General features: G+C 73.7%; 28 protein-coding genes (2 of these 28 cut by a window edge). 19 read left to right on the plus strand and 9 right to left on the minus strand.

Annotated elements, in window-relative coordinates:
• The 4 genes from EWH70_RS12395 to EWH70_RS12410 all read right to left on the minus strand — a co-directional run.
• A protein-coding gene (locus EWH70_RS12395) for a TOMM precursor leader peptide-binding protein (RefSeq protein WP_130475463.1) crosses the window boundary here: on the minus strand, positions 1–524 show its 5' end (the start). 1459 nt of this gene lie to the left of the window's left edge; only the first 524 of its 1983 coding nucleotides appear in the window; the start codon lies at positions 522–524; its stop codon lies beyond the left edge, outside the window.
• A 914-nt stretch (positions 525–1438) separates the two neighbouring features.
• On the minus strand, positions 1439–2779 hold the full coding sequence (locus EWH70_RS12400) for a glycosyltransferase (RefSeq protein WP_130475464.1): 1341 nt from the start codon (positions 2777–2779) through the stop codon (positions 1439–1441).
• 55 nt (positions 2780–2834) lie between these two features.
• Positions 2835–3737 (minus strand): acyl-CoA thioester hydrolase/BAAT C-terminal domain-containing protein, encoded by a 903-nt coding sequence (locus EWH70_RS12405; protein WP_130475465.1) that lies wholly within the window; start codon positions 3735–3737, stop codon positions 2835–2837.
• A 2-nt stretch (positions 3738–3739) separates the two neighbouring features.
• Positions 3740–4819, minus strand: a complete 1080-nt coding sequence (locus EWH70_RS12410; protein ID WP_130475466.1) for a thiopeptide maturation pyridine synthase — start codon at positions 4817–4819, stop codon at positions 3740–3742.
• Positions 4820–4916: 97 nt separating this feature from the next.
• Between EWH70_RS12410 and EWH70_RS12415 the strand changes: the two genes are divergently transcribed.
• A complete protein-coding gene (locus tag EWH70_RS12415; RefSeq protein ID WP_130475467.1) occupies positions 4917–6113 on the plus strand; it encodes a macrolide family glycosyltransferase in 1197 nt (398 codons plus the stop codon).
• Positions 6113–6892, plus strand: coding sequence for an FkbM family methyltransferase (locus tag EWH70_RS12420; RefSeq protein ID WP_165436250.1), 780 nt, complete (start codon positions 6113–6115; stop codon positions 6890–6892). The genes EWH70_RS12415 and EWH70_RS12420 overlap by 1 nt, the downstream gene beginning before the upstream one ends.
• Here the strand turns inward: EWH70_RS12420 and EWH70_RS12425 are convergent.
• A complete protein-coding gene (locus EWH70_RS12425; RefSeq protein WP_130475469.1) occupies positions 6880–7641 on the minus strand; it encodes an isocitrate lyase/PEP mutase family protein in 762 nt (253 codons plus the stop codon). The two genes, EWH70_RS12420 and EWH70_RS12425, sit on opposite strands and share 13 nt — an antisense overlap.
• Positions 7638–8003: a DUF5997 family protein gene (locus EWH70_RS12430; RefSeq protein ID WP_130475470.1), complete on the minus strand. Its 366-nt coding sequence runs from the start codon at positions 8001–8003 to the stop codon at positions 7638–7640. Before EWH70_RS12430 ends, EWH70_RS12425 begins: the two co-directional genes overlap by 4 nt.
• On the opposite strand from EWH70_RS12430, the gene EWH70_RS12435 reads away from it, so the two are divergent.
• On the plus strand, positions 8002–8754 hold the full coding sequence (locus tag EWH70_RS12435; protein WP_130475471.1) for a LysR family transcriptional regulator substrate-binding protein: 753 nt from the start codon (positions 8002–8004) through the stop codon (positions 8752–8754). The genes EWH70_RS12430 and EWH70_RS12435 overlap by 2 nt on opposite strands.
• Positions 8755–8781: 27 nt before the next feature.
• On the opposite strand, the gene EWH70_RS36475 is transcribed toward EWH70_RS12435, so the two are convergent.
• Positions 8782–10293: a PucR family transcriptional regulator gene (locus EWH70_RS36475; RefSeq protein WP_130475472.1), complete on the minus strand. Its 1512-nt coding sequence runs from the start codon at positions 10291–10293 to the stop codon at positions 8782–8784.
• 130 nt (positions 10294–10423) lie between these two features.
• Here EWH70_RS36475 and uraD point away from each other — a divergent pair, with 130 nt between their 5' ends.
• The 16 genes from uraD (at position 10424) to alc (ending at position 26124) form a co-directional block, all read left to right on the plus strand.
• The gene (uraD, locus tag EWH70_RS12445; protein ID WP_130475473.1) at positions 10424–10903 is read left to right on the plus strand and encodes a 2-oxo-4-hydroxy-4-carboxy-5-ureidoimidazoline decarboxylase; all 480 of its coding nucleotides are present in this window, start codon (positions 10424–10426) and stop codon (positions 10901–10903) included.
• Positions 10900–11205, plus strand: coding sequence for a hydroxyisourate hydrolase (gene uraH, locus EWH70_RS12450; RefSeq protein ID WP_130475474.1), 306 nt, complete (start codon positions 10900–10902; stop codon positions 11203–11205). The genes uraD and uraH overlap by 4 nt, the downstream gene beginning before the upstream one ends.
• 4 nt (positions 11206–11209) lie before the next feature.
• Positions 11210–12043 (plus strand): factor-independent urate hydroxylase, encoded by an 834-nt coding sequence (gene pucL / locus EWH70_RS12455; protein ID WP_130475475.1) that lies wholly within the window; start codon positions 11210–11212, stop codon positions 12041–12043.
• Positions 12044–12053: 10 nt separating this feature from the next.
• Entirely contained in the window at positions 12054–12938 is an 885-nt protein-coding gene (locus EWH70_RS12460; protein WP_130475476.1) for an FAD binding domain-containing protein, read from the plus strand.
• Positions 12929–13399: a (2Fe-2S)-binding protein gene (locus EWH70_RS12465; RefSeq protein WP_130475477.1), complete on the plus strand. Its 471-nt coding sequence runs from the start codon at positions 12929–12931 to the stop codon at positions 13397–13399. Before EWH70_RS12460 ends, EWH70_RS12465 begins: the two co-directional genes overlap by 10 nt.
• The gene (gene pucD, locus EWH70_RS12470) at positions 13396–15702 is read left to right on the plus strand and encodes a xanthine dehydrogenase subunit D (protein WP_130475478.1); all 2307 of its coding nucleotides are present in this window, start codon (positions 13396–13398) and stop codon (positions 15700–15702) included. Before EWH70_RS12465 ends, pucD begins: the two co-directional genes overlap by 4 nt.
• A 10-nt stretch (positions 15703–15712) precedes the next feature.
• The gene (locus tag EWH70_RS12475; RefSeq protein WP_130475479.1) at positions 15713–16201 is read left to right on the plus strand and encodes a nucleoside deaminase; all 489 of its coding nucleotides are present in this window, start codon (positions 15713–15715) and stop codon (positions 16199–16201) included.
• A gap of 118 nt (positions 16202–16319) precedes the next feature.
• Entirely contained in the window at positions 16320–17753 is a 1434-nt protein-coding gene (locus EWH70_RS12480) for an NCS2 family permease (protein WP_130475480.1), read from the plus strand.
• Positions 17754–17763: 10 nt separating this feature from the next.
• The gene (locus EWH70_RS12485; protein ID WP_130475481.1) at positions 17764–18852 is read left to right on the plus strand and encodes an XdhC family protein; all 1089 of its coding nucleotides are present in this window, start codon (positions 17764–17766) and stop codon (positions 18850–18852) included.
• 10 nt (positions 18853–18862) lie between these two features.
• Positions 18863–19246, plus strand: coding sequence for an allophanate hydrolase-related protein (locus EWH70_RS12490; protein WP_130475482.1), 384 nt, complete (start codon positions 18863–18865; stop codon positions 19244–19246).
• Positions 19243–20040: a hydroxypyruvate isomerase family protein gene (locus tag EWH70_RS12495; protein WP_130475483.1), complete on the plus strand. Its 798-nt coding sequence runs from the start codon at positions 19243–19245 to the stop codon at positions 20038–20040. Before EWH70_RS12490 ends, EWH70_RS12495 begins: the two co-directional genes overlap by 4 nt.
• Positions 20040–20924 carry a 2-hydroxy-3-oxopropionate reductase gene (locus EWH70_RS12500; RefSeq protein WP_130475484.1) on the plus strand — a complete coding sequence of 295 codons (885 nt, stop codon included), beginning with the start codon at positions 20040–20042 and terminating at the stop codon, positions 20922–20924. The genes EWH70_RS12495 and EWH70_RS12500 overlap by 1 nt, the downstream gene beginning before the upstream one ends.
• Before the next feature lies 1 nt (position 20925).
• Entirely contained in the window at positions 20926–22635 is a 1710-nt protein-coding gene (gene gcl / locus EWH70_RS12505) for a glyoxylate carboligase (protein ID WP_130475485.1), read from the plus strand.
• Positions 22632–23750: a glycerate kinase gene (locus EWH70_RS12510; protein ID WP_130475486.1), complete on the plus strand. Its 1119-nt coding sequence runs from the start codon at positions 22632–22634 to the stop codon at positions 23748–23750. The genes gcl and EWH70_RS12510 overlap by 4 nt, the downstream gene beginning before the upstream one ends.
• The gene (gene allB, locus EWH70_RS12515; RefSeq protein WP_130475487.1) at positions 23747–25069 is read left to right on the plus strand and encodes an allantoinase AllB; all 1323 of its coding nucleotides are present in this window, start codon (positions 23747–23749) and stop codon (positions 25067–25069) included. The genes EWH70_RS12510 and allB overlap by 4 nt, the downstream gene beginning before the upstream one ends.
• The gene (gene alc / locus EWH70_RS12520) at positions 25066–26124 is read left to right on the plus strand and encodes an allantoicase (RefSeq protein ID WP_130475488.1); all 1059 of its coding nucleotides are present in this window, start codon (positions 25066–25068) and stop codon (positions 26122–26124) included. The genes allB and alc overlap by 4 nt, the downstream gene beginning before the upstream one ends.
• A 288-nt stretch (positions 26125–26412) precedes the next feature.
• On the opposite strand, the gene EWH70_RS12525 is transcribed toward alc, so the two are convergent.
• Positions 26413–41727 carry a type I polyketide synthase gene (locus EWH70_RS12525; RefSeq protein ID WP_130475489.1) on the minus strand — a complete coding sequence of 5105 codons (15315 nt, stop codon included), beginning with the start codon at positions 41725–41727 and terminating at the stop codon, positions 26413–26415.
• A gap of 46 nt (positions 41728–41773) precedes the next feature.
• Positions 41774–57671 carry the 3' portion of a type I polyketide synthase gene (locus EWH70_RS12530; protein ID WP_130475490.1) on the minus strand. The gene runs 3731 nt beyond the window's last position, so 15898 of the gene's 19629 nt are visible here — the last part of the coding sequence; its start codon lies off the right edge, out of view; it ends in the stop codon at positions 41774–41776.

The following is a 57671-nucleotide window of genomic DNA, read 5'->3' on the forward strand; positions in this document are numbered from 1 at the left end:
GCGGCAGCGAGCCCGCCGTCGGACCACTCCGGCACCGGGACGTCGGTGACGGTCTGCCTGCCGTCGCGTTCGCGCGCGTGGGCGACGTACTCGTCGATCCGGGACCGGTCGGTGGCCGTCTCGCCGGTCAGCAGCAGGCCGATCTCCCGGCTTCCCGTGTGCAGGCAGGCCTGGACCAGGGCGGCTACGGTACGGCCCGAACCCGCGAGCAGCACCTTGGCGGCACGAAAGGTCTCGAAGCGATGTGCGGCCGAGTCGCGGTAGTAGTCGATGAACGCGATCTCGGACTCGTAGGCGGCCAGCTCGGCCGCGTCCAGCCCATGTGGACGGTCGTCGCCGACGTCCTTGACGAAGCCCTGTCGCACCAGCCCGGTGATCAGGCCGGTGACCATCCGCTTGCGGTCCTCGGACAGGCTCGCGGTGATCTCGTCCAGGGTGTGCTCACCGGTGAGGAACGGAGCCAGCTTGTCGACCCACTGGTAGATGTGCTTGCCGTCCAGCGTCAGCGTTCCGTGATTGCTCACGAAGTAGATTCCTTCGGCCGAAGGAAGGTACAGCGTGTCGTTCTTGAGCTTCGGCTTCACTTGGTCCGTCCAGGCTTCACAGGTTCCGACTTCGAATGACGCACGGCAGGCACGGGACCCGGGCCCGGGTCCCGTGCCGCCTCCGCGGCCGGCGAGCGGTGCTCACCCAGCCGGAGGAATTCCCCCAGCTACCGCAGGTGGATCACGTCAGCCACACGGGCAGCAGCAGCAGCTGCAGGTGCAGCAGCAGCAGCCGGCGGAGGCGCCGACCTCGGTCATGCCGTGGCCCATGCCAAGCGACTGCAGGTCGCGCTCCGCGTCACCCCCGAAGGAGAGGCTCTCCACCTCGAGGCTCTCGAGTTCGAGCTTCAGACCCTCCATGCTCATACCCCACTTTCTCATTGAATGGAATATACGGAACGTCGACGTTGTCGTACCTAGGATCGCGACATCGACGTCGTCGTTTCTAGCACGGCGGATGTTGGGCTGTCACGAGATCGCCCATGAATGCCCGCGCCGATTCCAGCCAATCGCCATTAGGCCGAAAAGAGTACTGGCAGAACCGACTCACGAGTAGCTCACCACCATTTCACGCGCATTACTGAGAGCATCCTGAGAATTCTCAGGATGCACATATGTGAACGCACGCCGCGGATAATCGCGACAAAACAACGCCGCTCGCGAAAACAACGGAACGCGCGCACGCTTCAGCGACCGATCACCCGCCCGTCAAAACGGCGGACGCCGACCACGAAATGAAGAAAAACTACGCTTCGCGCATCACGAGAGACGCCGCGTGCACGTCACCGAAAAGCCCCCAGATCCAATCATGAACTCCCCACAAGTTCGCCCAGTTCCGACCATTGTTGCCGCATGGCCACCGCGACGTCAATCAACCCGGCGCAGTCGGCCGACTACGATCCGGTTCGCGCCTGGTCGAGGACGACGCTCGCGGCGGCCGCGGCACCCCCCGCGGCACGCAGCCGCGACGCCCAGTGCCGGGCTCGATGGCCGTAGGCCGGGTCCGACAGCAGCCGCGTCAGCCCGCTGACCAGCTCGTCGGCGGTCACCGCCGACGCCCGGCCGGTGATCAGGGCGGCGCCGCTGTGCACGTAGCGCATTCCCTGGTCCCGTGTGTCCCAGGAGTGCGGCATGACCAGCAGCGGCTTGCCGAACACCAGGCCGTGGTGCGAGCCGTTGCTGCCGTGGGTGAGAAACACCCGGACGGCTGAATGTGCCAGTACCTCGACCTGGGGAACCCACTCCTCCACCCGGAGGTTCTCCGGCAGCTCGGCGGGCAGCGCGTCCCGGTGCCGGGGCAGGCTCCACAGCAGCCGGTGCCGGGGAGCGAGCCTGCGGGCGGTCTCGACAAGCGCCCGCACCTGTCCCCCGGTCGGCCGCATCATCGTGCCCAGCGCGACGTAGACCACCGACTCGCTGCCGTCGAGCCAGTCGAACAACTCGCCGTAGCGGTCGTCGGCCCGCCCCCGCGGAGGCAGCATCGGCCCCACCATCCGCACGGTGCGCGGCGGGCGGCGGAAGCCGTACTCGATGCCGAACACGGAGTTGCCGAGGACCGCCCGCGCACCGGCGGCGTAGTGCGCCGGCCCGGTGTTCGGCGGCAGGCCGAGCCGCCGTCGCCGGGCGACGTTCTCCGCGAACGCCCGCCGGATCGGGCCGCTGGCGAAGGCCGTCACCCGCAGCAGTTTGAACAGCTGGTTCGCCAGTTGCCGCCCCGGGCCCATGCCGAACGGCAGCCCGGACATCGGGGCCGGGTGGTTCCACCCCATCGCCCGCGGGAACAGGTAGCTCACCGGCAGAGCCGAGTTGACGACGTACGGAACACCGGCGCTGATCGCCGCGTCGGCTCCCCACCCCGCCTGCGAATCGAGTACCACGACATCGGGCCGGTACCGTTCCGCCAGGCCCAGCAGGACCTCGTAGCGGTCCAGCCAGGTGGGCAACAGGGCGGCGTGCAGGTGTTCGATGGTCGCCCGGTAGGCGGCCACCCGGGAAGGCGAGTCGAGCCGCGCGTAGGTCCGCGCGCTCCAGGAACCCGGCGTCTCGCCCCGCGCGGCGGGCCCCAGGCTTTCGAACCGCACCCCGGGGGCGTTCTCGAGATCGGCCTTCCGGTCGTCGGTGCAGGCGAAGACCACGTCGACGTCCGGCGTCGCGGCCAGTTCCACCGCGAGCGGGAGGAAGGGATGGAAGAGACCGGGATGCGACCCGCTGACGCACAGAACCGAGATACCCACAATGGCCCCCATAGCCGACAAAACGGACGTATCGGCCAAGGGTAGCGGGGCAGGTTCAGACCGCGGTGAGGAAGTCGACGACGGCGGGCCAGCAGGCGCTGCTCGCCTTCTCGTCGGTCTCCGGATCACCGCCCATCATGATCCGGTCGAATCCGGGGCGCCGCGGCCGCAGCGCCGTACCGGGGACACCGAGCAGATGCCCGGCCTCGGGAAAGCTGAGGTGCCGGCAGGCGTACCGGTGACCGTGCCGGGTCAGCCGGGACACGATGCGCTCGCCGAAGTCCACCGACGGCCACAGCCTGTCCTCCCCGCCGCTGAGCACCAGGACCGGGCCGTTGATCCGCTCGACCGGGATCGACGCGGCGGCGACCTCGGCCTCCTGGCTCAGCGCCCGTTCGAACGACGAGCGGAACGACACCGGCTGTCCCCGCAGGAAACCCATGAACTCGGCGGCGTCGGCCGGGGTCGGGGGCAGCATCGGCACGAACGGAACGGGCTCGCCGCCGTGCCGCCACGACGACCGCGCCGGTCCCATCATCGCGCGTGGATCCGACGGCACCGCCTGCCAGACCACGCTGCTCGGGACGTAGGCCACCACCGCCCTGACCAGCTCCGGGTACGACGCGGCGAGCAGCAACGCGAGTTCACCGCCGCGCGACCGGCCGAGCACCGCCAGCCTGTCCACGTCGGCCTCCGGCCTGCCGGCCAGCCAGTCCACCGCGGCGGTGAAGTACTCGACCGGGATCTCCACCAGGTCCGGTGGCAGCGGCCCGGTTCCGAAGTACGCCACGGCGAGCGCGGCGAATCCCTCCCCGGCGAGCGCCCGCGCGGCGAACTCCGGGACGGACCCCTCGGAACCGCCGACCACCAGGACGGCGGGGTGCGGACCCGGCGCGTCCGGGGCGCACAGGACGCCCACCAGGCCGGGCCGGGACACCGGCACGGTCACCACTCCCATGCTCACCGTCCCGTCGCGACGAAGTCGTTGGCCGAGATCCGGTAGTGGTCCTCGACGGCTCCCGCGATGAGGTGACACAGCAGGAATCGCTCGACCGGGCGGATCCCGATGCGGTTGAGGTGCAGGTAGAGGTAGTTGAGCGCGAAGCGGAACCCGAGGAACGCCGGGTCGCGCTGCAGCTGCTCCATCCGGCCGCCGTCGCCCTGCAACAGCCGGTGGAACGTGCTGTGCTCCAGCATCGCCGGATCCCAGTCGCGCTGGGCGTATCCTCGCTCGGCCGCGGCGAACGTCAGGTCACCCGAGGCGATCAGCGGTTCGGCCCGCTCGCGGAAGCCGCGCAGGACCGTCACCCAGTCGGTGACGAACGGGACCGAGTCCGTCCCGTTGTCCAGGGTGTCGAGCACCGCCACCAGGCGTTCCCGCAGCGCAGCGGCCTGCGAGCGGTACATCTCGTCGCAGGAGGCACGGCGCGCCGCCGGGTCCGCCGCGCGGACGATGAACCCCTCGGCGTGCGAACGGTAGGAGATGAAGCCCCGGTCGATGCCCGGCCACATGGCGTGCGCCGTGGCCATCATCAGGTCCAGCGCCAGGGTGAGCCTGCTCTCCCCCGCCCGGACCCGCTCCAGCGCGGCGAACACCATCGCGTTGGTGGCGGTGTAGAAGCCCTCCAGCAGCTCGGCGGCGGCCGTGCTGCCGAGCACCTGAATCCGCCGGTCGTGCGGGGCGTACCGCAGGGAGTTGTCCGGGTGCAACGGCTCCAGCGGCCCCGGCTCCTGCTCCTGCACGGCCACCGCGCGATGGGTGGCCAGCAGCTCACGCTCGTCGAATTCCGCCGTCGACGGGTGTTCGGCGAGATACCGGGTGACGGCCCGCTCGGTCTCCGGGACGATCAGCCCGGCCCGGAGGGCTTCGTCGGCATGAAACGACAGCCGCAAATGCGGGCCGCGGAGCCAGTGCCGGGTGAAGAACAGCTGTTCGACCCGCGGTGCGAGCCGGTCGAACAACGGACGGACGCAGTCGAGGATCAACCCGTCCTTGTTCTCCTCGTAGTAGTAGACCTGAATCCCCTGCCACTCGCCCATACCGGCAGCCTACCCATCACGAGGGCGTGGACGGCAAGAATGCGCGCCATTAAGCTGGCGGCGCATCGAGGGGCCGCGAACGAATCACTGGGGGACCATGGCCGAGCATTTCGCCTTCGTGCCGATCGCCGCGTACGGGCACGTCAATCCGACGCTGGCACTGGCGGAGGAACTCGTCACGCGAGGACACCGGGTCACCTATGCGACGAGCCCCGAACACGCCGCCGCCGTCCGGCGCACCGGTGCGCGTGCGGTGGAACTGCCCTGGCACGTCGACCTGAGCGCGATGGCCGGCACCGGTTACACGATGGACAACCTGGTGCGCATGATGCAGGCCGGAGCCGACGAACTCACGTCCACATTCGCCGGCCTGCTCGCACCGTTCACCGCCGACCCGCCGGACTGCGTCTGCTACGACGCCATGGGACTGCCCGGCCGCGCGCTCGCCGAGAAGCTGGGTGTCCCGGGGGTCGCGCTGGCTCCCAACTTCGTCGGCAACGAGCACTTCTCCCTGCGCGCGCTGATGTGGCCACGCGACTTCGACCCCGCCGACCAGCGGCTCGCGCGGGTCGGGGCCCAGCTCGGCCGCTTCGCCGCTGAGCACGGGCTGCGGCCGGGAGCACTGCAGCCCACCGACGCGCGGGCCGGGCTCAACCTCGTCTTCGTGCCCAGGGCGTTCCAGATCGCCGGGGAGACCTTCGGCGAGGAGTTCTGCTTCCTCGGGCCCGCACTGCCGCGCCGGGCACGGCCTGGCGACTGGCAGCCGCCCGACGACGCCCCGGTGGTGCTGGTGTCACTGGGCACCGTGTTCAACGACCGGCCCGACCTGGTCGAGGTGGTGGTCGAGGCGTTCGCCGGTACCCGGTGGCACGTGGTGCTGGGGACCGGCCGGGCCGCACCGCCCGGCGTGGTGCCGCCCAACGTCGAGGTCCACGCGCACGTGCCACAGCTCGACGTGCTGCGGCACGCGGCGGTGTTCGTCTCGCACACCGGCATGGGGTCCACAATGGAGTCACTGCTGCACGGCGTGCCGCTGGTCTCCGTGCCGCAGACGCCGGAGCAGGCGCTCAACGGCCGCAGGGCGGCTCAACTCGGCCTCGGCAGGGCACTGGAGACGGAGAGCCTGACGGCCGGTGCCCTGCTGGAGGCGGTCGAGGCGGTTGCGGACGACCCGGCCGTACGGTCCACTCTGGACCGCTGGCGGGACGAGCTGGCCACGGCGGGTGCCGCCGCGGCCGGAGCCGATGCGCTGGAGAAGTTCCTCGGTGACACAACCGGAAGGCCGGTGACATGATGAGCGAGCTCAACCTCGTCGAGATCGAGGGTGGCCTCAAGTGCTACACCCCCGCGGGCCACAACCCGGTCCTCACCGAGGCCGGGCTGATCTACGAGGAGATCTTCCGGCGCAACGTCTACCTGCGCGGGCTGAACCCGATCGACCCCGGGGGTGTCGTCGTCGACGCCGGTGCGAACATCGGCCTGTTCACCCTGTTCGTCAAGCGGCACTTCCCCTCGGCGTCGGTGCTGGCCGTTGAGCCGATCCCACACAACGTGGCGGCGCTGCGGGCCAACCTCGATCTCTACAGCGTCGCCGGGGTGACCGTGTGCCCGGTCGGACTGTCCGATCAGGACGGTTCGGCGCGGTTCTACTTCTTTCCTTCCATGCCGGGCAACTCCACCGCGCACCTGGCGAACAAGCTCAAGGACCGCGAGACCGTGGCGACCTACGCGACCACCGAGATCGCCGAGCAGGTCTACCGGCACGAGGAAGTCGACGTCGCGGTGCGGCGGCTGTCGGACCTGCTCAGGGACTCCCCGCACGCGTCCGGTGACATCGAACTGGTCAAGATGGACATCGAGGGCAGCGAGCAGGCGGCGCTCGCGGGACTGGACGACGGCGACTGGGCCCGGATCAAGCAGTTCGCCATCGAGGTCCACGGCGCCCAGGACGCCGTGGAAGCCGTGCTGGAACTGTTGCGTGGCAAGGGGTTCACCGCGCAGGCTCAGGCGGAGTCGCACTCCCCTCGCGGCATCGACAGCAGGCTGGTCTACGCCCGGCGTCAGCCGGCGTAGCCGGTGAGCATGGCCTGCAGTTCCGCGTAGGGAACGGACTCCGGCACGGGCCGGCCGTCGCGCACGGCGAGCGCCGCGGCGGTCGCGGCCCGGACGGCCGCCCGGTAGGGCAGCGAGCCGGTGCTGATCCGGCGGACGCCGAGTGCCGCCAGGTCGGCCACGGTGAGCCCGGGGACCGGCAGGACGTTCACCGGCACCGCGACGGCAGCGGTCAGCTCGCGCAGCACGGCGGGTTCGGTGGCGCCGGGGACGAACACGCCGTCGGCGCCGGCGTCGACGTAGGCCGTTGCCCGCGCGAGGGTCTGCTCCACGGTGGCGTCCTGGCCGAGCCAGTAGGTGTCCACCCGCGCGTTGACGAACAGGCCGGGGCAGCGGTCCTTGACGGCCCTGACCTTGGCCGCGTGTGCGGCGGCGGGGACGAGCTGTCCGGCGGTGCTGTCCTCGATGTTGACCCCGTCGACCGGCAGCCGTGCCACGTAGCCGGCGACCTCGCCGGGGTCGTCGGCGTAGCCGTCTTCGACGTCCATGCTGATGTAGGCGGGAACGGCCCGCAGCGCCTCGGCGAGCGCGAGGTTGGCCGCGGCGGTGGCGCGTCCGCCGTCGGGACGGCCGTGGGTGACGGCGACACCGAAGCTGGTCGTGCCGATCGCGGCGAACCCGGCGGCCGCGAGCGACAGCGCCGACGGCACGTCCCAGGCGTTCGGGAGCACCAGCGGCCGGTCGCCGTGGTGCAGGTCCCGGAACGTCACCGCTGGTCCTTCTCCTTGGCGCGGGCGACCTCCCTGCGGACCTCGGCCTGGGTGGCGCGTTCCCGCTCCAGCCACTCCGGGTTCTCGGCCTTCAGCTCGTCGATCTGCGCGGTGGTCAGCGGGTCGGTGAGGCCGGCGCGGGCGAGACCCCCGATGGAGATGCCCAGCTTGGCCGCGGCGACCTGCCGGGGATGCGGGCCGTTGCGGCGCAGGTCGCGCAGCCACTGCGGCGGGTCGGCCTGCAGCGCGTTCAGCTCGTCACGCGACACGACGCCCTCCCGGAACTCCGCGGGGGTGGCGTCGAGGTACACGCCGAGCTTCTTGGCCGCGGTCGCCGGCTTCATGGTCTGGGGCGTCTTCATGCCGTCAAGGGTAACCAGGGTGCCCCGGTACGCTGATCCGGTGACCCCGTCGTTCAGCCTCGCCTACGTTCCGGGCGTGACCCCCGGTAAGTGGGCGCGGATCTGGGCCGAGCGGGAGCCGGACGTGCCGCTGCACCTGCTCCAGGTGCCCGCCGCCGACGCGGAGGCCATGGTGCGGGACCGGGAGGCTGACGCGGCACTGCTGCGGCTGCCGGTCGACCGCGACGGCCTGCACGCGATCCCGCTCTACACCGAGACGACCGTCGTGGTGACGCCGAAGGACCACTTCCTCACCGCCGCCGACGAACTGTCCACCGGCGACCTCGCCGACGAGATCGTGCTGCACCCGCTCGACGACACCCTCGACTGGGAGCACCTGCCCGGGCAGCCGGCCGCGCAACGGCCGGATACCACGGCGGCGGCCGTAGAGCTGGTCGCGGCGGGCATCGGGCTGCTGGTCGTGCCGCAGTCGCTGGCCCGGCTGCACCACCGCCGGGACCTGACCTACCGCCCGCTCACCGACGCGCCGACGTCCGGCGTCGCGCTGTCCTGGCTGGACGAGGAGACCAGCGACCTGATGGAGCAGTTCATCGGGATCGTGCGCGGGCGGACGGTGAACAGCACCCGGGGCCGCCGCCCCGCGGCGGAACCGGCTCCGGCCCCGGCTTCGGTGGCCAAGCGCAAGCCCGCCCGCTCGCCCAAGCCCGCCGCCCGCCGGGTCCCCCAGCGGGGCAGGCGCCGCCGCCGCTGATCCGGTGCCCCAAGCACGTGAAGGCCTTCACGTGCTTGGGGCGAAACAGGCAGCCAGGTAGAGGTCCACCCGGTCGGCGAAGCGGCCGGGGTCGCGGCCGGTCAGCTCGGAGATCCGGTTGATCCGGTAACGCAGCGTGTTGACGTGCAGGTGCAGCGCGGCGGCGGTCTGTGTCCAGGAGCCGGAGTGCTCCAGGAACGCCTTGAGCGTCTGCTCCAGGTCCGACCGGTGCGCGTTGTCGTAGTCCCGCAGCGGGCCGAGCACCCGCGCGCCGAACGAGCGGCGCAGCTCGTCCGGGACGGCGGCGAGCAGCAGCAGGTGGGACGCGACCTCGCTGCCGGCCACGACGTTCGCCCGGCCCGGCGCCAGCTCGGCGAGCGTCCTGGCGTGCCGCGACTCCTGGACGGCCGCCCGCAGGCCCTGGGCGTCCGACGGCTGGCTGATCCCGACGGCCAGCCGCGCCGAGCCGAGCGCCGGCTCGACTACCCGCACCGCCTCGCGGACCCGCTCGGCCAGCGCGTCGGTGGCGTGCACCAGCGCGAACACCTCGCCGTCGACCGTGCCGACCACGGCGGGCCCGGCCGGCGCGAGCAGTTCCCCGGCCAGCACCGGGGCCAGTCCCGGGCCGCCGCCCCGGACCCCGGCGGACACGGCGAGCAACCGGTCGTCCGCGCTGAACCCGGCCGCGACCAGCGCGGACGTCACCTCAGCCTGCCGCGCCTCGCCGGACAGCACCAGCCGCAGCAGCGGCGCGGCGGCACGGTCGGCGAACCGCCTCGCGTCGTCCAGCCGCGAACGTTCCAGGCCGACCAGCGACGCGAACTCCGCGGCCAGCTCCGACCGCGCGTGATCACCCTCGACGACGAGCAGCCAGCTGGCCACGCGGTGGGCGGCCCGGCTCGACGCCGCCAGTACCGTCACCGGCTCCCCCGCCACCGAGGTGACCAGCGGCAGCCTGCCCGCCAGCAGGAACCGGCCGGCCAGGCTCGCCCGCACACCGGCGTCCGGCGGCTGCGCCGTCCCGGCGACCACGTGCCCGGTGGCGCTGAGCACCCAGCACGCCGCGCCCAGTTCCTCGCCACCCGCCGCCAGCAACGCGGCGAGGCCGCCGCCCCCGGTCACGGCGGCGACCAGGCGCTTGTGCCCGTCCGGCCCCGCACGTTCGGCGGCCAGCTCGGGGATCACCCGTTCGGTCACGGTGGCGAACGAGACCGACACCGGCACCTCGAACAACGGCAGCCCGGCACGCCGGCACGCGTCGATCATGTACTCCGGCACCGGGCCGTCGACCTCGGCGGTCCCCGCGCCCAGCGCCACGACCCCGGCCTCGACCAGCGCGGCGACGAACGGGCCGGCGTCCCCGGGACCGGGCAGCCACCGCATGCCGACCAGCACCACCTCGCCGCCGAGCAGGTACCGGGTCGGGTCGGCGAGGGTCGCGGTGAACACCCGGTCGAACTCGCGGTCGCGGGCGTCGGCGGTCCCGACGAGCAGGGTCAGGCCCAGCTCGGGCGTGTCCAGCAGGGTGGCGAGGCGCATTCCCACTAGTAGGGCACAACGACGTCGCGGACGCCCTTGGAGATAAGTACAAAAACCGAGGTCGCGGCGGCGTCACCTTTCGGTGGATCAGCCATGGCCCCGGCGCGCCCCGGGTTGTGTACTGCTTCACATGCTGGACGAGTTCAACGCCCTGCCCGCCGCCGACGCCGAGGCCGAGCTGCTGGCGTGCTGCGCCACACCGGCGTGGGCCCGCCGGGTGGCCGCCGCACGGCCCTTCCCCGACGCCGACGCGCTCGTCGAGGAAGGCGAGCGGGCCTTCGACGCGCTCGGCTGGGACGAGGTCGCCACCGCCGTCGCCGCGCACCCCCGCATCGGCGAGCGGGCCGCCGGAGCGGACCGGGAGTCGGCGTGGTCGCGTGCCGAGCAGGCCGCCGTCACCGCGGCCGACGTGCTGGCCGAAGCCAACGCCGAGTACGAGCGCCGGTTCGGCATGGTGTTCCTGATCCGCGCCACCGGCCGCGACGGCGAGGAGATCCTGGCCGCGCTCCGCGAGCGGCTCGGCAACGACGAAGCCACCGAACGCGAGGTGGTACGCGGCCAGCTGCGCGAGATCGTCGCGCTGCGGCTGCGGAAGCTGGTGACGGCGTGAGCCTGTCGACCCACGTCCTCGACGCCGCGGCCGGGCGCCCCGCGGCGGGCATGGCGGTCCGGCTGGACCGCCGCGACGGCGCCGGCTGGACCACCGTGACCAGCGCGCACACCGACGACGACGGGCGGATCACCGGCTGGTCCACCCGGGAGGGCGTGTACCGGCTCGTCTTCGACACCGACCGGCCCGGCACGTTCTACCCGGAGGTCGCGGTGACCTTCCGCGTCACCGACCCCGGCGAGCACCACCACGTGCCGCTGCTGCTCAGCCCGTTCGCCTATTCGACCTACCGAGGGAGCTGAACCCATGGCCATCGTGCTCGGTGAGAACCAGTACGGGAAGGCGGAGGTCCGCGTCGTGCGCGTCGACCGTGACGACGCGGCACACCGGATCACCGATCTCAACGTCAGCGTGGCGCTGTCCGGCGACATGGCCGACACGCACCTGACCGGTGCCAACGACAAGGTGCTCGCCACCGACACCCAGAAGAACACCGTGTTCGCCTTCGCCCGCGACGGCATCGGCGACATCGAGACCTACGGCCTGCGCCTGGCCAGGCACTTCGTCGAGTCCCAGCCCAGCATCCACCGGGCGCGGATCAGCGTCGAGCAGTACCCGTGGAACCGGCAGGGCCACCACTCGTTCGCCCGATCCGGCGAGGGCACCCGCACCGCCACGATCACCTTCGACGGTGAACAGGCCACAGTGGACGGTGGGCTGACCGATCTCACGGTGCTGAACTCCACCGGCTCGGAGTTCTGGGGCTTCCCCCGCGACCGCTACACGACGCTGGAGGAGACCACCGACCGCATCCTGGCCACCGCGGTGTCCGCGACCTGGCGGTTCTCCCGCGCCGAGGGCGTCGACTGGGAGAAGGCCTACCACACGGCGCGGGCGTCGCTGCTGGACGCCTTCGCCGACACGCACAGCCTGTCCCTGCAGCAGACGCTGTACGCCATGGGCAGCAGGGTGCTGGAGAACGTCCCGGACATCACCGAGGTACGCCTCTCGCTGCCGAACAAGCACCACTTCCTGGCCGACCTGGCCCCGTTCGGCCTGGACAACCCCGGTGAGGTGTTCCACGCCGCCGACCGCCCCTACGGCCTGATCGAAGGCACCGTCCGCCGCGACGGCGCGTAAGGAGTCCACTGTGGAGTTCCTGCGACCAGCGACGCTCGCCGAAGCTCTCGCGGCCAAGGCCGCGCATCCCGACGCCGTTCCCATCGCCGGTGGCACCGACGTGATGGTCGAGCTCAATTTCGACCACCGCCGCCCCACCGCGCTGCTCGACCTCGGCCGGGTGGCCGAGCTGCACGAGCACACGGCCGACGGCGGCCGGATCCGGATCGGCGCGGCCGTCCCCTACGCCCGGATCATCACCGAGCTGGGCACGAAACTGCCCGGCCTGGCGATGGCCGCCCGCACGGTCGGCTCACCGCAGATCCGCAACCGCGGCAGCGTCGGCGGCAACCTCGGCGCGGCCTCCCCGGCGGGCGACTCGCACCCGCCGCTGCTCGCGGCGGACGCCGACGTGGAGATCGCGTCGGCGACCGGAGCACGCACGGTACCGGCGCGGGAGTTCTACCTGGGGGTCAAGCGCAACGTCCTCGCCCCCGACGAGCTGATCACCGCCGTGCACGTCGCACCGGCGAGCGGGCCGCAGCAGTTCAGCAAGATCGGCACCCGCAACGCGATGGTGATCGCCGTGTGCGCGTTCGGCCTGGCATTGCACCCGGACCGGCAGCGGGTCGGCACCGGTGTCGGGTCGGCGGCGCCCACCCCGCGCCGGGCAGGCGCGGCCGAGGAGTTCCTCGCCGGTGAGCTGACCGACCGGGGACTGTGGGAGTCGCCGAGACCGCTGGAGGATTCCGTACTGCGCCGCTTCGGCACGCTGGTCGCCGAGGCCGCGGCACCGATCGACGACGTGCGCGGCAGCGCGGACTACCGCAGGCACGCCCTGTCGGTGATGGCCCGGCGGACACTGCGCTGGGCATGGGACGACTACCGGGAAGGGAGCTGGCCGCGATGCGCGTGAACCTCACGGTCAACGGGGACCGGCGGCACGCCGACGACGTGTGGGAGGGCGAGAGCCTGCTGTACGTGCTGCGCGAACGCCTCGGGCTGCCCGGCTCGAAGAATGCCTGCGAGCAGGGCGAGTGCGGGTCGTGCACGGTCTACCTCGACGGCGTCCCGGCGTGTGCCTGCCTGGTCGCCGCCGGGCAGGCCGAGGGCCGCGAGGTCCGCACCGTCGAGGGCCTGGCCGACGGTGACACGCTGGACCCGGTACAGGAGGCGTTCGTCGAGTGCGGCGCCGTCCAATGTGGATTCTGCACACCGGGGCTGCTCGTCGCCGCACACGACCTGATCGAACGTGACCCCGACCCCGGCGACGCCGAGATCCGCGAGGCACTGGCCGGGAACCTGTGCCGCTGCACCGGATACGAGAAGATCATGGACGCCGTTCGCCTGGCCGCCGCCCGGAAGGCGGCGTCATGAGCGCCCCGGCACGGTCCCCGCAGGACCTGACCGACACCGTCAGCGGCGGCATCGGCGAGAGCCCGCTGCGCCCCGACGGCACGCTCAAGGTGCGCGGCGAGTTCGCCTACTCCTCGGACCTGTGGCACGAGAACATGTTGTGGGGCGCGACCCTGCGCAGCCCGCATCCGCACGCCCGCATCGTCCGGCTCGACGTCTCCCCCGCGCTGGCCCGCCCCGGCGTGTACGCCGTGCTGACCCACTCCGACGTGCCGGGTGACAACGTCTACGGCCTGAAGTACCAGGACACCCCGGTGCTGGCCGAGGACCGGGTGCGCTACCAGGGCGAGCCGGTCGCGATCATCGCCGCCGACCACCCGGAGACCGCCCGGCAGGCGCTCAAGGACGTCGTCGTCGAGTACGAGGTGCTCGAACCGGTCACCGACGCCGAGCGGGCAGCACACGACGACACGCTGCCCAAGCTGCACGAGGGCGGCAACCTGGTGCGCTACCAGCGAATCCTGCGGGGCGACCCGGACGCGACCGCGGACGTCGTGGTCACCGGCACCTACGAGATCGGCATGCAGGACCAGGCGTTCCTCGGGCCGGAGTCCGGGTTGGCGGTGCCGGCCGAGGACGGCGGGGTCGACCTGTACCTGGCGACGCAGTGGCTGCACGTCGACCAGCGGCAGACCGCGAAGGCGCTGGGCCTGCCGCTGGAGAAGGTGCGGCTGACCCTGTCCGGTGTCGGCGGCGCGTTCGGCGGCCGCGAGGACCTGTCCATGCAGATCCACTCGTGCATGCTCGCGCTGCGCACCGGCAGGCCGGTGAAGATGGTCTACAACCGCGAGGAGTCGTTCTTCGGCCACGTGCACCGGCACCCGGCGAAGATGTACTACGAGCACGGCGCCACCCGGGATGGCGACCTGGTCTACGTCCGGGCGAAGCTGTACTTCGACGGCGGTGCCTACGCGTCCAAGACCCCGGTGGTGGTCGGCAACGGCACCACGCTGGGCGTCGGGCCGTACAACGTGCCCAACGCCCGCATCGAGGGCTGGGGCGTCTACACGAACAACCCCACCTGCGGCGCCATGCGTGGCCTCGGCGCGGTGCAACCGACGTACGCCTACGAGTCGCAAATGGACAAACTGGCCGCCGCGCTCGGCATGGACCCGGCCGAGCTGCGCATCCGCAACGCGATGAGCGAGGGCTCGGTCAACGTCACCGGGCAGGTGATCGACTTCCCGGCGCCGGTCGCCGAGCTGGTCCGCCGGGTACGGGACATGCCGCTGCCGCCGGAGAACCGCACGGCACCGGCCGACATCCGCGAGCTGCCCGGCGGGGCGTCCAACACCACCCACGGCGAGGGCGTGGTCCGCGGCGTCGGCTACGGCGTGACCATCAAGAACATCTCCTACGCCGAGGGTCTCGACGACTACTCGACGGCACGGGTACGCCTGCAGGTCATCGGCGGCGAGCCGGTGGCCATGGTGCACACCGCCGCCGCGGAGGTCGGGCAGGGCCTGGTCACGCTGCAGCAGCAGATCGCCCGCACCGAGCTGGGTGTTCCCAGGGTCAGCGTGCATCCGGCGGACACCAGCGTCGGCGACGCCGGCTCCAGTTCGGCCTCCCGGCAGACCTACGTCACCGGCGGCGCCGTCCGCAACGCCTGCCGCGCCGTCGCCGACGAGGTGTACGCACTGGCCGCACGCCGCCTCGGCCGCTCCGCGGACGGGCTGACGCTGGCCGGCGGGAAGGTCGTCGCGGCCGACGGCGAGGTCGTCGCCGAGCTGGCAGACCTACTCGGCGACGAGGTGATCGAGCGGACCCGCGAGTACCACCACCGGCAGACCCACCCGCTGGACCCGGAGACCGGGCAGGGCGACGCCCACGTCCAGTACGGCTTCTCCGCGCACCGCGCGGTGGTCGACGTCGACGTCGAACTGGGCCTGGTGAAGGTGGTCCAGCTCGACTGCGCGCAGGACGTCGGCAAGGCGATGAACCCGGACGCCGTCGTCGCGCAGATCCACGGCGGCTCGGCCCAGGGCCTGGGCCTGGCGGTGATGGAGGAGATCCAGGTCGCCGACGGCAAGGTACGCAACCCGTCGTTCACCGACTACCTCATCCCGACGATCCTCGACATGCCGCCGATGCGCGTCGACATCCTGGAGGAAGCCGACCCGCACGCGCCCTACGGGGTGCGCGGCGTCGGCGAACCGCCGACGATCTCGGCCACCCCGGCCATCGCCAACGCCATCCGCGCGGCCACCGGGCTGGAACTGCCCCGCGTGCCGATCCGACCGGAACACATCACCGGAACCTGAACGGAGAACCATGACCACCGCACCGGAGTTCACCCTCGAACACGCCTGGCTGACCGAGGCCGTGCTGCTGGCGACCCGCAACGTCGCCGACGGCGGCGGGCCGTTCGGCGCCCTGATCGCCCGGGGCGACCGGATCGTGGCCACCGGCGTCAACCGGGTCACCCCGACGCTCGACCCGACCGCGCACGCCGAGGTGGTCGCCATTCGCGCGGCGTGCCAGGAACTGGGCACGTTCAAGCTGGACGGCTGTGTGCTCGTGTCGTCCTGCGAGCCGTGCCCGATGTGCCTGTCCTCGGCGCTGTGGGCCCGGGTCGACCGGGTGATCTACGCGGCCGACCGCGACGACGCCGCCAAGGCGGGCTTCGACGACCGCGCGTTCTACGAACTGTTCGAACGCCCCCGCGACACCTGGGACCTACCGGTCAGCAGGCTGTCCGCGACCGACGGCTTCACGCCGTTCCAGGCCTGGCTCGACCAGCCGGACCGCATCGAATACTGAGCTTCTCCCCTTTTTGGTGCTGACCGGAGCACCAGAAAAAACCCAATCGTCCCCCTCGGAAAGCCAGGCGTGAAAAACCTGGCTTACCCGAGCACACCCACCGGCAAGGGCAGGACGCATGACCCAGCTGCAGGAACCCGAAACCGACACCCCGGGCAGGAAATCGTTCCTCGACCGGTTCTTCGCCATCAGCGCACGGCAGTCGACCGTTTCCCGAGAACTGCGGGGCGGCGTCACCACGTTCGTGGCGATGGCCTACATCGTGTTGCTGAATCCGCTCATCCTCGGCGCGTCGGCCGACATCACCGGCGCCAAGCTGAGCACCGCCCAGCTCACCACTGCCACCGCGCTGTCGGCCGCGGTGATGACCGTCCTCATGGGACTGGTCGGCAACGCGCCGCTCGCCATGGCCGCGGGGCTGGGCATCAACGGCATCGTCGCGTTCCAGATGGCGCCGACGATGACCTGGGCCCAGGCGTTCGGCCTGGTCGTGCTGGAGGGCCTGTGCATCGTGCTGATGGCCGTCAGCGGAATCCGGGAACGCATCATCAACGCCATCCCGGCCCCGCTGAAGACGGCGATCACCGTCGGCATCGGCCTCTACCTCGCGCTGGTCGGGCTGGTCAGCGCCGGCTTCGTGACCCGGACGCCGGACGCGGCCAACTCGACCGTGCCGGTCCGCCTCGGCGTCGACGGGCACCTGGACGGCTGGCCGATCGTGGTGTTCTGCTTCGCGCTGTTGCTGATGGTGGTGCTCGTCGTGCGGAAGGTCGCCGGCGCGGTGCTGATCAGCATCGCCGCGGCGACCGTGCTCGCGGTGGTCCTGCACGACGGGTTCGGGCTCGGCGAGTGGGGGCTGACGGAGCCGACGTTGCCGTCGAACCTGTTCGCCGCACCGGACTTCGGCTTGCTCGGCGAGGTCGACCTGTTCGGCGGCTTCGTCTCGGCCGGCGCGCTGACCGCGACGATCTTCCTGTTCACGCTGGTGCTGTCCGGGTTCTTCGACGCGATGGGCGCGATCACCAGCGTGTCCGCCGAGGCCGGGCTGACCCGGGACGGGAAGGTACCCGGCATGGGCCGGATCCTGCTGGTCGACGGCGTGGGCGCGGTGGCCGGCGGGGTCACCGGGTCGTCGCCGAACACGGTGTTCCTGGAGTCGGCGGCCGGGGTCGGCGAGGGCGCCCGGACCGGGCTGTCCAGTGTGGTCACCGGCGGGCTGTTCGCCGTGACGCTGCTGTTCACGCCCCTCGCCGGGGTGGTGCCCGCGCAGGCGGCGGCACCGGCACTGGTGGTGATCGGCGGGATGATGATGGCGCAGTGCCGCAACATCCCGTGGCAGGAACCGGACTACACGATCCCGGTGTTCCTGACCGCGGCGCTGATCCCGTTCACCTACTCCATCACCAACGGTGTGGGTGCCGGGCTGATCAGCTTCGTGCTCATCAAGATCTGCAAGGGCCAGTGGCGGCAGGCCGGCTGGCTGCTGACCGTGCTGGCGCTGGTGTTCACCGCGTACTTCGGCATCAACGCCATCACCACCCTGTTCAGTTAGGGAGAAACCGATGAGGGACATCGCGACCGACCTCGTGGCGTGGGCCGCCGCCGGGGAGACGTTCGCCGTGGCGACCGTGGTCGCCGTGCGCGGCAGCGCGCCGAGGGAGCCCGGTGCCGCGCTCGCGGTGCGGGCCGACGGCACCGCGCTGGGCAGCGTCTCCGGTGGCTGCGTGGAGGGCGCGGTGTACGAGCTGGCACGGCAGGTGATCGCCGGCGGCCGTCCGGCGCGGCAGCGGTACGGCTTCACCTCCGACGACCCGTTCGCCGTGGGACTCACCTGCGGCGGCGAGCTGGAGGTGTTCGTCCAGCCGGTGTCGGCGGACCGCGACCCCGGACTGGTCGCGGCACTGGCCACCGGCGAACCGGTCGCGCTGGCCAGGGTGGTCGACGACTCGGCGCTGGCCGGGCGGTCGGTCGCGGTGTTCGCCGACCGGCACGTCGGCACCGTCGGGGCGGGGCTGGACGAGCTGATCGTGGCCGAGGCCCGCGCCATGCTGGAGCAGGGCCGGACCGGCTCCCGGGTGCTCGGCTGCGCGCCGGGGGCCGAGGTCCTCGTCGAGTCGTGGGTGCGGCCACCACGCATGCTGGTGTTCGGCGCGGTGGACTTCGCCGCGGCCGTGGCCGGTGCGGGCCGGTTCCTCGGCTACCACGTCGTGGTGTGCGACGCGCGGGCCACGTTCGCCACGCGGCAGCGGTTCCCGGCCGCGGACGAGGTCGTGGTGGACTGGCCGCACCGCTACCTGGCCCGCACCCCGACCGATTCACGCACGGTCGTCTGCGTGCTCACCCACGACCCGAAGTTCGACGTCCCGGTGCTCACCGAGGCACTGCGCAGGGACGTCGCGTACGTCGGCGCGCTGGGGTCCCGGCGCACGCACGCCGACCGGCTCGGCCGGCTGCGTGCTGCCGGGCTGGGCGAGGCCGAGCTGGCCCGGCTGCGCTCCCCCATCGGCCTCGACCTCGGTGCCCGCACCCCCGAGGAGACGGCCCTGTCCATCGCCGCCGAGATCGTCGCCGTGAACCGGGGCGGCACCGGGCTGCCGCTGGCGGCAACCGACGGCCCCATCCACCGCGAACCGGCGCTGAGCGTCCACTAAGGAGGGTTTCATGCCACTGGTCTTCCTCAACGGCGGGGCGATGCGTGGGGAACCACTGCATCACCTGCTCGACGGCGCACCACTGGTCGCCGCCACCACGACCGCCGCGAAGTACCGCTTCTACTCCGTCGGCGGGCAGTGCCCCGCGCTGTACCCGGTCGCACACGGCGGCGCCGCGATCGCCGGCGAGGTCTACGACATCCCGCTGGACACGCTGCGCGACCGGGTGCTGCCCGCGGAACCGCCTGAGCTGGAGCTGGGGGTGATCGAGCTGGCCGACGGTGGCTCGGCGTTCGCCATGCTGCTACGCAGGCCGTACGTCTCGCACGTCCAGTTGCTCGACATCACCGACGTCGGCGACTGGCGTGCCTACCGGACCGGGAGGGCCGCATGACCCGCTTCGACATCAACCTGTCCATCCTGTTCACCGAGCTGCCGCTGCTGGAACGCCCGGACGCGGCGAAGGCCGCCGGGTTCGACGCCGTCGAGTTCTGGTGGCCGTTCGACAGCGCCACCCCGGCCGACGCCGAGGTGGACCGGTTCGTCCGCGCCGTGCGCGACGCCGGGGTCCGGCTCGCCGGACTGAACTTCGCCGGGGGCGACCTGCCCGGCGGCGACCGCGGGCTGGTGTCCTGGCCCGCCCGGTCGGCCGAGTTCCGGGAGAACATCCCGGTCGCCGTCGGCATCGCCGAACAGCTCGGCTGCACCGCGCTCAACGCGTTGTACGGCAACCGGATCGACGGCGTCGACGCGTCCGAACAGGACGTAATCGGCGCGGAGAACCTCGCGCTGGCCGCGAAGGCCGCGGAGGCGATCGGCGCGGTGGTGCTGGTCGAGCCGGTCAGCGGGATCGCCGCCTATCCCCTGCTGACGGCCGCCGACGCGCTCGCCGTCATCGACCGTGCCGGAGCCGGGAACCTGCGGCTGCTGGCCGATCTCTACCACCTCACCGTGAACGGCGACGACCTCGACGCGGTGATCAGCGAGCACACCGGCCGGATCGGTCACGTGCAAGTCGCCGACGCACCGGGCCGCGGCGAGCCGGGCACCGGAAACATCGACATCGACCGCCACCTGCGTGCCCTCGCCGCGGGCGGCTACAGCGGCTACGTCGGCCTGGAGTACAAGCCGGCAGGCCCGACGGCGGACAGCCTCGGCTGGTTCGCCACGCGGAAGGAGAAGACCTGATGACCACCATCGGATTCGTCGGCCTCGGCATCATGGGCTCGCCGATGGCCCGCAACCTCGTCACCGCGGGCTTCGAGGTGACCGGCTTCGACCTCGACGCCGGCGCCGTCGCCAGGCTGGCCGAGCACGGCGGCAAGCCTGCGGGCTCGGTGGGCGAGGCGGTCACCGGTGCCGACGTCGTCGTGACCATGCTGCCCGCCGATCCGCAGGTCGAGGCCGTCGTCCTCGGCCCGGACGGGGTGTTCGAGACGATCGAGGCAGGCACGCTGTTCGTCGACTTCAGCACGATCCGGCCGGACACCTCGCAGCGGGTCGCCCGAGCCGGTGCCGAACGGGGCGTGCGGGTGCTGGACGCGCCCGTGTCCGGCGGCGAGAAGGGCGCGATCGACGCCGTGCTGTCCATCATGGTCGGTGGCACGGCCGAGGACTTCGCCGCCGCGAAGCCGGTGTTCGACGCCGTGGGCAGGACCGCGGCGCTGGTCGGGCCGAACGGTGCCGGGCAGGTCGTCAAGGCGGCCAACCAGCTCGTGGTCGGCGGCACGTACGCGCTGGTGGCCGAGGCGATCGTGTTGATGGAGGCGTCCGGTGTGGACGCCGCGGCGGGGCTGGACATGCTCGCCGGCGGGCTCGCCGGGAGCCGGATCCTGGAGCTCAAGCGGGAGACGATGCTGGCCAGGAACTTCCGGCCGGGCTTCCGCATCGACCTGCACCACAAGGACATGGGTATCGTGCTGGACGCGGCCCGGCAGGCGGAGGTGTCGCTGCCGTTCGGCCACCAGGTGGCCGCCTACGTCCAGGCGGCGCGGTCGCAGGGGCTGGGCGATTCCGACCACTCCGCGCTGCTCGCCGTGCTCGCCCGCCAGTCCGCCCGAGAGGAGAACTGACATGGCGAAGATGCCCGCGATGGAAGCGGTCGTCGAGGTGCTCACCTCCGAGGGCGTCGACACCGCGTTCGGCTGCCCCGGTGCCGCGATCCTCCCGCTGTACAAGGCGATGGAGGTGCGCGGCGGCATCGAGCACCTGACCGTGCGGCACGAGGAGGGCGCCACCCACATGGCCGACGGCTGGGCCCGCACGACCGGCAGGGTCGGCGTCGCCATCGGCACCTCCGGCCCGGCCGGAACCAACATGATCACCGGCCTGTACACGGCGATGGCCGACTCGGTCCCGATCATCTGTATCACCGGCCAGGCCGCGTCGACCAAGCTGCACCAGGAGGCGTTCCAGGCGGTGGACATCGTCGCCGTCGCCACGCCGGTCACCAAGTGGGCAGTGCAGATCAAGGAGGCGGCTACCGCGCCGTGGATCTTCCGCGAGGCGTTCCGCATCGCCCGCTCGGGCCGTCCCGGGCCGGTGCTGATCGACATCCCGGTCGACGTCGCGCAGGAGCTGATCGAATACGACCCTGCCATCGACGCCCCGCTGCCGGTGGAGCCGGTCCGGCCGCACCAGCCCCGCGTCGAGCGGGCGCTGGACCTGCTGCTGGAGTCCGACCGGCCGCTGATCCTGGCCGGTGGCGGGGTCATCACGGCCGGCGCGTCCGCGGAGTTACGGGAGCTGGCCGAGTACCTCGGCATCCCGGTCCAGGTGACGCTGATGGGCAAGGGCGCCATCGACGAGGACCACCCGCTGTTCGCCGGCATCACCGGCGTGCAGACCTCGCAGCGCTACGGCAACGCGTCGTTCCTGGAGTCCGACACCGTGCTCGCGGTCGGTGCCCGGTTCGGCGACCGGCACACCGGGACGCTGGACGTCTACCGGGGCGAGCGCAAGTTCGTCCACGTCGACATCGAGCCGACCCAGCTGGGCAAGGTGTTCCCGCCCGACGTCGGCATCGTCTCCGACGCCCGGCTGTTCCTGCGGGCACTGCTGGACACCGCGAAGGCACGCGGCGCGGGCCGGCCCGCAGGGGCGTGGGCGGCCAGGATCGGCGAGCTGAAGGCGACGCTGGGCCGCCGCGAGGACTTCGACAGCGTGCCGATCAAGGCGCCCAGGGTGTACAAGGAGATCAACGAGATCTTCGGCCCGGACACCTACTTCGTCACCGCGATCGGGCTGTACCAGATCTGGGGCGGGCAGCACCAGAAGGCGTACAAGCCGCGCCGCTACCAGATCTGCGGCCAGGCCGGCCCGCTCGGCTGGGAGATCCCCGCCGCGATCGGCGTGCGCAAGGCGCTGGAGCGCACCGAGCCGGACGCCGAGGTGGTCGGCATCGTCGGCGACTACGGCTTCCAGTACCTGGTCGAGGAACTGGCCGTGGCCGCGCAGTACGACGTGCCGTTCGTGCTCATCATGATCAACAACGAGTACCTCGGGCTGATCCGCCAGGCGTCGCTGCCCTACGACATGAACTACCAGGTGGACATCCACTACGACGAGTTCGGCACGGACAACGTCAAGGTCATGGAGGCCTACGGCTGCTCGGGCCGCCGGGTGACCGAGCCCGGCGACATCCGCGACGCCATCGAGTGGGCCCGCAAGCAGGCCGTGGCGACCTCGCGTCCGGTGCTGGTGGAGGTCATGATCGAACGCGAGGCGAACACCCCGCACGGTCCCGCGATCGACGCCGTGCGCGAGTTCGAACCCGCCCCGTGAGGCACGTGCTGGTCGCGCCGGACAAGTTCAAGGGCTCGCTGACCGCCGCGGAGGTCGCCGCCACGGTGGCCGACGCGGTGACCCGGCGGCGCCCGGAGGTCCCGGTACGCCTCCTGCCGGTGGCCGACGGCGGCGACGGCACGGTCGACGCCGCCGTCGCCGCCGGGTTCCGCCGGGTCCGCACGCTGGTCAGCGGACCCACCGGGCAGCCGGTGCCGGCGTCGTTCGCCACCCGCGGCGGCACGGCCGTGGTGGAGCTGGCCGAGGCGTCCGGGCTGCACCGGCTGCCCGGTGGCACACCGGCGCCGCTGACGGCGACCAGCGCGGGCACCGGTGAGCTGATCGCGGCGGCGCTGCGAACCGATTGCCGCAGGCTGGTGCTCGGCGTCGGCGGCAGTGCCTGCACCGACGGCGGCGCGGGCATGCTTTCCGCGCTGGGCGCCCGGCTGCTCGACGGGGCGGGCGACGAGCTGCCGCCCGGGGGCGCCGCCCTGCGCGGCCTGGACCGGCTCGACCTGTCCGGACTGCCGTCCCGGTTGTCCGATGTGGACATCGAGCTGGCCTGCGATGTGGACAACCCGCTGCTCGGGCCGTCCGGCGCGGCCGCCGTCTACGGGCCGCAGAAGGGTGCCGGCCCGGCCGAGGTCACCGTGCTGGAGGACGGGCTGCGCCGCTGGTCGGAGGTGGCCGGGGCGGAGTACGCCGGTGTCCCGGGCGCGGGTGCCGCCGGCGGGGTCGGCTTCGCCGCGCTCGCGCTGCTGGGCGCGACCAGGCGGGACGGGATCGGGCTGCTGCTGGACCTGCTCGGGTTCGACGGCGCGCTGCGGGGCGCGCGGCTGGTCGTCACCGGGGAGGGCTCGCTCGACGAGCAGACGCTGCGCGGCAAGGCCCCGGCCGGGGTGGCCCGCGCCGCCGCCGAGGCCGGGGTGCCGGTGGCCGCGGTCGCCGGGCGCTGCCTGCTGTCCGGCGACCGGCTGCGGGAAGCCGGCATCGGGTCCGCCTACGCGCTGACCGATCTCGAACCGGACCCGGCCCGGTGCATGGCCGACGCCCGCGGCCTGCTGCACCGCCGGGTCATCCAACTGGCAGACGATCTTCTGGAGGACGCCTCGTGACCGACTTCGACCTGGTGGTCCGTAGCGACCGGGTGCTCACCCCGGACGGGGAACGGCCCGCGGCCGTCGGCGTCCGGGACGGCCGGATCGCCGCGGTCACCGCCCGCGGAGCCGCCTTGGACACCCGGCGCGACGAGGACCTCGGCGACGTCGCGTTGCTGCCCGGCCTGGTGGACACCCACGTGCACGTCAACGAACCCGGCCGCACCGAGTGGGAGGGCTTCGCCACGGCGACCGCGGCCGCGGCGGCGGGTGGCGTCACGACGCTGATCGACATGCCGCTGAACAGCCTGCCCTCCACCGTGTCCGCCGAGGCGCTGGCCGTCAAACGGGCGGCCGCCGCCGGCCGGTGCGTGATCGACGTCGGCTTCTGGGGCGGTGCGATCCCCGGCAACCTCGCCGATCTGCGCGACCTGCACGAGGCGGGGGTGTTCGGCTTCAAGTGCTTCCTGTCGCCGTCCGGTGTCGACGAGTTCCCGCCGCTGGACTGGGACGAGCTGGACGAGGTGCTGGCCGAGCTGTCGGCGTTCGACGGGCTGCTGATCGTGCACGCCGAGGACGCGGACGAGCTGGCGGCCGCGCCGCCCGCCGGTCCGTCCTACCGGGAGTTTCTCGCCTCCCGGCCGGACGCCGCCGAGGGCCGGGCCGTCGACGGCCTGCTCGCCCGCGCCGCCGCCACCGGCAACCGCGTGCACGTCCTCCACCTGTCGTCGGCCACCGCGCTGGGCGCACTCGCCGCCGCGCGGGCCGACGGTGTCCGGGTCACCGCGGAGACCTGCCCGCACTACCTGACGCTGGCCGCCGAGTCGATCGCCGACGGCGCGACCGAGTTCAAGTGCTGCCCGCCGATCCGCGGCGCGGCCAACCGGGACCGGCTGTGGGAAGGGCTGGCGGGCGGTGTCATCGACTGCGTCGTGTCCGACCACTCACCGTCCACACCGGACCTCAAACACGGCGGGTTCGGCGAGGCTTGGGGCGGGATCTCCTCGCTGCAGCTCGGGCTGCCCGCGGTGTGGACGGCGGCCGCGGACCGTGGTCACCCGCTGGCGGACGTGGTGCGCTGGATGGCGAGCGCCCCGGCGGACCTGGTCGGGTTGCGGCACAAGGGCCGTATCGCCGTCGGCGCCGATGCCGATCTGGTGGCGTTCGCCGACGGTGAGGAGTTCACCGTCGAGCCAGCCGAGCTGCGGCACCGGCACCCGCTCACCCCGTACGCCGGTGCCCGCCTGCGTGGCGTGGTGCGGCGGACGTGGCTGCGGGGCCGCGAGTCCGACGGCGAACCGGCGGGCAGGCTGTTGCACAGGAAGGAATCCCGATGACCGACGACCTCACCACGCTGCCCGACCTCGCGTCCCGCCCGCACGGCGGATCGGTCATGGCGGCCAGCGACGAGTTCTTCGCCGACAAGGAAAACCTGATCAAGGCCGAGCCGCCGGTGTTCCGGCCGCACACGTTCACGCCGAAGGGTCAGGAGTACGACGGCTGGGAGACCCGGCGCCGGTTCGGGCGCACCGGCGGGAACGACTGGGTGCTGCTGCGGCTGGGCGCGCCCGGCGTCGTCCGCGCGGTCGACGTCGACACGTCGTACTTCCTCGGCAACTACCCCGAGCAGGTCCGCATCGAGGCGACCGGGGTCGAGGGTTATCCGGGCGTCGGGGAGCTGGACGCGGCGGAGTGGTTCGAGCTGCTCGCGCCGAGCAAGCTCACCGGTGGCGGGCACAACGTGTTCACCGTGACCGACCCGCGCCGGGTGACCCACCTGCGACTGCACATCCTGCCCGACGGCGGGGTGGCGCGGCTGCGGGTGCACGGGGAGGTCGTGCCCGATCCCCGTGACCTGGCCGGGCTGCCGTTCGACCTGGCCGCGACGGTGAACGGCGGCAGGGTCACCTCGTGCAGCGACAGCTTCTTCTCCCCGCCGGCGAACATGCTGCAGCCGGGTGAGTCGCGGTTCATGGCCGACGGCTGGGAGACCGCCCGGCGCCGGGACAGCGGTCACGACTGGGCCGTGGTGGCGCTGGCGTGCGCGGCCGTGCCGTCGGTCGCCGAGATCGCCACGACCCACTACCGCGGCAACCCGCCGGACCGGGTGGCGCTCTACGGTCTCGACGAGGCCGGGGCGTGGTTCCCCCTGCTGCCGCAGACGCGGGTGCAGGCCGACACGACGCACCGGTTCCGCATCCCGGCGACGCGGGCGGTCACCCACGTGCGGCTGGAGAACCATCCCGACGGCGGCATCGGCCGGTTCCGGCTCTACGGCGAGCCGACCCCGGCCGCCCGCGAAGCCCTGACCCGCCGCTGGTTCGACGCGCTACCCGAACCGCAGGCGCGCGACGTGCTCGCCGCGGCCGGGCCGGACGGCCTGCTGCCGTGAGGGGGGTCCCCACGGCGTCTTGCGCCAGGGCCCCGGCAAAGTCCGGGGTTGGTGACCGTGCACGAAGGTGGAACTCGCGTGCCGGAACGCAGAACTCGCGTGCACGAGCGTGGAGTTCATACCGCGAGACACGCCTCTCACCAAGTGGCCCCGCGAGTCCCACCTTCCTGCACGCGAGTCCCACGCTCCCGCACGCGAACTCCACCTTCACGCACACCACCCGACATTGCCGTGAAGGGGGCCCTCACGGCATCAGACGCCGTGATGGCCCCTTTCACGGCATCACGGTCAGGACAGCTCGCGGTCCAGCAGGCTGAACATCTCCTCGTCCGACGACGTGGTGAAGTCCAGGTCGTCGCCGGGGGCGGGGGCGTCGCCGCGGGCGGCGGTCCAGTTCGCCAGCAGGACCTCCAGCCTGCCGGTGACCTGGCGATGCGTCCGCTCGTCGACCGAGGCGGCGGTCAGCAGGGCACGTAGCCGGTCCAGCTCGTCGAGCACACCGGCGCCGTCGGCCTCGTCCGGGGTGAGCAGCGGCAGCAGGTACTCGGCGAGTTCCTCCGGGGTGGGCCGGTCGAACAGCAGGGAGACCGGCAGCTTCAGGCCCGTCGCGGCCCCCAGCCGGTTGCGGAGTTCCACCGCGGTGAGCGAGTCGAACCCCAGTTCCTTGAACGGGCGGTTCGGCCCGAGTTCGCCGGGGTCGATGTAGAGGACGGCAGCCGCCTTGGTGCGGACCAGCTCCAGCACGGCTTCCATCCGCTGCGCCGGGGCGAGGCCGGCGAGCCTGCCCAGGAACGCCTCGGCGGGCTCGGCCGCGCCCCGGGAGGCCGGAACCCGGACCAGGCCACGCAGCAGTGGCGGGATCTCGCCGTGGGCACGGAAGGCCGGCAGGTCCAGCCGGACCGGGACGGTGACAGCCTCGCTGCCCCGCAGTGCGGCGTCGAACAACGCGACACCTTCCTCTGTGGACAGTTCGATGTTGCCGAGGCTGCGCATCCGGTCGATGTTCACCGCGCCGGTCATCCCGGTTTCGGACGCCCACAGGCCCCAGGCCATCGACACGGCGGGAAGCCCGGCCGCACGCCGGTAGGCGGCGAGCGCGTCGACAAACCCGTTGGCGGCGGCGTAGTTGGCCTGACCGGCGGCACCGAACACGCCCGCGGCCGAGGAGATCAGCACGAACGCGGTGAGGTCCAGGTCGCTGGTCAGCTCGTGCAGGTGCCACGCGGCGTCGGCCTTGGGCCGCAGCACCGCGGTGAACTGCTCAGGGGTGAGTGTGGTGACCACCCCGTCGTCGAGGACACCGGCCGCGTGCACGACGCCCCGCACCGGATGCTCGGCGGGAACGGCGGCCAGCGCGCCGGCCAGCGCGGCCCGGTCGGCGATGTCGCAGGCCAGCACGCTGACCTCGGCACCGCCGGCTTCCAGCTCGGCCGCCAGTTCGGCGGCCGCCGGGGCCGCCGGGCCACGGCGGCTGAGCAGCAGCAGGTGACGCACCCCGTGTTCGGTGACCAGGTGCTGGGCCAGCACGCCGCCGAGCCCACCGGTGCCACCCGTGATCACCACGGTGCCGTCCGGGTCCCAGCCGGTCTCGGTCCCGGCGGGAACCTCCATCCTGGCCAGCCGGGGCGCCAGCGCCTGCCCGTCGCGCAGGACGAGCCACGGTTCGCCGGACGCGAGCGCGGGCAGCACCGCGTCCGGGTCCGGCTCGTCGGCTTCCACCAGCACGAACCGGCCGGGGTTCTCCCGCTGGGCAGCCCGCACCAGGCCGCCGACGGCGGCGTCCGCGAGATCGCCGCGGCGGGTGAGGAAGACCAGCGTGGAGTCGGCGAACTCGTCGCCGGATAGCCAGCGCCGCACCAGGACCAGGGTTCGTTCCAGTCGCGTGTGGACGACGGAGGGAAGCTCGCCGTCCGGCTCCGGCGGCACGACGACGACGGCGGGTACTGGGCCGGTGAGGCCGTCCAGGTCCCCGCCGAGCACGGCGACCGGGCCGGGCACCTCGTGCGGGCCGGGCCGTACGGGCACCTCGTCGAGCCGGAACAACGCGTCGGTGGCGTCGGTGGCGAAGTCTCCGGCGCCGAAGGTGCGGCTGTGCAACGCCGCCACGCTCGCCACCGGACGTCCGGAGCGGTCCTCGACCGCGATCGACATGCCGCCCTCGTCCTGACGCACCCGCACCCTGGCCACGTCGACGCCCTGGGCACGCAGGCTCACCCCCTCCCAGGAGAACGGGAGCCGGACGGTGCCGTCCTCGGTCGTGCCGCCGACCATGGTGGCGTGCAGCGCCGAGTCGAGCAGCACCGGGTGCAGGCCGAACGCGCCGGCCGGGGCGTGCTCCGGTAGCGCGACCTCGGCGAGGATGTCCTCGCCGTCGCGCCACACCTCGCGCAGTCCCCGGAAGGCGGGCCCGTAGCCGAACCCGGCTTCGGCGAGACGCTCGTAGCAGCCGTCCAGCGGGACCGGCTCGGCGTCCGGCGGCGGCCACTGCCCCACCGTGAGTTCCGGGCCGGTGTCCTCGTCGAGGACACCGGTGGCGTTGCGGGTCCACGGGGCGTCGGTGCCGTCCGGCCGCGAATGCACGGTGACCGTCCGGCGTCCGGTCTCGTCGGCGGCGCCCACCCGGACCTGGACGGTGACGGCGTCGCGTTCGGGCAGGCGCAGCGGCGCGGACAGCGTCAGCTCGGCCAGCCGGGGACACCCCGCCTCCGCACCGGCCCGCAACGCCAGTTCCACGAACGCGGTACCGGGCAGCAGCACCCGGCCGAGCACCGCGTGGTCGGCGAGCCACGGGTGCGTGCGCAGCGACAGCCTGCTGGTGAACAGCGTGCCGTCGTCGCCTGCCAGCTCGGCCACCGCGCCGAGCAGCGGGTGCTCCGCCGGGCTGAGCCCGACCGCGCTCACGTCGCCGGTGCGGGCGAGCGAACCGGCAGGCCAGTAGCGTTCCCGCTGGAAGGCGTAGGTCGGCAGGTCGACGCGCCGGGCGTCGCCGAAGCAGGAACTCCAGTCGACGGGTGCGCCCCGCACCCAGGCCTCGGCGAGCGAGGTCAGCCAGCGGCCGAGGCCGTCTTCGTCGCGGCGCAGGCTCGCCCCGGTGACCGCGACCACCCCGGCGGCCTCGATGGCCTCCTGCACACCGAAGGTGAGCACCGGATGCGGGCTCATCTCCAGGAACCGGCGATGCCGCTGGTCCAGCAACCTGTCGATGGCCGGCCCGAACTCGACGGTGCGGCGCAGGTTCTCGTACCAGTACTCGGCGCCGACCTCGGTGCCGTCGAGCCATTCGCCGGTGACGGTGGACAGGAACGGCACGCTCGCGGTCCTCGGGGTGACGGTGGCCAGCTGCTCCACTAGCTCCCCGTGCAGCAGCTCCACCTGCGCGGAGTGGGAGGCGTAGTCCACGGCGATCCGGCGGACACGGACCTCGTCCGCGGTCAGCGACGCGGCCAGTTCGTCGAGCCCGGCCGGGTCACCGGAGACGACCACGGACGCGGGCGAGTTCACCGCGGCGATCGACACACCGGCCAGCCCGGCGAGCCGTTCGGTCAGCTCGCCGGCGGGCAGGGCCACCGACATCATGCCACCGGCTCCGGCGAGACGGCGGCCGATCGCCTGGCTACGCAACACGACCACCTTCGCACCGTCCTCAAGGGACAGTGCGCCGGAGACCACCGCGGCGGCGATCTCGCCCTGCGAGTGGCCGACCACCGCGTCCGGCCGTACCCCGTGGGCCTGCCACAACGCGGCCAGCGACACCATCATCGCGAACGTGGCCGGCTGCACCACGTCCACCCGTTCCAGGGTCGGTTCGCCGTCGTCGCGGCGCAGCACACCGGTCAGCGACCAGTCGACGAACGGCGCGAACGCGCGTTCGCACTCGGCGATCCGCTCGGCGAACACCGGCGACTCGTCCAGCAGCCGCGCACCCATGCCCGGCCACTGCGAGCCCTGGCCGGGGAAGACGAAGACGGTCCGGCCGTCGACGTCGGCGGTCCCCTCGACGACTCCGGCCGCCGGGTCCTGGCCACCCACGGTCGCCGCCGCAGACAGCAGCTCGTCGCGTGCGGTGCCGATCACCACGGCCCGGTTCCCGAACGCGGTGCGCGCGGCCAGCGAACGGCCGACCTCGGCCGGGTGCCAGCCGGGCTCGGTGCGCACCCGGTCGGCGAGCGCGGCGGCCTGGCCACGCACGGCCGGGCCGGTGACGCCGGACAGCGGCCACGCCACCGCGGGCAGCGGGGCGGGCTCGCTCGCGTCCGGTTCGGGGTGGCCCTGTTCCAGGATGACGTGGGCGTTGGTGCCGCTGATCCCGAAGGAGGACACGGCGGCGCGACGCGGGCGGCCGACGTCCGGCCACGGGGCGGGTTCACCGAGCAGCCGCAACGCACCGGCGTCCCAGTCCACATGGGACGACGGGGTGTCCAGGTGCAGGCTGCGCGGCGCGACACCGTGCCGCAGCGCCTGCACCATCTTGATCACCCCGGCCACCCCCGCGGCGGCCTGCGTGTGCCCCAGGTTCGACTTCACCGACCCCAGCAGCAACGGCCTTTCCCGGTCCTGACCGTAGGTCGCCAGCAGCGCCTGCGCCTCGATCGGATCACCCAGCGGCGTACCCGTCCCGTGCCCCTCCACCACATCCACATCCGAAGTGGACAGCCCCGCCGCCGCCAGCGCCGACCGGATCACCCGCTGCTGCGACGGACCGTTCGGCGCCGTCAGCCCATTCGACGCACCATCCGAATTCACCGCCGAACCACGCACCACCGCCAGCACCCGATGACCATTCCGCTCGGCATCCGAGAGCCGCTCCAGCACCAGCACACCCACACCCTCCGACCAGCCCGTACCGTCGGCATCGTCGGAGTACGCCTTGCACCGCCCATCCGGCGCGAGCCCGCCCTGCCGGGAGAACTCCAGGAAGGTGTAGGGCGTCGACATCACGGTCACGCCACCGGCCAAGGCCAGCGAGCACTCCCCCGACCGCAGCGCCTGCGCCGCCAGATGCAACGACACCAGCGACGACGAACACGCCGTGTCCACCGTCACCGCCGGCCCTTCCAGGCCGAGGACGTAGGCCACCCGGCCGGTCACGATGCTGGCCGAGCTGCCGTTGCCGCGGAACCCGTCGAACTCGGGGTCGTCCAGCAGGTGCGCGTAGTCGTCGTACATCACCCCGGCGAACACCCCGGTCGCGCTGCCCCGCAACGACGCCGGGTCGATACCGGCACGTTCCAGCGCCTCCCACGACGTCTCCAGCAGCAACCGCTGCTGCGCGTCGGTCGCCACGGCCTCGCGCGGGCTCATCCCGAAGAACGCGGGATCGAACTCGGCGGCGTCGTACAGGAACCCGCCGTGGCGGGTGTAGGACGTTCCGGCGTTGTCGGGATCGGGATCGTAGAGCCGGTCCACGTCCCAGCCGCGGTCGTCCGGGAACTCGCCGATGGCGTCGGTACCCTCGGACACCAGCCGCCACAGGTCCTCCGGCCCGCGTACCCCACCGGGATACCGGCAGGCCATCCCGACGATCGCCACCGGCTCGTCCACCGCCACGACCGCGGGCCCTGCGGTCGCCGGGGCGACCGCACCGGACAGCTCCGCCAGCAGGTGCGCGGCCAGCGCGGACGCGGACGGGTAGTCGAACACCAGCGTCGCCGACAGCCGCAGGCCGGTCACCGCCGTGAGCTGGTTACGCAGTTCCACCGCGGTGAGCGAATCGAACCCGAGGTCGGAGAACGCCTTGCCGGGATCGACGGCGGCGGCGCCGTCGTAGCCCAGCACGGCGGCGATCCGGGTGCGCACCAGGTCGTCGATCAGCTCGGCCCGCTCGGCGGCGGACAGGCCGGCGAGCCGGCCACGCAGGTCGGCGGCGGCCTCCGAGGACTGCCGGACGGTCCGGCGCGTGGTGGTCCGGACCAGTCCGGACAGCAGCGGGGGCACCTCACCTCGCGCGCGGATGACCGGCAGGTCGAGCCGGGTGGCCAGCGGGGCGGTCAGGTCGAGCGCGGTCACCGCGTCGAACAGGTCCAGGGCCTGGTCGACGCGCAGCATCGGCATGCCGAGCCGGGCCATGCGGTCGCGGTCGGCGTCGGCCAGCCCGGCGGTCATCCCGGAGCCGGACGCCCAGCCGCCCCAGGCGATGGACTGGGCGGGCAGCCCGCTCGCCCGCCGGTGGTGGGCCAGGGCGTCGAGGAAGGCGTTGCCCGCCGCGTAGTTGCCCTGCCCGGCCGCGCCGGTGACACCGGCGGCCGAGGAGAACAGGACGAACGCGGCCAGGTCCCGGTCCCGGGTGGCCTCGTGCAGGTGCCAGGCCGCGTCCACCTTCGGCCGCAGCACGGCGGCGACCCGCTCGGGGGTCAGTGCCGCGATCACCCCGTCGTCGACGACTCCGGCGGCGTGCACCACCGCGGTCAGTGCGGGGAGGCCGCCGACGAGGTCCGCGGTGGCCCGGCGGTCGGTGAGGTCGCAGGCCACCACCTCGGCACGGGTGCCGAGGTCGGCCAGCTCGGCGACCAGTCCGGGCACGCCGTCCGCGGCGATGCCGCGGCGGCTCGCCAGCACCAGGTGCCGGAATCCGCGGCCGGCCAGGTGCCGGGCAAGCGCGGCACCGAGCCCGCCGGTGCCCCCGGTGACCAGCACGGTGCCGTCCGGGTCCCACTCGCCGGGGGCCGCGGCGACGCCGGGCCGAGCGAGCCGGGGAGCCAATAGCCGCCCGGCCCGCACCGCGAGCTGCGGCTCCGGTGAGCCGAACGCCGCGGGCGGCGCGGGGGTGCCGTCCGGGTCGAGGTCGAGCAGGCCGAAGCAGCCGGGGTGCTCGGTCTGCGCGGAACGCACGAGTCCCCACACCGAGGCGGCCGCCGGATCGTGCCCGCTGGTCGCGCCCCGGGTGACGAACACGAGCCTGGACGCCCCGGCGCCGCCGCCCGTGGCGGCGAGCCAGTCCTGCGTCAGCGTGAGTGCGCGGATGGTGACCTCGTGCGCCGACTGGACCACGTCCTCGCCGCCGGCGACCGGCACCAGCACCACGGGGCACGCGTCGACGGCGCCGGCCTCCGGCAGGCCGAGACCGAACGGGTCCGGTCCGAGCACCCCGGCCGTACCCGGGTCACCGGACGCGGTGACCGGCGACCAGTCCAGGTCGAACAGGGCGTCGGTCGCGGACGGTTCGCCCGCCGCGGGAGCCTTCATCCGCAGCGAGCCGACCGACACGACCGGCTCCCCCGCCACGCCGGCCGCGGTGACCGACACGGCACCGGACTCGCCGAGGACCAGCCGGACCCGCAGCTCGGTCGCACCGGCGGTGTGCAGGCACACGTCCTCCCAGGAGAACGGCACCCGCGCGCCGGACTCGCCCGCCAGCAGCAGGCAGGCGTGCAGTGCCGCGTCGAGCAGGACCGGGTGCACCCCGAACGAACCGGGCTCGTCGTCCAGCCCGACCTCGGCGAACACCTCGTCGCCGCGGCGCCAGGCCGCACGCAGCCGCTGGAACCGCGGCCCGTAGACGAAGCCCTGGCCGGCGAAGTCGTCGTAGCACCCGTCCACCGGCACCGGTTCGGCACCGGGCGGGGGCCAGGCACCGGCGAACCCGGTGTCGGCGCCGGCCGCGGCGGAGTCGAGCACGCCGGTGGCGTGCGCCGTCCACGGCAGGTCCTCGGACAGCCGCGAGTGGATGGACACCCGCCGCCCGCCGTCCTCGTCCGGCGGGCCGACCAGTACCTGCAGCAACGGCTCGCCCGCCTCGGGCAGGACCAGCGGGGCCGCCAGGGTCAGTTCGGCCAGCCGGGTGCAGCCCACCTCGTCGCCCGCGCGGACGGCCAGCTCGACGAACCCGGCGCCGGGGAACAACGTCCTGCCGAGCACGGCGTGCTCGTCCAGCCACGGGCAGGCCGACCGCGACAGCCGCCCGGTGAGCACCACCTCGCCGCCCTCGGCCAGTTCCATGGCACCGTCGAGCAGCGGGTGGCGGGTGCCGGTGAGACCGGCCCCTGGTGCCGGGCGCGGCCAGTAACGGGTGTGCTCGAACGCGTACGTCGGCAGGTCCACTGTGGACGCGCCGGGGAAGCACGGCGTCCAGTCGACCGGGGCACCGGCCACGTGGGCCTCGGCGAGCGAGCGGAGCAGCCGCCGGGTACCGCCGTCGTCGCGCCGCAGGGTGCCGACCGTGACCGCGCCGGTCCCCGCCGCCTCGGCGGTCTCGGTGATGCTCGCCGTCAGCACCGGGTGCGGGCTGACCTCGACGAACAGGGTGTGCCCGTGGCCGAGCAGGGCGCGGACCGCGGTCTCCAGCCGCACGGTCTGCCGCATGTTGGCGTACCAGTAGCCCGCGTCCATGGTGGCGGTGTCCAGCCAGTCACCGGTGACGGTGGACAGCATCGGCACGTCGGCGGTGCGGGGAGCGATGCCGGCCAGCGCGCCGAGGACCCGGTCGCGGACCTGGTCGAAGCGGGCGGAGTGGGCGGGGAAGTCACCGGCGACCTCCCGGGTGCGGACACCGTCGGCGGCGCAGGCTGCGGCGAACCCGGCCAGCGCGTCGTAGTCCCCGGACACCACGACGGTTCCGGGCCCGTTGACCGCGGCGACCGACAGGCCGGGCCACGACGACAGCCGGTCCGTGACGTCGGAGTGCGCGGCGGCGACCGACAGCATGCCGCCCTTGCCGCACAGTTCCTCGGCGATCGCGGCGCTGCGCAGTGCCACGATCCGCGCACCGTCCTCGATGGACAGTGCACCGGCCACGCAGGCGGCGGCGACCTCGCCCTGTGAGTGACCGACGACCGCCGCCGGGCGGATTCCGTGGGCCCGCCACACCTCGGCCAGCGACACCATGAGCGCCCACAGCGCGGGCTGGGCGACGTCGATCCGGTCCAGTCCGGGTGCACCGGGCGTTCCGGCGAGGACGTCGCGCAGCGACCAGTCGACGTACGGTTCGAGCGCGGCCTGGCAGGCGGCGACCGACCCGGCGAACACGGGTGAGGACTCCAGCAGCTCCGCGCCCATCCCCGGCCAGTAGGAACCCTGACCGGGGAAGGCGAACACGACGCCGCGGCCGGGATCACCGGGGGTGCCGAAGATGGTGGCGGCGCCGGGGCGGCCCTCGGCCAGGGCGGCCAGCTCGGCGGTCAGCTCGGCGGCGTTCTCGCCCAGGACGACCGCGCGCCGGGCCAGGTTCGCGCGGGTGGTCACCAGCGACAGGCCGACGTCCGCCGCGGACGGCCCGGCGGCGTCGGCGAGGGCCCGTGCCTGGGCCCGCAACGCGTTCTCGGTCTGGCCGGAGAGGACCCAGGGCACGATCCCGGGTTCGGTGCGCGGAGGGTTCCCGGCGGGCGGCGGTGCCTGTTCGATGATCGCGTGGGCGTTGGTCCCGCTCACGCCGAACGACGAGATGCCCGCGCGGCGCGGGCGGTCCACGGCAGGCCACTCGACCGGCTCCGTCACCAGCTCGACCGCGCCGGAGTCCCAGTCCACGTGCGACGACGGCCGGTCGACGTGCAGGGTGCGGGGCACCGTGCCGTGCCGCAGCGCCTGCACCATCTTGATCACCCCGGCGACCCCGGCGGCGGCCTGGGTGTGGCCCAGGTTCGACTTGACCGACCCGAGCAGCAGCGGCCGTTCCCGGTCCCTGCCGTAGGTGGCCAGCAGGGCCTGCGCCTCGATCGGGTCTCCCAGCGTCGTCCCGGTGCCGTGCCCCTCGACCACGTCGACATCCGATGTGGACAGACCGGCGCTGCGCAGCGCAGCGCGGATCACCCGCTGCTGGGACGGACCGTTCGGCGCGGTCAGCCCGTTCGACGCGCCGTCGGAGTTCACCGCGGTGCCCCGCACCACGGCCAGCACCGGGTGCCCGTTGCGCTCGGCGTCGGAGAGCCGTTCCAGCACCAGCATGCCGACGCCCTCGGACCAGGCCACGCCGTCCGCGGAGTCCGCGTAGGACCTGCTGCGCCCGTCCGGGGACATGCCGCGCTGGCGGGAGAACTCCACGAACACGCCGGGGGTGGACATCACGGTCACCCCGCCGGCCAGCGCCAGATCGCACTCGCCGGCCCGCAGTGCCTGGCCGGCCAGGTGCAGCGCGACCAGTGACGACGAGCAGGCGGTGTCGACGGTGACGGCCGGGCCCTCCAGCCCGAACGCGTAGGCGACCCGGCCGGACGCGATGCTCGGCGAGCTGCCGTTGCCACGGAAGCCCTCGAACTCCTCGGCGGCGAGCAGGGTGGCGTAGTCGTTGTACATGACGCCCGCGAACACACCGGTCGCGCTGCCGCGCAGCGAGGCCGGGTCGATGCGGGCCCGTTCGAACGCCTCCCACGCAGTTTCGAGCAACAGCCGCTGCTGGGCGTCGGTCGCCAGCGCCTCCCGGGGGCTCATCCGGAACAGCTCGGCGTCGAAGTCCCCCGCGTCGTGCAGGAATCCACCGTGGCGGGTGTAGGACGTGCCCGGATGGCCGGGATCGGGGTGGTACAGGGAGCCGAGGTCCCAGCCCCGGTCGGCGGGGAACTCGGTGATGGCGTCGGTGCCCTCGGACACCAGCCGCCACAGGTCCTCCGGCCCACGTACCCCGCCGGGGTACCGGCAGGCCATGCCGACGATCGCCACGGGTTCGTCCACCGCCACGACCGCGGGCCCGGCGGTCGCCGGGGCTGCCGCACCGGACAGTTCGGCGACCAGGTGCTCGGTGAGCGCGGCCGTGGTGGGGTGGTCGAAGACGAGGGTGGAGGGCAGCCGCAGGCCGGTCGCGGTGGCCAGCCGGTTGCGCAGCTCGACGGCGGTCAGCGAGTCGAACCCGAGGTCGGAGAAGCTGCGCTCCGGGTCCACCGCGGCGGCACCGCTGTGGCCGAGTGCGGCGGCGACCGCCTCGCGGGTGAGCGTGAGCACGGTCGCGGTCCGCTCGGACGCGGGCAGGCCGGCCAGGCGGTCGGCCCAGCCCTCCGAGGTGCCCGCGGTGCGCCGGGTGCCACCGCGGACCAGGCCACGCAGCAACGCCGGGGGTTCGCCGGCGGACCGGAACGCGGCGAGGTCGAACCGGACGGGCAGCAGGACCGCGCGGTCGGCGGCCAGGGCCGCGTCGAACAGCCGCAGTCCCTGCTCGGCCGTCAGCGGCGGCAGGCCGGTGCGGGCGGCCCTGGTGCGGTCGGTGCCCGCCGTCGCTCCGGTTTCCGGGTCCCAGACTCCCCAGGCGAGCGACGTCGCGGGCAGTCCGAGGGAACGGCGGTGCCGGGCGAGGCCGTCGAGTGCGGCGTTGGCCGCCGCGTAGCTGCCCTGTCCCGGACCGCCCAGCGTGCCGGCCATCGAGGAGAACAGGACGAACGCGGCGAGCCCACGGTCCTCGGTGAGCCGGTGCAGGTGCCAGGCGGCGTCGACCTTGGTCGCCAGGACGCCGGTGAGCCGGTCGGCGGTGAGCGAGGAGATGACGCCGTCGTCGAGCGCGGCCGCGGCGTGCACGACGGCGGTGAGGTCCGGGAGGCCGTCGACCAGTCCGGTCAGCGCGCCGGGGTCGGTGACGTCGCAGGCCACCACGTCCACCTCGGCGCCGCGTCCGCGTAGTTCGGCGAGGAACTCGGGCGGTGCCGTGCCGCGGCGGCCGGTGAGCACGAGGTGCGTCACGCCGTGCTCGGTGACGAGGTGACGGGCGAGCAGCCGGCCCAGTCCGCCGGTGCCGCCGGTGATCAGCACGGTCCCGCCGGGCCCCCAGGTCACCGGGCCGGCAGGCGGGGCGACCCTGGCCAGCCGGGCGGCGAACACCTGGCCGTCGCGGACCATGAGCTGGGGTTCGTCACCGGCCAGCGCACCGGCGATCGCCTCGGGCTCAGCGTCCGGGTCGAGGTCGAGCAACGCGAACCGGCCCGGATGCTCGATCTGGGCGGTACGCACCAGTCCCCACACGGCGGCGGCCGCGAGATCCCGGCCGTCGACGGCACCGCTGGTCAGGAACGTCAGCCTCGCCTCGCCGGGGGTGGCGAGCCACCGGTGCAGCAGGTCGAGTGCGGTCGCGGTCAGCTCGTGCGTGCGGGCCGGTTCGGTGCCGCCGGTGAGGCTCACCACCGCGGCGCCGGACGGGCCGATGCCGACCGGGACGCCCGGGTCACGCAGGGCCGCGGCGAGACCGGGCACTTCCGCGCCGACCGTTGTGGTGACCGGGACCCAGTCGAGTTCGAACAGCGAGTCCCCCGCGGCCGCCGGTGTGTCCGGCAGGGTACGCAGGACCAGCGCGTCGGCCGTGAAGACGGGCGTGCCGTCCGGATCTGTGGCATCGACGGTCAGCGTCTCGTCGCCGGACCAGGCCAGGCGTACCCGCAGGGCCCGGCTTCCGGTCGCGTGCAGGGTGACGCCGCGCCAGGCGAACGGCAGGCGGCCGGCCAGGTCGGTGCCGCGCTGGGTGGTGACCGGCGCGTGGACGGCGGCGTCGAGCAGGGCGGGGTGCAGGCCGAATCCGGCGGGGTCGGCGCCGTCGGGCAGGGCGACCTCGGCGAACACCTCGTCGCCGCGGCGCCACACCGCGCGTACGCCGCGGAACGTGGGCCCGTAGTCGAATCCACGTGTGGCGAACCACTCGTAGAATCCGTCCAGGTCAACGGGTTCGGCGCGTTCGGGGGGCCAGGCGAGTGCGGTCGCGGCGACCCGGGGGCCGGTGGTGAGGACACCGGTGGCGTGCGGGATCCAGGGGGCGTCGGGGTCGGCGTCCGGCCGGGAGTGGACGGTGACCGTGCGGCGTCCGTCCTCGTCGGGGCCGACGGACACCTGCAGCCGTACAGCGGCCTGACCGGGCAGTACCAGCGGGGTGGCCAGGGTCAGTTCCTCGACCCGGTCGCAGCCGACCTCGTCGCCCGCGCGGACGGCCAGCTCCAGGAAGACGGTGCCGGGCAGCAGGACCCGGCCGCCGATCGCGTGGTCGGCCAGCCAGGGGTGGGTCGCGGTGGACAGCCTGCCGGTGAGCAGGACGCCGGTGGTGCCCGCGATGGTGACGACGCCGCCGAGCAGCGGATGACCGGCCGGGTCGGCCCCGGCGTCCGCGCCGCCGGCCTGACCGGCGAGCCAGAAGTGCTCGTGCTGGAAGGGGTAGGTCGGCAGGTCCACAGTGGACCCACCGGCGAGGAAGGGCCGCCAGTCGACCGGGGTCCCGGCGACGTACAGGGTGGCGAGTGCCCGGAGTGCGGATTCGTCCTCGCCACGGTCACGGCGCAGCAGGCCGGTGGCCACCGCGTCGGGCACGATGTCCTGGACGGCCGCGCACAGCGAGCCGTCGGGGCCGAGTTCCAGGAACCGGGTGGCGCCGGACCGTGCGACGGCGTCGGCGAACCGTACCGGCTGACGGACCTGCCGTACCCAGTAGCCCGGCGAGCCGAACACCTCTTCGGTGTCCACTGTGGATTCGATGGGGATTTCGGGCTCGCGTACGGTGATTCCGTCGATGGCGGCGGCGAACTCGGCCAGCATCGGTTCCATCAGTGGCGAGTGGAACGCGTGTGAGACGGTCAGGCGCCGGACCTTGCGGCCCTCGTCCCGCCACCGCCGTTCCAGCGCGGCGATCTCGTCCTCGTCGCCGGACACCACGACGGCGCCGGGCCCGTTCACCGCGGCGAGGCCGACCCGGTCGCCCAGCTCGCCGAGTTCGTCCTCGGCGGCCCGGACCGCCAGCATGGCCCCACCTTCCGGCAGGGCCCGCATCAGCGACGCCCGGGCCCGCACCACGGTGCACGCATCGGCCAGTGACAGCACACCCGCGACGTGCGCAGCGGCCAGTTCGCCGATGGAGTGGCCGACCAGGACATCCGGGCGGACACCCCACGACTCCACGAGGCGGAACAAGGCCACCTCGAGAGCGAACAACGCGGGCTGCGCCCAGCCGGTGTCCTCGACATCCTCGCCCGACACCGGCACACCCAGCTCGGCCACCACCGCGTCGAACGCCTCCGCGAACACCGGAAACCGCACATACAGCTCCCGGCCCATCCCCAGCCGCTGCGACCCCTGACCCGAGAACACAAACGCGGTACGCCCGGACCCGGCAACACCCCGCGCCACCTCGACCGTCGAATCACCAGCCAGCAACACCGCCCGATGCTCGAACACCGACCGCCCCGTCACCAGCGAAAACCCCACATCCACCGGCGACGCGTCCACCTCGGCCAGGCGAGCGATCTGCTCACCCAGCGCCGCCTCACTCCGCGCCGACACCACCCACGGCACAAGCTCGTGAAGGCCACCTTCATTACGTGAGACGTGCTGAAGGTGGCCTTCCGGAGCTTCCAGCACCACGTGGGCGTTCGTGCCACTGATGCCGAACGAGGACACGGCCGCCCGGCGTGGACGGTCCACAGCGGGCCACTCCACGGGTTCGGTCGCCAGGGCGAGCGCACCCGACGTCCAGTCCACCCGTGACGACGGGCGGTCCACGTGCAGGGTCTTCGGGACCGCGCCGTGCCGCATCGCCATGACCATCTTGATCACCCCGGCGACGCCCGCCGCGGCCATGGTGTGCCCGATGTTCGACTTGACCGAGCCCACCAGCAGCGGGCGCTCCCGGTCCTGGCCGTAGGCGGCCTGCAGGGCCTGCGCCTCGATCGGGTCACCCAGCGGCGTCCCGGTCCCGTGTGCCTCGACCACGTCCACCATGGCCGGGCTCAGTGCCGCGTTCTCCAGGGCGGCCTGGATCACCCGCTGCTGTGCCGGCCCGTTGGGAGCGGTCAGGCCGCTGCTCGCGCCGTCCTGGTTCACCGCGGTACCCCGCACCACGGCGAGGATCCGGTGCCCGTGCCGCTGCGCGTCGGACAGGCGCTCCAGCAGGAGCACACCGGCGCCCTCACCCCAGCCGACGCCGTCGGCGCCGTCGGCGAATGCCTTGCACCGGCCGTCCGGCGACAGCGCCCGCTGCCGGGAGTACCCGGCGAACACGGCGGCGTTCGGCAGCACGGTGACCCCGGCGGCCAGCGCCAGCGAGCACTCCCCCGCCCGGAGCGCCCGGGTGGCCAGGTGCAACGACACCAGCGACGACGAGCACGCCGTGTCGACGGTGATCGCGGGCCCGCGCAGGCCGAACTGGTAGGCGACCCGCCCGGAGATCACGCTCGCCGTTGTACCGGTGGCCAGGTGCCCCTCGACCTCGGCGGACAGCACGGCACCGGCCCCGTAGCTGAGCTGCACGGCGCCGACGAAGGTGCCGGTGTCAGTGCCGCGCAGGGAACGCGGATCGATCCCGGCCCGCTCGACCGCCTCCCAGGCCACCTCCAGCGTGAGCCGCTGCTGCGGGTCCATGGCCAGCGCCTCGCGGGGCGAGATGCCGAAGAACCCGGCGTCGAAACCGCCGGCCCCGGCGAGGAAGGCGCCCTCGCGGACGTAGCTCGTGCCGGAGTGGTCGGGGTCCGGGTGGTAGAGCGAGTCCAGGTCCCAGCCACGGTCGGCCGGGACGGGGCCGACCGCGTCCCCGCCGTCGGAAAGCAGTCGCCACAGGTCCTCCGGTGAGCCGATCCCGCCTGCGAAGCGGCAGGCCATCCCGACGATGGCGATCGGTTCCCGGTCTCGTGCCTGTTCCTCCCGCAATCGCTGGCGGGCCTGACGTAGGTCCGTGGTGACCAGCTTGAGGTAGTCCCGAAGCCTGTTCTCGGTGCTCGTCATGCGGCGGTTCCTCGCTGCTCTGCGACCCGCGTCCCGACGAGGGGGCTCAGCCGAGTCCCAGTTCCTCGTCGATCAGCGCGAACATCTCGTCGTCACTCGCCGAGGCGAGTTCGACGTCCGCGCCCTCCCGGTCACGGCCGTCCTCCAGAGTCCACAGGAACGAGGACAGCTTTTTGACCAGTTTTGCTCTGGTATCCGGGTCCGGCGGTGCCGCGGCGAGCGCGGCCTCCAGCTTGGCCAGCTCGGTCAGCGCCGCCGGTTCCCGCTCGCCCGTGCCGAGCAGGGTCAGCAGGTACCTGGCGAGTTCCACCGGGGTGGCGTGGTCGAAGATCAGCGTGGCAGGCAGTGCCAGCCCGGTCCGGGCCGCGAGCAGGTTACGTAGTTCCACGCCGGTCAGCGACGTCATGCCGATGTCGAGGAAACCGCGTTCACGGTCCACTTCGGCCGGTGTGTCGTGGCCCAGAACCGCGGCGACCTCCCGGGTGACCACGTCGACCAGCAACGCTTCCTGTTCGGCGGGGTCGCGCCCGGCCAGTCGCCCGGCCAGCGCCGGGCCCGCGGCGCTCACCGGTTCACCCTGCCCGGCCGCGGTGCGGCGGAGCGGGCCGCGGACCAGGCCGCGCAGGATGCCCGGCACCACGCCCCTGCCGACGGCCCGCAGGTCCAGCGGTGCGGCGACCACCAATGCCCGCGGCACCTCGACCGCGGTGTCCAGCAACGCGAGCCCCCGCTCCGGCGTGATCGGCACCAGCCCGAGCCTGCGGAGCCTGGCCCGGTCCGCCGCCGCCAGGTCGCCGGTCAGACCACTGGACTCCCATGGCGCCCAGGCGATCGACGTGGCGGGCAGGCCGAGGGCGTGGCGGCGCTGCGCCAGCCCGTCGAGGAAGGCGTTGGCCGCGGCGTAGGCGGCCTGTCCCGGGCTGCCCACCACCCCGGAGAAGCCGGAGAACAACACGAACGCGTCGAGATCCAGGTCGCCGGTCAGCTCGTGCAGGTGCACGGCGGCGTCCAGCTTGGGGCGCAGCACGTCGCCGATGCGGTCACCGGTGAGGCCGGTGACCAGGCTGTCGTCGAGGACACCGGCCAGGTGCACGACGCCGGTCAGCGGGTGCTCGGCCGGCAGCGTGGCGAGCAGGGCAGCCAGCGACTCCCGGTCGGCGACGTCGCACGCCTCGACGCGCACCCGCGCGCCCAGCGTGGTGAGTTCCCCGGCGAGGGCGGCCGCGCCCGGTGCGTCCGGGCCACGGCGGCCGGCGAGCACCAGGTGCCGCACGCCGTGCCGGGCGACCAGGTGCCGGGCGACCTCGGCGCCGAGTGCGCCGGTGCCGCCGGTGACCAGGACGGTGCCGTCCTCCCGCCAGCGCGGGGCGGGGCCGGACGCCTCGGCCCGGGCGAGCCGGGGGGTCGTGACGTGGCCGTCGCGGACCGCGAACTGCTGCTCGTCCGGAGCCGAGGCCAGGGCGTCGAGCAGCGCCGCGGCCGAGCCGGGTGCGTCGTCGAGGTCGGCGAGGACCAGGCGGCCCGGGTGTTCGGACTGCGCGGAACGCACCAGCCCCCACACCCCGGCGGCTGCCAGCCCGGTCACCTCGTCGCCGGGTGCGGCGGCGACCGCGTGCCTGGTCAGCAGGACCAGCCGGGCACCGGCGAACCGCTCGTCCCGCAGCCAGGCCACCACCTGTTCCCATGCGGTGACCACGGCGCGGTGGCCGGTGCCGGGCAGGTCGCCGGGCTCCGCCCCGACCGGCAGCAGCACGACCTCGGGTGCGGTGGCGTCCGCGGCCAGGCCGTCGGCCAGTTCCGCCACGGTGGTGGCGGACGTCCGGGGCACGCCGTGGTCGCCGACCGGGTCGGTGCCGAGCAGTAGCCACCGGTCGGCGGCCGCGGCCCGCGGGGCCGCCGGGGTGAGCGGGGTCCAGCACAGCTCGTACACCCCGTCCACGGCGGTCGCCGGTTCCGGCTTCAGCTCCACCGACTCGACCACCGCCACCGGGGCACCCGTGCCGTCGGCGGCGGTGACGGAGACCGTCCCGGTGCCGCTCACCCGCACCCGCAGCGTGGTGGCGCCACCGGCGACGACCGACACTCCCCGCCAGGCGGCGCCGTAGAACGGTTCGCCGTCGGCGGCCCCGAGCTGCACGGCGGCCCGCAGCAGCACGGGGTGCAGCACGAACCGGGCGGCGTCGGGGAAGTCCGGCTCGGGCAGGACCAGCTCGGCGAGCAGGTCGCCGTCGTGCCGCCAGGCGCGGGTGAGCACGCCGGCGACGTCGTTCAGGCCGGTCACGTCGGCGGGTTCGGCGTCCGGCGGCGGCCACTGGCCCAATTCCCGGCCGGGGACGGGGGCGGGCGCCAGGAGCCCTGCCGCGTACCGGGTCCACGGCTCGTCCGTCCCCTGTGGACGGGCATGGACGGCGACCGGCCGCCGGTCCGTCTCGCCGGCGGCGCCGGCCGTCACCTGCACCTGGAGGTCGTCTGCCGGGGGTGGCCGCTCGACGGTCAGCTCGGTCAGCGTGGCGCAGCCGACCTGCTCGCCCGCCCGCAGGGCGAGTTCCACGAACACCGTCTCGGCCCACGGCAGGGTGCGGGCGGACAGCACGCCGGTGAGCACCGTCTCGCCCGACCCGGCCAGCTCGACCTCGGCGCCGAGCAACGGGTGTGTGGTCGCGGCCAGGCCGAGCCCCACCGGGTCGCCGGCGGCCGCGTCCGGGGCGAGCCAGTAACGCCGGTGCTGGAACGCGTACGTCGGCAGATCCACTGTGGACACGTCGGTTCCGGCGTAGGCCGCCGCCCAGTCGACGTCACCGCCGCGTGCCCACAGCTGCCCGATGGAGGTCAGCAGCCGCCGCAGGCCGCCGTCGTCGCGCCGGATGCTGCCGGTCACCACGGCCCCGCCGCCCAGTGCCTGGTCGATCTCGGCGGCCAGCACGGGGTGCGGGCCCAGCTCGACGAAACAGTCGTGGCCTGCCTCGGCGAGCGCGGCGACGCCCGGCGCGAACCGGACCTGCTCACGCAGGTTGCGGTACCAGTACTCGGCGTCCAGGACCGCGGTGTCCAGCTGCCCGCCGGTCACGGTCGAGTGGAACGGCACGTCCCCGGTCCGCGGGGTGATCGGCGCCAGCACCTCGCGCAGGCGCCCGGCCAGCGACTCCACCTGGGCGGAGTGCGAGGCGTAGTCGACCGGCAGGACCCTGGCCCGGTGCCCGTCGGCCACGCAGGAGGCGACCAGCTCCTCGACCGCGGCGACCTCGCCGGACACGACGACGGCCGACGGCCCGTTGACCGCGGCGACCGACACCCGGCCGCCGAACGGTTCGAGCCGGCGGTCCACCTCGCCGGCGGGCAGGGCCAGCGAGGCCATCGCCCCGTGGCCGGACAGCGCCTCGGCGATCGCCAGGCTGCGCCTGGCCACCACGAGCGCACCGTCCTCGATGGACAGTCCACCGGCGACGACCGCGGCGGCGACCTCACCCTGGGAGTGCCCGATCACGACGTCCGGATGCACACCGTGCGAACGCCACACCGCCGCCAGCGACACCATCACCGCCCACAGCACCGGCTGCACGACGTCCACCCTGGCCAGTGCGGCGTCGTCGGCGAGCACGTCCGGCAGCGACCAGTCGACGTGCGGGGCCAGGGCGCGGGCACAGTCGGCCATGGACGCGGCGAACACCGGCGATTCGGCCAGCAGTTCCCTGCCCATGCCGACCCACTGAGCGCCCTGCCCGGGGAAGACGAACACCGTCCCGCCCGGCCGGGCGGCCAGGCCGGTCACCACACCCGGCGACGGGCGGTCGGTGGCCACGGCGGCCAGCCCGGCGGTCAGCTCGCCCACGGTGGAACCGACGACCACCGCCCGGTGCGGCATGGCCGCCCTGCTCGTGGCCAGCGAGAATCCGACGTCGCCCAGCCGGGGTGGGTTCGTGGTGGCGAGGACACCGGCCAGCCGGTCCGCCTGCGCACGCAGCGCGGTCGCGGACCTGGCCGACACGACCCAGGCGACGGTGTCCGGCGCGGGTTCGGCACCGGGCCGGCGGACCGCCGGGGGCGCCTGTTCGAGGATCACGTGCGCGTTGGTGCCGCTGATCCCGAACGAGGACACCCCGGCCCGCCGGGGGCCGTCCTTCTCCGGCCAGGGCCGCTCGCCGGTGACCAGCTCGACCGCTCCCGCCGACCAGTCCACATGGGACGACGGCTGCTCGGCGTGCAGGGTCTTCGGGACGATCCCGTGCCGCATGGCCAGCACCATCTTGATCACCCCGGCGACCCCGGCCGCGGCCAGGGTGTGCCCCAGGTTCGACTTCACCGACCCGAGCAGCAGCGGGGTTTCCCGGTCCTGGCCGTAGGTGTGCAGGAGAGCGTTGGCCTCGATCGGGTCGCCCAGCGCGGTACCCGTGCCGTGTGCCTCGACCACGTCGATGTCCGTTGTGGACAGATCGGAGTTGGCCAGTGCCTGGCGGATCACCCGCTGCTGGGACGGGCCGTTGGGGGCGGTCAGGCCGTTGCTGGCGCCGTCGGAGTTCACCGCCGAGCCGCGGACGACCGCCAGCACCTGGTGCCCGTTACGCCGGGCGTCGGACAGCCGCTCGACCAGCACCAGTCCGACGCCCTCGGCGAGGACCATGCCGTCGGCGCCCTCGCCGAACGCCTTGCACCGGCCGTCGCCGGACAGCGCGTTCTGCCTGCTGAACCCGACCCACGGGTCGGTCGTGGGCATCACGGTCACGCCGCCGGCCAGCGCGAGTGCCGACTCGCCGCTGCGCACGGACTGGCAGGCCATGTGCAGGGCCACCAGCGACGAGGAACAGGCGGTGTCCACGGTGAGCGCGGGGCCCTCCAGGCCGTACAGGTAGGCGATCCGGCCGGAGAGCAGGCTGGCGATGGTGCTGGTGACGAGGTGGGCGTCGTCGGTGTGCCGCACCGAGCCGTAGTCCTGCTGGCTGGCTCCGACGAAGGTGCCGGTCCGGCTGCCGCGCAGGGTGGCGGGGTCGATCCCGGCCCGTTCGAAGGTCTCCCAGACGGTCTCCAGCAGCAGGCGCTGCTGCGGGTCCATGGTCAGCGCCTCGCGCGGGGAGATGCCGAAGAATCCGGCGTCGAAGTCGGCGGCGCCGGTCAGGAAACCGCCGTGCCTGCTGTAGGAGGTTCCGGGCTGGTCCGGGTCGCCGAACAGGGCGTCGAGGTCCCAGCCGCGGTCGGCCGGCAGCTCGGTGATCGCGTCTGCCCCGGCGGTGAGCAACCGCCACAGGTCCTCCGGGTCACGCACGCCGCCCGGGTAACGGCAGCTCATCGCGATGATGGCGACCGGCTCGTCGGTAGCCGCGGTGGCGGTGACCGGCTCGGCGGTGGCAGGCGCGGCACCGAGGACGAGGCCGAGCAGGAACTCGCTGAGCGCGCCGGGGTCGGGGTGGTCGAACACCATCGTGGCCGGTAGCGGCGTCCCGGCGAGGCGGCTCAGCCGGTCCCGCAGGTCGACCGCGGTGAGCGAGTCGAACCCGATCTCCCGGAACGGCAGGTCGGCCGGAATCGCGTCGGCGGACGGGTGCCCGAGCACCTGCGCCGCCTGCGCACGCACCAGGTCCAGCACGGTCCGCCACCGCTCGCCCGCGGGCTGCGCACGCAGCCGGGCAGCCAGCTCGCCGGTGCCGGGGGTGCCGGGGACGGCCCGGTCCAGCTCGCGGACCTCGGGCACCTCGTCGAACAGCCGGCTGGGCCGGGTGGAGGTGAACACCGGGTGGAAGCGGTCCCAGGCGACGTCGGCGACGGTGAGCAGGGTGTCGTCGTCGTCGAGTGCCCGCCGCAGGGCGACCAGGGCGGGGTCGCGGTCCATCAGCAGCAGGCCGCTGCGGACGATCCGCTCGAACGGCTCCCTGTCCAGCTCGTCCCGCCACGGGCCCCAGGACACCGAGGTGGCGGGCAGGCCGCGGTCCCGCCGGTTGCGGGCGAGCGCTTCGAGGTAGGCGTTGGCGGCGGCGTAGGCGGCGTTGTCACCGCTGCCCCAGACGCCGGCGACCGACGAGTACAGCACGAACGAGTCGAGCGTGCCGTCGCACAGTTCGTCGAGGTTGCGGGCCCCGGCGACCTTCGCGCCGATCACGCCCGCGAGGTCGTCGGGTCCGGTCTCCGCGATCGGCCCGAGCTGGACGGCCACCGCGGCGTGCAGGATGTTGCGTAGCTCGTGCCCGTCCTCGGCCAGCCGGGTGAGCAGGCCCGCCAGCGCGGACCGGTCGGCGATGTCGCAGGCCTCGACGGTGACCTTGGTGCCCAGCCCGGCCAGCTCATCGGCCAGTGCCTCGGCGCCCGGCGCGGCGAGTCCGCTCCTGCTGACCAGCACGAGGTGCTCGGCGCCCTGCCCGGCCAGCCAGCGGGCGAGGAACCCGCCGAGAACGCCGGTGCCGCCGGTGATCAGCGTGGTGCCCCGCGGAGTCCAGGTCCGTTTCGCCGCCCGGCCGCGGGGTGCCCGCACCAGCCGCCGGGCGAGCAGGCCGGAGCCACGCAGGGCCACCTGGTCCTCGCCGGGCGGGCCGGCCAGCAGGTCGACCAGGCGGCGAGTGGCGGGTTCGTCGAGCGTCGGCGGCAGGTCGACGAGCCCGCCCCAGCGGTGCGGGTGTTCCAGTGCGGCCACGTAGCCGAGGCCGTGTACCTGCGCCTGCAGCGGGTGGCCGAGCGGGTCGTCCGCGCCGGTGGACACGGCACCGGTGGTCAGGCACCAGAGCCGCGCGGTGCTGCCGTCGAGTGCCTGGATGAGGGCCAGGGTCAGCGCGAGACCGGTGGTCAGGACAGGATGGCCGGGGCTGGGCCGCTCGGCGAGGGCGAGCAGCGACACGACCCCGGTGATCCCGTCGAGGTCGCCGAGCCGGGTCCGCACCTGGGCCGGGTCGGTGAGCGTGACGTGCCGGACGTCGGCGCCACGTGCGGCGAGCGCGCCGGCGATGCCGTCCGCGACGGTGGTGCCGTCCTCCGGTGTGGTGACGAGCAGCCAGGTGCCCGCCGGGTCGGCGGGCTGGATCCCGCGCACCGGCCGCCAGGTGACGCGGTAGCGCCAGGAGTCCACTGTGGAGTCGACGCGGGCGGTCTCCCGCCAGGAGGTCAGCGCCGGGATGACGACGCCGAGGGCCTGTTCGTCGACGCCGAGCCGGGTGGCGAGGGTGGCCACGTCCTCCCGCTCGACGGCTGCCCAGAACGGGTCCGTGCTCGGCCGGTCCGCGGGCTCGGGCCAGTACCGCTCGTGCTGGAAGGGGTAGGTCGGCAGGTCGACGATGGAACCGCCGGTGAGGAATGGCCGCCAGTCGACCGGCGTCCCGGCGACGTACAGGGTGGCGAGTGCCCGCAGCGCGGCCTCCTCCTCGCCGGTGTCCTTGCGCAGGACCGGGGCCGCGACGGCGTCGTCGCGGAGCCCGCGCACGGCGGCCGTCAGGGAGCCGTCGGGGCCGAGTTCCAGGAACCGGGTGGCGCCGGACCGCGTGACGGCGTCGGCGAACCGTACCGCCTGACGGACCTGCCGCACCCAGTAGCCCGGCGACCCGAACACCTCTTCGGTGTCCACAGTGGATTCGACGGGGATCTCGGGCTCGCGCACGGTGATCCCGTCGATGGCGGCGGCGAACCCGGCCAGCATCGGTTCCATCAGCGGCGAGTGGAACGCGTGGCTGGTAGCCAGCCTCCGGGTCCTGCGACCGGCGTCGCGCCACCGGCCCTCCAGAACGGCGATCTCGTCCTCGTCGCCGGACAGCACCACGGCCCGCGGGCCGTTCACCGCGGCGATGCTCACCCGGTCGCCGAGGTCGCCGATCTCGTCCTCGGCCGCTTCGACGGCGAGCATGGCTCCACCGGCGGGCAGTGCCCGCATCAGGCGGGCCCGTGCGGACACGACGGCACAGGCGTCGGCCAGTGACAGCACACCGGCGACATGCGCGGCGGCCAGCTCGCCGATGGAGTGCCCGACCAGGACGTCCGGCCGCACACCCCACGACTGCACCAGACGGAACAAGGCCACCTCAAGGGCGAACAACGCGGGCTGTGCCCAGCCTGTGTCCTCGACATCCTCGCCCGACACCGGCAGGTCCAGCTCGGCCGCCACCGCGTCGAACGCCTCCGCGAACACCGGGAACCGCTCATAGAGTTCCCGGCCCATGCCCAGCCGCTGCGAACCCTGACCCGAGAACACGAACGCGGTGCGCCCGGTCCCGGCCACACCCCGCGCGATCTCGACCGGCTCATCGCCAGCCAGCAGCACGGCGCGGTGCTCGAACACCGACCGGCCGGCCACCAGCGAGAAACCCACATCCACCGGCGACGCCTCTACCGTCGCCAGGCGAGCGATCTGCTCACCCAGGGCCGCCTCACTCCGCGCCGACACCACCCACGGCACCAGCCCCTCACCCGGCGCATCCCCACGCTGCTCGTCCGGCCCCTGCTCCAGCACCACGTGCGCGTTCGTGCCGCTGAGGCCGAAGGAGGACACGGCGGCGCGGCGGGGGCGGCCGGCGGACGGCCAGTCCACCGGCTCGGTCACCAGCTCGACGGCGCCGGAGTCCCAGTCCACATGCGACGACGGGGTACCGGCGTGCAGGGTGCGGGGCACCGCGCCGTGCCGCATCGCCTGCACCATCTTGATCACGCCGGCGACCCCGGCGGCGGCCTGCGTGTGCCCCAGGTTCGACTTCACCGACCCCAGCAGCAACGGGACCTCACGATCCTGACCGTAGGTCGCCAGCAGCGCCTGCGCCTCGATCGGATCACCCAGCGGAGTACCCGTCCCGTGCCCCTCCACCACGTCGACGTCCGCCGTGGACAGTCCCGCCGCCGCCAGCGCCGACCGGATCACCCGCTGCTGCGACGGCCCGTTCGGCGCGGTCAACCCGTTGGAGGCACCATCCGAATTCACCGCCGAACCACGCACCACCGCCAGCACCCGGTGCCCGTTCCGCTCGGCATCCGACAACCGCTCCAGCACCAGCACACCCACGCCCTCCGACCAGCCGGTGCCGTCGGCGTCGTCGGAGAACGCCTTGCACCGTCCGTCGGGGGCGAGGCCGCCCTGCCGGGAGAAGGAGGCGAACACGGCCGGGGTCGACATGACGGTCACCCCGCCGGCCAGCGCCAGCGAGCACTCCCCCGACCGCAGCGCCTGCGCCGCCAGATGCAACGACACCAGCGACGACGAACACGCCGTGTCCACGGTCATCGCAGGCCCTTCCAGGCCGAGGTGGAACGCGACCCGGCCGGGCACAACGCTCGGCGACGTGCCGGTCACCAGATGTCCCTCGTACTCGGGTCCGAGCAGTGAGCCGTAGTCGCTGTACATCACCCCGGCGAACACCCCGGTCTGGCTGCCGCGCAGCGACGCCGGGTCGATGCCGGCACGTTCCAGCGCCTCCCACGACGTCTCCAGCAGCAACCGCTGCTGCGCGTCGGTCGCCACGGCCTCGCGCGGGCTCATCCCGAAGAACGCGGCGTCGAAGTCACCGGCGTCGTACAGGAAACCACCGGAGCGGACGTGGGAGGTGCCTGCCTGGTCGGGTGCGGGGCCGAAGAGGGCGTCCAGGTCCCAGCCACGTTCCCCGGGGAACTCGCCGATGCCGTCGCGGCCCTCGGCCAGCATGCGCCAGAGGTCCTCGGGAGAGGAGACACCGCCGGGGAACCGGCAGCCCATGCCGACGATCGCGATCGGCTCGTCCACCGCCACCGCGTTGGCGGTCACCTCGGCGGTCCCGGTTCCGAACAGTTCAGCGAGCAGGTGCTCCACCAGCACGTCGATCGTCGGGTAGTCGAACACCATCGTCGCGGGCAGCCGCAGCCCGGTCGCCGCGCCCAGTTCGTTACGCAGCTCGACGGCCGTCAGCGAGTCGAAGCCGAGGTCCCGGAACGACTCGGTGGCACCGACCGTGACGCCCTCGGCGTGCCCGAGCACGCCGGCCACCCGCGCCGCCACCAGCTCCCGCAGTGCCGGCGCGCGGTCCGGTTCCGGTAGCGCGGCCAGCGTCCGCACCAGCCCGTCGGCGGCGGCCGAGGCCCTGGCCGCGGCGCGGCGGCGCACACCGGCGAGCTCCCGCAGCAGCGGCGGCACCTCGGGCAGGCCGCGGAGCGCGACCGGGTCGACCGGCGCGGCGACCACCGCGCCGGACGCCTCGCGTACCGCGGCGTCGAACAACGCCAGGCCCTGGTCCACCGGCAGCGGACGGGACCCGATCCGCGCCAGCCGCTCCCAGTCCGCACCGGACATTCCGCCGGTGAGACCCGCTTCCCAGGCGCCCCAGGCAATGGAGAGGCCGGGCAGGCCGGTCGCGCGGCGGTACTCGGCGAACGCGTCGAGGAAGGCGTTGGCCGCCGCGTAGTTGCCCTGTCCCGGGCTGCCCAGCACACCGGCGGCCGAGGAGAACACCACGAACGCGGCCAGGTCGCGGTCGCGGGTGGCCTCGTGCAGGTGCCAGGCGGCGTCGACCTTGGGCGCCAGCGTGGTGGCGAGCCGTCGCGGGGTGAGCTGCTCGATCACGCCGTCGTCGAGGACACCAGCCGTGTGCACGACCGCGGTGAGCCGGTCGATTCCGTCCACCAGCGCGTGCACCGCGTCCCGGTCGGCCAGGTCACAGGCCACCACCTCGACGCCCAGCTCCGCCAGGTCGCCGGCGCCGGGGGCACCGGTGCCGCGGCGGCTGGCCACCACGACCCGCTGCCCCCGTCCGGCCAGGTGCGTGGCGAGCAGCCCGCCCAGCCCGCCGCCGCCGGTCACCAGCACCACGCCGTCGCGGTCCCATTCCGGCACCGGTCCGGCCGCGGCCTGCCGGGTCAGGCGGGGCCTCCGGGCCACCCCGTCGCGGACCACGAGCTGCGGCTCCTCGGCCAGCAGCGGCAACGCCCGGGCCAGGTCGCCGTCGGTCTCGACGTCCACCAGGGCGAACCGGCCGGGATGCTCGGACATCGCCGACCGGATCAGGCCCCACACCGCGGACGCGGCCAGGTCGCCCGCGCCGTCGACGGCACCGCGGGTCACGCACACCAGGGTCGAGTCCGCGAACCGCGGCTCGCTCAGCCACTCGTGCGCCACGTCCAGTACCCGCGTGGTCAGCTCGTGGACCGCCTCGGGTCCGCCGTCCGCACCGGTCACCGGGAACAGCACGACGTCCGGGACCGGATCGCCCCCGGCGAGTGCCGCGAGGCCACCCTCGCCGAGTTCGTCGACGACGGTCGTCTCCGCGAGCCCGGCCGGTTCCGGGGCGGGCAACCAGGTCAGGGTGAGCAGCCCGCCGTCCGGGCGCGGCGCGGCGTCCGGCAGCGTGGTCAACGCGCGGTCCCGCAGCCGGTCGACGGTGAGCACCGGCCGCCCGGTGACGTCGGCGGCCTCGATCGAGGTCGCGTCAGCACCGTCGCGCACCAGCCGCACGCGCAGCGTGGCGGCGCCGGAGGCGTGCAGGGACACCCCTTCCCAGGCGAACGGAAGCCGCTGCTCGCCGTCGTCGCGGCGGACCAGCGCCATGGCGTGCAGTGCGGCGTCCAGCAACGCCGGGTGCAGGCCGAACGCGTCCGCGTCGCCTGCCTCGTCCGGCAGCGCGACCTCGGCGAACACCTCGGCACCACGGCGCCACACCGCCCGCAGGCCCTGGAACACCGGCCCGTAACCGAAACCGGCGTCGGCGAGCCGGTCGTAGCAGTCCGCGGTGCCGACCGGGTCGGCACCGGCCGGGGGCCAGGCCGTGGCGAACCCGGTGTCCGCCAGGTGCTCGCCGGGGGCGACCGTTCCGTCCGCGTGCCGGACCCAGTCGCCGTCCAGCGATGACGGGGGCCGGGAGAACACGCGGACCTCGCGGCGCCCGGCGTCACCGGGCGGGCCCAGCCACACCTGGACGGCGACCTGGTCCTGCCCGGGAAGCACCAGCGGTGCCGACAGGGTCAGCTCCTCCACCCGGTCGCAGCCGACCTGGTCGGCTGCCCGCAGGACGAGTTCCAGGAACCCGGTTCCAGGGAACAGCACCACGTCCCGCACGACGTGGTCGGCCAGCCACGGATGGGTGGCCGCCGAGATCCGCCCGGTCACCAGGACGCTGCCGTCGTCGGCCGACGAGGTGACCGCGCCGAGCAGCGGGTGCTCGACCGGGACCAGCCCGAGCCCGGCCGCGTCACCGCCCTCGTTGCCACCGGCAGGCCAGTACCGCTCGTGCTGGAACGCGTAGGTCGGCAGGTCGACGACACGGGCAGCGGTGCCGGCGAAGACGCCGGCCCAGTCGACGGCGGCGCCCCGGACGTGCAGCGCCGCCACCGCCCGCAGGGCCGACTCATCCTCCGGTGTGTCCTTACGCACCAGGGGAACCGTGATCACGCCGGGCAGCGTCTCCGCGACCGCGGCACACAGCGCACCGCCGGGGCCGACCTCCAGGAACCGCACCGCGCCCTTCTCGCCGACGGCGCGCACGGCGTCGGCGAAGCGCACCGGCTCGCGTACCTGCCGCACCCAGTACTCGACGGTGCCGAACCGCAGTTCTTCGTCCACTGTGGACACCACGGGAATGTCCGCCTCGCGGACGGTGATCCCGTCGATGGCGGCGGCGAACCCGGCCAGCATCGGTTCCATCAGCGGCGAGTGGAACGCGTGGCTGGTCGCCAGCGTGCGGGTCCGTTCGAACCGGTCCGCGACCGCCGCCACGGCCTCGGCGGTGCCGGACAGCACCACGGCGTCCGGGCCGTTCACGGCCGCGATCGACACGCCGCCGGTGAGCAACGGCAGCACCTCGGCCTCCGCGGCGCGGACCGCGACCATCACGCCACCGGGCGGCAGCTCCTGCATCAGGCGGGCCCGCGCGGACACCACGGCGCAGGCGTCGGCCAGCGACAGCACCCCGGCCACGTGCGCGGCGGCCAGCTCACCGATCGAATGCCCCACCAGGAAGTCCGGGCGTACCCCCCACGACTCGACGAGGCGGAACAACGCCACCTCGAACGCGAACAACGCGGGCTGCGCCCAGCCCGTCTCGGTCAGCAGGGCGTCGTCGGCTCCCCAGACGACCTCCCGCAGCGGCTCGCCCAGTCCGGCCAGCACCGCGTCGAACGCCTCCGCGAACACCGGGAACCGCTCGTACAGCTCGCGGCCCATGCCCAGCCGCTGCGTACCCTGACCGGAGAACACGAACGCGGTCCGGCCGGCCAGCACCGAGCCCCTGGCGACCTCGGCAGGTTCACCGGCGCCGGCCAGCAGCACGGCCCGCTGGTCGAACAAGGCCCGCGAGGTCGCCAGCGAGAACCCGACGTCGGCAGGCGGCGCGTCCATCTCGGCCAGCCGGGCGATCTGGTCGCGCAGCGCCGCTTCCGTCTTCGCCGACACCACCCAGGGCACCAGCCCGGGACGGCCACCTTCCGCCGACGGCTGCGGGACCGGGGCTGGCGCTTCGAGAATCACGTGGGCGTTCGTGCCGCTGATCCCGAACGACGACACGGCCGCACGGCGCGGGTGGCCGGCGGACGGCCACTCCACCGGCTCGGTCACCAGCTCGACCGCACCCGCCGACCAGTCCACCCGCGACGACCGGCCGTCGGCGTGCAGTGTCCGGGGGACGCGGCCGTGCCGGAACGCCAGCAGCATCTTGATCACCCCGGCCACCCCGGCGGCCGCCTGGGTGTGGCCGAGGTTGGACTTCACCGACCCCAGCAGCAGTGCCCGTTCCCGGTCCTGCCCGTAGGTCGCCAGCAGCGCCTCCGCCTCGATCGAGTCACCGAGGGTGGTGCCGGTGCCGTGCCCCTCGACCACGTCGACGTCGGCAGGGGACAACCCGGCACTACGCAGCGCCCGGCGGATCACCCGCTGCTGGGCCGGCCCGTTCGGCGCGGTCAGGCCGTTGGAGGCGCCGTCCTGGTTGACCGCGCTGCCCCGCAGCACGCCGAGCACCCGGTGCCCGTTGCGGTGCGCGTCGGACAGCCGCTCCAGCACCAGCATCCCGACGCCCTCCGACCAGCCGACCCCGTCGGCAGTCTCGGCGAACGACTTGCACCGCCCGTCCGGGGCCAGCCCGCCCTGCCGGGAGAACTCGACGATCGTGCTCGGCGTCGACATGACGGTCACGCCACCGGCCAAGGCCAGCGAGCACTCCCCCGACCGCAGCGCCTGCGCCGCCAGATGCAACGACACCAGCGACGACGAACACGCCGTGTCCACGGTCACCGCGGGACCTTCCAGCCCGAGTGCGTAGGAGACCCGCCCGGACACCACGCTCGGCGCGCTGCCGGTGCCCTTGTACCCCTCGAACCGCGCGTCCAGCCGGGTCTTGTAGTCGCTGTACATCACCCCGGCGAACACGCCGGTCTGGCTGCCGCGCAACGACGCCGGGTCGATCGCCGAGCGTTCCAGCGCCTCCCAGGACACCTCCAGCAGCAGCCGCTGCTGGGCGTCGGTGGCCATGGCCTCGCGCGGTGACATCCCGAAGAACCCCGCGTCGAAGTCACCGGCGTCGTACAAGAACCCGCCGGAGTGGGTGTGCTCGCGCAGGGCGGGCACGTCCCAGCCGCGGTCGGCGGGCAGCTCGCCGATCGCGTCGGTGCCGTCGGCCACCAGCCGCCACAGGTCCTCCGGCGAACGCACCCCGCCCGGGTAGCGGCAGGCCATGCCGACGACGACGATCGGGTCGCCGGTCACCGCCTCCGGGGTACCGGCGTCGGGCGCGAGCGCGTCACCGGCGCCGAGCAGTTCGGTGTGCAGGTGCTCGACCAGCGCGTCGGTGGTCGGGAAGTCGAACACGAGCGCGGTGGGCAGCCGCAGCCCGGTCGCGGCGGTCAGCTCGTTGCGTAGCTCGACGGCCATCAGCGAGTCGAAGCCCAGCTCACGGAACGTCCGGTCGAGGTCGACCGGGCCGGTGCCGGTGTGCCCGAGCACGGCGGCGACCCGGCCGCGGACCAGTTCGGCCAGCACCTCGGTCCGTTCCCCCGCCGGCAACGCCACCAGCCGCCGCACCAGGCCGTCGGCGGTGGCCGAACCACGCGCGGCAGCGCGGCGGCGCACGCCGGCGAGGTCGCGCAGCGGCGCGGGCACCGTCGCCTGCGCCCGCAGCGCGGCGAGGTCCAGCGGAGTCGCCAGCACCGCGGCCGGCCCCCCGGCGACGGTGGCGTGGTCGAACAGGGCCATGCCGTCGGCGACCGGCATCGGCCGGAAGCCGCTGCGTGCCACCCGCTCCCAGTCCACTGCGGACAGACCGGTGGTGAGCCCGGTCTCCCAGGCACCCCAGGCGATCGACACGGCGGGCAGCCCGGCCGCGCGCCGGTGGGCGGCCAGGGCGTCGAGGAACGCGTTCGCCGCGGCGTAGTTGGCCTGCCCGGCCGCGCCGTACACCCCGGCCGCCGAGGAGAACAGCACGAACCCGGCCAGTGGCAGGTCCCTGGTGGCCTCGTGCAGGTGCCAGGCCGCGTCGGCCTTCGGGCCGAGCACGGCGGCGAGCCTGCCGGGGGTCAGCGACGCCACCACGCCGTCGTCGACGACACCGGCGGCGTGCACGACAGCGGTCAGCGGCCGGTCCGCACCGGACTCGGCCACCAGGGCCCGTACCGCGTCCCGGTCAGTCAGGTCGCCGGCGAGCACCCTGACCCGGGTTCCCCGCCCGGCCAGCTCGGCCACCAGCTCCGGCATGCCGTCGGCATCCGGGCCGCGCCTGCCGGCCAGCACCAGGTTCGTGAAGCCCTGCCCGGCCAGGTGCCTGGCCAGCTCCCTGCCGATCCCGCCGGTGCCGCCGGTGATCAGCACCGTGCCGTCGCGGTCCCAGCCCGCGCCGCCGTCCACCGGATCGGCCCGGCGCAGCCGCGGCACACACACCCGGCCGTCGCGCACCGCCAGCTGCGGCTCGTCGGCGCTCAGCGACGGCAGGGCGAGGGTGACGTCGTCGCCGGACTCCGCGGCGAGCAGCCCGAACCGGCCCGGGTGCTCGGCGGCCGCCGAGCGCACCAGGCCGCCGACGGCGGCGGCCACCAGGTCCCCGGCG

It is taken from the genome of Amycolatopsis suaedae, assembly GCF_004214935.1.
Taxonomy (GTDB): Bacteria; Actinomycetota; Actinomycetes; order Mycobacteriales; family Pseudonocardiaceae; genus Amycolatopsis; species Amycolatopsis suaedae.

Coding starts and splice junctions, on each gene's coding strand:
- EWH70_RS12405 (WP_130475465.1), bottom strand. CDS start 3,737: ATGGGAGTGGTGACCGTGCCGGTGTCCCGGCCCGGCCTGGTGGGCGTC.
- EWH70_RS12410 (WP_130475466.1), bottom strand. CDS start 4,819: ATGGGCGAGTGGCAGGGGATTCAGGTCTACTACTACGAGGAGAACAAG.
- EWH70_RS12415 (WP_130475467.1), top strand. CDS start 4,917: ATGGCCGAGCATTTCGCCTTCGTGCCGATCGCCGCGTACGGGCACGTC.
- EWH70_RS12420 (WP_165436250.1), top strand. CDS start 6,113: ATGAGCGAGCTCAACCTCGTCGAGATCGAGGGTGGCCTCAAGTGCTAC.
- EWH70_RS12435 (WP_130475471.1), top strand. CDS start 8,002: ATGCCGTCAAGGGTAACCAGGGTGCCCCGGTACGCTGATCCGGTGACC.
- EWH70_RS12430 (WP_130475470.1), bottom strand. CDS start 8,003: ATGAAGACGCCCCAGACCATGAAGCCGGCGACCGCGGCCAAGAAGCTC.
- EWH70_RS36475 (WP_130475472.1), bottom strand. CDS start 10,293: ATGCGCCTCGCCACCCTGCTGGACACGCCCGAGCTGGGCCTGACCCTG.
- uraD (WP_130475473.1), top strand. CDS start 10,424: ATGCTGGACGAGTTCAACGCCCTGCCCGCCGCCGACGCCGAGGCCGAG.
- pucL (WP_130475475.1), top strand. CDS start 11,210: ATGGCCATCGTGCTCGGTGAGAACCAGTACGGGAAGGCGGAGGTCCGC.
- EWH70_RS12465 (WP_130475477.1), top strand. CDS start 12,929: ATGCGCGTGAACCTCACGGTCAACGGGGACCGGCGGCACGCCGACGAC.
- pucD (WP_130475478.1), top strand. CDS start 13,396: ATGAGCGCCCCGGCACGGTCCCCGCAGGACCTGACCGACACCGTCAGC.
- EWH70_RS12475 (WP_130475479.1), top strand. CDS start 15,713: ATGACCACCGCACCGGAGTTCACCCTCGAACACGCCTGGCTGACCGAG.
- EWH70_RS12480 (WP_130475480.1), top strand. CDS start 16,320: ATGACCCAGCTGCAGGAACCCGAAACCGACACCCCGGGCAGGAAATCG.
- EWH70_RS12485 (WP_130475481.1), top strand. CDS start 17,764: ATGAGGGACATCGCGACCGACCTCGTGGCGTGGGCCGCCGCCGGGGAG.
- EWH70_RS12490 (WP_130475482.1), top strand. CDS start 18,863: ATGCCACTGGTCTTCCTCAACGGCGGGGCGATGCGTGGGGAACCACTG.
- EWH70_RS12495 (WP_130475483.1), top strand. CDS start 19,243: ATGACCCGCTTCGACATCAACCTGTCCATCCTGTTCACCGAGCTGCCG.
- EWH70_RS12500 (WP_130475484.1), top strand. CDS start 20,040: ATGACCACCATCGGATTCGTCGGCCTCGGCATCATGGGCTCGCCGATG.
- gcl (WP_130475485.1), top strand. CDS start 20,926: ATGGCGAAGATGCCCGCGATGGAAGCGGTCGTCGAGGTGCTCACCTCC.
- alc (WP_130475488.1), top strand. CDS start 25,066: ATGACCGACGACCTCACCACGCTGCCCGACCTCGCGTCCCGCCCGCAC.
- EWH70_RS12525 (WP_130475489.1), bottom strand. CDS start 41,727: ATGACGAGCACCGAGAACAGGCTTCGGGACTACCTCAAGCTGGTCACC.